This is a genomic window from Fibrobacter sp. (assembly GCA_012523595.1).
Classification (GTDB): Bacteria; Fibrobacterota; Chitinivibrionia; order Chitinivibrionales; family Chitinispirillaceae; genus JAAYIG01.
The window spans coordinates 1-57,671 of sequence record JAAYIG010000076.1 but is presented as its reverse complement, the minus strand read 5'-3'; the positions used below and the strand labels follow the sequence as shown (position 1 = coordinate 57,671).

The 57,671-nt window shown below is 46.1% G+C and carries 48 protein-coding genes and 2 tRNA genes (1 of these 50 running past the window's edge); 18 read left to right on the top strand and 32 right to left on the bottom strand.

The features are described 5' to 3' along the window. Positions 1–158 carry the start of a hypothetical protein gene (locus tag GX089_04690; GenBank protein ID NLP01771.1) on the bottom strand. It extends 259 nt beyond the left edge of the window, so the window shows 158 of its 417 coding nt (coding positions 1–158); it begins with the start codon at positions 156–158; the stop codon falls past the left edge of the window. A gap of 141 nt (positions 159–299) precedes the next feature. On the opposite strand from GX089_04690, the gene GX089_04685 reads away from it, so the two are divergent. Then, entirely contained in the window at positions 300–1,184 is an 885-nt protein-coding gene (locus tag GX089_04685) for a DUF814 domain-containing protein (protein ID NLP01770.1), read from the top strand. A 20-nt stretch (positions 1,185–1,204) separates the two neighbouring features. Here the strand turns inward: GX089_04685 and GX089_04680 are convergent, their stop codons facing one another. From GX089_04680 to GX089_04655, 6 genes are all read right to left on the bottom strand, one after another. Then, complete coding sequence (locus GX089_04680) at positions 1,205–1,555, bottom strand: STAS domain-containing protein (protein NLP01769.1); 351 nt, start codon at positions 1,553–1,555, stop codon at positions 1,205–1,207. A 141-nt stretch (positions 1,556–1,696) separates the two neighbouring features. Then, complete coding sequence (locus tag GX089_04675; protein NLP01768.1) at positions 1,697–3,667, bottom strand: hypothetical protein; 1,971 nt, start codon at positions 3,665–3,667, stop codon at positions 1,697–1,699. Continuing rightward, entirely contained in the window at positions 3,664–4,554 is an 891-nt protein-coding gene (locus GX089_04670; protein NLP01767.1) for a DUF58 domain-containing protein, read from the bottom strand. Before GX089_04670 ends, GX089_04675 begins: the two co-directional genes overlap by 4 nt. A 24-nt stretch (positions 4,555–4,578) precedes the next feature. Then, positions 4,579–5,733, bottom strand: coding sequence for a GTPase HflX (gene hflX / locus GX089_04665; protein ID NLP01766.1), 1,155 nt, complete (start codon positions 5,731–5,733; stop codon positions 4,579–4,581). A gap of 57 nt (positions 5,734–5,790) precedes the next feature. Beyond that, positions 5,791–6,723, bottom strand: a complete 933-nt coding sequence (locus tag GX089_04660; GenBank protein ID NLP01765.1) for a methionyl aminopeptidase — start codon at positions 6,721–6,723, stop codon at positions 5,791–5,793. Positions 6,724–6,886: 163 nt separating this feature from the next. Then, positions 6,887–7,690: an inositol monophosphatase gene (locus GX089_04655; protein NLP01764.1), complete on the bottom strand. Its 804-nt coding sequence runs from the start codon at positions 7,688–7,690 to the stop codon at positions 6,887–6,889. A 292-nt stretch (positions 7,691–7,982) separates the two neighbouring features. On the opposite strand from GX089_04655, the gene maf reads away from it, so the two are divergent. The 3 genes from maf to GX089_04640 are packed head-to-tail and all read left to right on the top strand — an operon-like array spanning position 7,983 to position 10,244. Further along, on the top strand, positions 7,983–8,603 hold the full coding sequence (gene maf, locus GX089_04650) for a septum formation protein Maf (protein NLP01763.1): 621 nt from the start codon (positions 7,983–7,985) through the stop codon (positions 8,601–8,603). Then, positions 8,590–9,480 (top strand): helix-turn-helix domain-containing protein, encoded by an 891-nt coding sequence (locus tag GX089_04645; protein ID NLP01762.1) that lies wholly within the window; start codon positions 8,590–8,592, stop codon positions 9,478–9,480. The genes maf and GX089_04645 overlap by 14 nt, the downstream gene beginning before the upstream one ends. Before the next feature lie 2 nt (positions 9,481–9,482). Continuing rightward, a complete protein-coding gene (locus GX089_04640; GenBank protein NLP01761.1) occupies positions 9,483–10,244 on the top strand; it encodes a TatD family hydrolase in 762 nt (253 codons plus the stop codon). Positions 10,245–10,307: 63 nt separating this feature from the next. Here the strand turns inward: GX089_04640 and GX089_04635 are convergent, their stop codons facing one another. Continuing rightward, on the bottom strand, positions 10,308–10,736 hold the full coding sequence (locus GX089_04635) for a GNAT family N-acetyltransferase (protein ID NLP01760.1): 429 nt from the start codon (positions 10,734–10,736) through the stop codon (positions 10,308–10,310). A gap of 594 nt (positions 10,737–11,330) precedes the next feature. Here GX089_04635 and GX089_04630 point away from each other — a divergent pair. From GX089_04630 to GX089_04590, 9 genes are all read left to right on the top strand, one after another. After that, on the top strand, positions 11,331–11,633 hold the full coding sequence (locus GX089_04630) for a hypothetical protein (protein ID NLP01759.1): 303 nt from the start codon (positions 11,331–11,333) through the stop codon (positions 11,631–11,633). A gap of 261 nt (positions 11,634–11,894) precedes the next feature. Further along, complete coding sequence (hisC, locus tag GX089_04625; GenBank protein NLP01758.1) at positions 11,895–12,971, top strand: histidinol-phosphate transaminase; 1,077 nt, start codon at positions 11,895–11,897, stop codon at positions 12,969–12,971. A 193-nt stretch (positions 12,972–13,164) separates the two neighbouring features. Beyond that, complete coding sequence (gene hisB / locus GX089_04620) at positions 13,165–13,755, top strand: imidazoleglycerol-phosphate dehydratase HisB (GenBank protein ID NLP01757.1); 591 nt, start codon at positions 13,165–13,167, stop codon at positions 13,753–13,755. A gap of 5 nt (positions 13,756–13,760) precedes the next feature. Further along, on the top strand, positions 13,761–14,843 hold the full coding sequence (locus GX089_04615) for a hypothetical protein (GenBank protein NLP01756.1): 1,083 nt from the start codon (positions 13,761–13,763) through the stop codon (positions 14,841–14,843). Positions 14,844–14,979: 136 nt separating this feature from the next. Then, positions 14,980–15,822, top strand: a complete 843-nt coding sequence (locus GX089_04610; GenBank protein NLP01755.1) for a hypothetical protein — start codon at positions 14,980–14,982, stop codon at positions 15,820–15,822. A 96-nt stretch (positions 15,823–15,918) separates the two neighbouring features. Further along, positions 15,919–17,217, top strand: coding sequence for a 30S ribosomal protein S12 methylthiotransferase RimO (rimO, locus tag GX089_04605; protein ID NLP01754.1), 1,299 nt, complete (start codon positions 15,919–15,921; stop codon positions 17,215–17,217). A 52-nt stretch (positions 17,218–17,269) separates the two neighbouring features. Further along, complete coding sequence (locus GX089_04600; protein ID NLP01753.1) at positions 17,270–17,560, top strand: zinc ribbon domain-containing protein; 291 nt, start codon at positions 17,270–17,272, stop codon at positions 17,558–17,560. 14 nt (positions 17,561–17,574) lie between these two features. Then, positions 17,575–18,570, top strand: a complete 996-nt coding sequence (gene obgE / locus GX089_04595; GenBank protein ID NLP01752.1) for a GTPase ObgE — start codon at positions 17,575–17,577, stop codon at positions 18,568–18,570. 117 nt (positions 18,571–18,687) lie between these two features. Continuing rightward, positions 18,688–19,368, top strand: coding sequence for a hypothetical protein (locus tag GX089_04590; protein NLP01751.1), 681 nt, complete (start codon positions 18,688–18,690; stop codon positions 19,366–19,368). A 41-nt stretch (positions 19,369–19,409) separates the two neighbouring features. On the opposite strand, the gene porU is transcribed toward GX089_04590, so the two are convergent. The 3 genes from porU to GX089_04575 form a co-directional block, all read right to left on the bottom strand. Continuing rightward, positions 19,410–23,432, bottom strand: coding sequence for a type IX secretion system sortase PorU (gene porU / locus GX089_04585; protein NLP01750.1), 4,023 nt, complete (start codon positions 23,430–23,432; stop codon positions 19,410–19,412). 329 nt (positions 23,433–23,761) lie between these two features. Beyond that, complete coding sequence (locus tag GX089_04580) at positions 23,762–24,229, bottom strand: hypothetical protein (GenBank protein NLP01749.1); 468 nt, start codon at positions 24,227–24,229, stop codon at positions 23,762–23,764. 174 nt (positions 24,230–24,403) lie between these two features. Further along, the gene (locus tag GX089_04575) at positions 24,404–25,468 is read right to left on the bottom strand and encodes a glycoside hydrolase family 5 protein (protein NLP01748.1); all 1,065 of its coding nucleotides are present in this window, start codon (positions 25,466–25,468) and stop codon (positions 24,404–24,406) included. 304 nt (positions 25,469–25,772) lie between these two features. On the opposite strand from GX089_04575, the gene GX089_04570 reads away from it, so the two are divergent. Genes GX089_04570 through GX089_04560 form a run of 3 tightly spaced genes read left to right on the top strand, consistent with a single transcriptional unit; the run spans position 25,773 to position 30,467 of the window. After that, positions 25,773–28,331, top strand: a complete 2,559-nt coding sequence (locus GX089_04570) for a YjgP/YjgQ family permease (protein ID NLP01747.1) — start codon at positions 25,773–25,775, stop codon at positions 28,329–28,331. After that, the gene (locus GX089_04565; protein NLP01746.1) at positions 28,328–28,732 is read left to right on the top strand and encodes a response regulator; all 405 of its coding nucleotides are present in this window, start codon (positions 28,328–28,330) and stop codon (positions 28,730–28,732) included. The genes GX089_04570 and GX089_04565 overlap by 4 nt, the downstream gene beginning before the upstream one ends. Beyond that, positions 28,719–30,467, top strand: coding sequence for a diguanylate cyclase (locus GX089_04560; protein NLP01745.1), 1,749 nt, complete (start codon positions 28,719–28,721; stop codon positions 30,465–30,467). The genes GX089_04565 and GX089_04560 overlap by 14 nt, the downstream gene beginning before the upstream one ends. 72 nt (positions 30,468–30,539) lie before the next feature. On the opposite strand, the gene radA is transcribed toward GX089_04560, so the two are convergent. The 8 genes from radA to GX089_04520 all read right to left on the bottom strand — a co-directional run bounded on the left by radA (position 30,540) and on the right by GX089_04520 (position 38,406). Then, positions 30,540–31,907 (bottom strand): DNA repair protein RadA, encoded by a 1,368-nt coding sequence (radA, locus tag GX089_04555; protein NLP01744.1) that lies wholly within the window; start codon positions 31,905–31,907, stop codon positions 30,540–30,542. A gap of 47 nt (positions 31,908–31,954) precedes the next feature. Continuing rightward, positions 31,955–32,845 (bottom strand): ABC transporter ATP-binding protein, encoded by an 891-nt coding sequence (locus tag GX089_04550; protein ID NLP01743.1) that lies wholly within the window; start codon positions 32,843–32,845, stop codon positions 31,955–31,957. 79 nt (positions 32,846–32,924) lie between these two features. Continuing rightward, positions 32,925–33,725: an ABC transporter permease gene (locus GX089_04545; GenBank protein ID NLP01742.1), complete on the bottom strand. Its 801-nt coding sequence runs from the start codon at positions 33,723–33,725 to the stop codon at positions 32,925–32,927. Next, positions 33,722–35,062 carry a replicative DNA helicase gene (gene dnaB, locus GX089_04540; GenBank protein ID NLP01741.1) on the bottom strand — a complete coding sequence of 447 codons (1,341 nt, stop codon included), beginning with the start codon at positions 35,060–35,062 and terminating at the stop codon, positions 33,722–33,724. The genes GX089_04545 and dnaB overlap by 4 nt, the downstream gene beginning before the upstream one ends. 16 nt (positions 35,063–35,078) lie before the next feature. Further along, positions 35,079–35,912 (bottom strand): uracil-DNA glycosylase, encoded by an 834-nt coding sequence (locus GX089_04535; GenBank protein NLP01740.1) that lies wholly within the window; start codon positions 35,910–35,912, stop codon positions 35,079–35,081. A 143-nt stretch (positions 35,913–36,055) separates the two neighbouring features. Then, positions 36,056–37,243 (bottom strand): bifunctional phosphopantothenoylcysteine decarboxylase/phosphopantothenate--cysteine ligase CoaBC, encoded by a 1,188-nt coding sequence (gene coaBC, locus GX089_04530; GenBank protein NLP01739.1) that lies wholly within the window; start codon positions 37,241–37,243, stop codon positions 36,056–36,058. A 37-nt stretch (positions 37,244–37,280) separates the two neighbouring features. Further along, entirely contained in the window at positions 37,281–37,499 is a 219-nt protein-coding gene (locus GX089_04525; GenBank protein NLP01738.1) for a DNA-directed RNA polymerase subunit omega, read from the bottom strand. A 31-nt stretch (positions 37,500–37,530) separates the two neighbouring features. Next, positions 37,531–38,406 (bottom strand): YicC family protein, encoded by an 876-nt coding sequence (locus GX089_04520; GenBank protein ID NLP01737.1) that lies wholly within the window; start codon positions 38,404–38,406, stop codon positions 37,531–37,533. 476 nt (positions 38,407–38,882) lie between these two features. Here GX089_04520 and GX089_04515 point away from each other — a divergent pair, with 476 nt between their 5' ends. Continuing rightward, positions 38,883–41,336 (top strand): FAD-dependent oxidoreductase, encoded by a 2,454-nt coding sequence (locus tag GX089_04515; protein NLP01736.1) that lies wholly within the window; start codon positions 38,883–38,885, stop codon positions 41,334–41,336. Positions 41,337–41,466: 130 nt separating this feature from the next. Here the strand turns inward: GX089_04515 and mutS are convergent, their stop codons facing one another. The 10 genes from mutS to GX089_04465 form a co-directional block, all read right to left on the bottom strand. Further along, entirely contained in the window at positions 41,467–44,154 is a 2,688-nt protein-coding gene (gene mutS, locus GX089_04510; GenBank protein NLP01735.1) for a DNA mismatch repair protein MutS, read from the bottom strand. Continuing rightward, a complete protein-coding gene (scpB, locus tag GX089_04505; GenBank protein NLP01734.1) occupies positions 44,151–45,500 on the bottom strand; it encodes an SMC-Scp complex subunit ScpB in 1,350 nt (449 codons plus the stop codon). Before scpB ends, mutS begins: the two co-directional genes overlap by 4 nt. A 21-nt stretch (positions 45,501–45,521) precedes the next feature. After that, entirely contained in the window at positions 45,522–46,313 is a 792-nt protein-coding gene (locus GX089_04500; protein ID NLP01733.1) for a segregation/condensation protein A, read from the bottom strand. Beyond that, the gene (locus GX089_04495; protein ID NLP01732.1) at positions 46,304–46,684 is read right to left on the bottom strand and encodes a reactive intermediate/imine deaminase; all 381 of its coding nucleotides are present in this window, start codon (positions 46,682–46,684) and stop codon (positions 46,304–46,306) included. Before GX089_04495 ends, GX089_04500 begins: the two co-directional genes overlap by 10 nt. 28 nt (positions 46,685–46,712) lie before the next feature. Continuing rightward, positions 46,713–48,542, bottom strand: a complete 1,830-nt coding sequence (gene glmS, locus GX089_04490; GenBank protein ID NLP01731.1) for a glutamine--fructose-6-phosphate transaminase (isomerizing) — start codon at positions 48,540–48,542, stop codon at positions 46,713–46,715. Between the two features lie 166 nt (positions 48,543–48,708). Continuing rightward, positions 48,709–48,972, bottom strand: coding sequence for a hypothetical protein (locus GX089_04485; protein NLP01730.1), 264 nt, complete (start codon positions 48,970–48,972; stop codon positions 48,709–48,711). A gap of 111 nt (positions 48,973–49,083) precedes the next feature. Next, positions 49,084–49,650 (bottom strand): HAD-IIIA family hydrolase, encoded by a 567-nt coding sequence (locus GX089_04480; protein NLP01729.1) that lies wholly within the window; start codon positions 49,648–49,650, stop codon positions 49,084–49,086. A gap of 134 nt (positions 49,651–49,784) precedes the next feature. Beyond that, positions 49,785–49,858: transfer RNA gene (locus GX089_04475), tRNA-Arg, on the bottom strand. Positions 49,859–49,934: 76 nt separating this feature from the next. Next, positions 49,935–50,008, bottom strand: a tRNA-Pro gene (locus tag GX089_04470). A gap of 52 nt (positions 50,009–50,060) precedes the next feature. Then, on the bottom strand, positions 50,061–51,398 hold the full coding sequence (locus GX089_04465; protein ID NLP01728.1) for a protein kinase: 1,338 nt from the start codon (positions 51,396–51,398) through the stop codon (positions 50,061–50,063). 123 nt (positions 51,399–51,521) lie between these two features. Between GX089_04465 and GX089_04460 the strand changes: the two genes are divergently transcribed. After that, positions 51,522–54,203, top strand: coding sequence for a hypothetical protein (locus GX089_04460; GenBank protein NLP01727.1), 2,682 nt, complete (start codon positions 51,522–51,524; stop codon positions 54,201–54,203). Between the two features lie 168 nt (positions 54,204–54,371). Here GX089_04460 and GX089_04455 read toward each other — a convergent pair whose 3' ends face one another. The 3 genes from GX089_04455 to pyrR are packed head-to-tail and all read right to left on the bottom strand — an operon-like array spanning position 54,372 to position 57,207. After that, complete coding sequence (locus tag GX089_04455; GenBank protein NLP01726.1) at positions 54,372–55,736, bottom strand: dihydroorotase; 1,365 nt, start codon at positions 55,734–55,736, stop codon at positions 54,372–54,374. Beyond that, on the bottom strand, positions 55,729–56,655 hold the full coding sequence (locus GX089_04450) for an aspartate carbamoyltransferase catalytic subunit (GenBank protein NLP01725.1): 927 nt from the start codon (positions 56,653–56,655) through the stop codon (positions 55,729–55,731). Before GX089_04450 ends, GX089_04455 begins: the two co-directional genes overlap by 8 nt. A gap of 3 nt (positions 56,656–56,658) precedes the next feature. Beyond that, complete coding sequence (gene pyrR, locus GX089_04445; GenBank protein ID NLP01724.1) at positions 56,659–57,207, bottom strand: bifunctional pyr operon transcriptional regulator/uracil phosphoribosyltransferase PyrR; 549 nt, start codon at positions 57,205–57,207, stop codon at positions 56,659–56,661. Between the last annotated feature and the right edge of the window lie 464 nt (positions 57,208–57,671).

Here is a 57,671-nt window from a genome sequence, read left to right as displayed (position 1 = left end):
ACCTGGTTTTTGGAGAGCAGGAAAATCCTGTCTTCAAAATACATGATCGGTGAAAAGCAGGTTGGGCAATTCAGAATGATAACAGAAGCATTCGTGCTGAGAAAAATGTCTGCTACCTGGTTACAGTGTGGGCATCTGACAGTTAACGTTTTAACCATTTTTTCTCCTCCCGCTTTCCGAAAGCGCCCCCTCTTCTCCGGTACGCTGACGGCGGGATTTTCTGATTCGTCAGTTTCCTGCATTAATTCTATTTTAATTGTATCACTGAATAGTAGTACTGTCAAGGAGGATATTGCAGGATGAACGGTACAGAACGGTCAGACACAGAGCACTTTGATACTCTGCTCAGGAAATTCAGGTCTGTATCACAAAAACTCTCCAGAAAGCTGGAAAAACAGGAGGAAGAGCTCAAAGAAAGCAGAATGCAATTGTGGTATAAGCAGATCGGAGATTCTCTTCTGGCAATCTCACCGCCTTTGAGCCGGGGCCTCTCAGAGGCAAAAATCACAAATATTCACAGCAAAACGGTAGAAAGTGTTTCCCTGAATCCAAAGCTTGATTCCAGGGAGAACGCTCAACTGTATTTCAAGAAGGCAAAACGTTCAAAAAGAGGCGAATCGGCAAACTCGAAAAAAGTGGAAATGACCCTGGAGGAGATGCGGATACTCAGGGAAATCGAAACGGAAATAGAGCAATACAACAAGCAGCCGGATGAGAACAGACGGGCTGCTCTGGAAAAGAGACTCACTGAATTCCTTTCCGGCTATCTTCCCGGAGAAAATCTGAAGAAAGAGAAAACACCTTACAGACATTATACTCTGGAGGGCTGGGACATTTACATAGGGAAGTCAGATACTCAGAATGATGAACTGTCTACCCGTTTCGCATCCCCCTCGGATATATGGCTTCATGTGGCAGGACATTCCGGTTCTCATGTTGTAATCCGCCATTCTGCAAACGCACCGTATCCCCCTCCGGAAATTATCAGAGAGGCGGCATCGATGGCAGTCTGGTTTTCTAAAGCAAAACACTGTACCTTTGCAGAGGTTCATTACACTGAGGCCAGATATGTGCATAAACGCAGAGGCGCACCGGCAGGTCAGGTAATTCTCGACCGTTACAAGACAATCCGGGTATCACCGAAATCACCGCAGGATCTTTTTCGTACCAGTTCTCCCGATTGAAATCTGCTGTCTACGACAGATTATCTGACTGCGGGATCAGCTATCATCGGGAGCTCATCAACTGAGGAGTAAATAGGAAGGAACTGGTCCAGATGCAGGGCATGGAAAATCGAGAGGATTTCGGGATGCGGCTCAAGAATACAGAGTTCGCCGTTTTCTTCTTTTACCTGCTTGAATACATCAATCAGCACAGCTATTGCACCGCTGTAAATATATGAGGCACTTGTAAATGAAACCGCTATATGGCGCCTCCCCTGGCGAAGATAGCCGTTTATAAGAAATCTTAATTCAGAAAGATCAGAAATAACATTCAAATCCTCCTCAATTCTGAGAATCTGAAAAGCCCCCCGCTGACTTATGTCGATTTTCATGATAAGCTCCGGAACCAAATGGTTCTCTGTACATTAACCAGGAACATTTTGTAAAGCATCAATCGTTTGTCTTCGGTTTCGGTATCAATACTTTGTATCCGGTAAATTTACCGGATACTGCCGAATCCGAACAAAGTATAATTATTCGGAGCTTCTTTTAGCAACACCGGATTCTTTTCCGGTCCAGAGCAGAATTTCAGCCAGCAACAGGAGACATAGAAGAGCCCATGGTAAATACCAGAACCCTAAGCTGCTATCCGCAGAAGAGAGAAGATGGTCTTTTTTCACAATCAGGACTTTTTCGTTGTCTTGATTGGAAAGAGAGGAAATGATCTGGCTTTCGTGAGGATCAGCGTTTACAGCAAAATTCCATGACGGTTTTCCCGAAGGAACCATCTTGTAAATCCCGGGCTTGTCGATTTTAATAAAAGGCTGGTTTTGAAGGATATTTTTCCTTTCGCCATCAGAATTGACAATCAAAGCTGAAGTTCCTTCCCCGTAAAAAGGGTTCCTGACCGCATCTCCTGCAATCCAGACCTGTTTATTATCAAGAAAACCCGAAACAGCATATCTGGCCAGTCTGTCGATAAAAGGAACAAAAAAACCGGTTTCACACAGATTGTTCTCGTTTGTTATTCCAAGCGGTGTAGCTGAAATCACCCATTTCCTTCCCGCCTTGTCGGTCATGGCAGAAACAGCGGGCGCTCCTCCTCCGAACCTCAACAGGACATCCCCGGGTATTCCTTTGCAGAACCCATATACAGCCACCTCTTCGCTTTTGATATTCGGGAAACCTCTCCAGAGCTCTGAAATTGTATCTGTAAGAACCATTGGAACCGGAGTATCAGAGCGGAAGCTGCTTAGCTTCCCGGACGCTGATGCAAATACCTTTGACAGCAGTGCACTACTCCAGTTCTGAATCTCCTCCTGTACAGCCAGGGAAATTATGACAGATTTCATTCTGGTATGGCTGGCCGCGAAGGCATCGAGCGCTCTCGATGGCCTCTTTAGGCTGTTAATAATGACGAGGTCAGCGGAATCAAGATCATCATATACCAGCTCCAACTCGTTTTTCATGATTATCTCATCCCACATCGAACCGCCAGACACTTTTAACGCAGCGGCAATGACCTGGTTTTCATTCCAGTCACCCACTATAAGTACTCTGGATGATGAGCTCTGTCCGGGTGCGAAGAATGTACGATTATCAAATGAGAGCGGGTCCGGTGTCTCCAGTATGACTTCTCCCCCATTGAGCCTTGAACTGCTTCCAAGCGGAATTCTCACCTCCGTGCTGTCATCCTCTGCCAGACTGACCTCGATCCGTGCAGTCCTCATATTATCTATGACAGCGTAGATTTTACCGCCCTGAAGTGCTTTTCCCCGGGCATACACCTTTACAGATACAGCATTCTGTCCGGGAATCTGCCTGGCATCACTGATTGAGTAATTCCACAATTTATTCTGCAGTACCGGTACACAAACGGCCATTATATCATCTGGTAAGTCCTTGAGTATACTGTCAAACACAGCACCGGTGTTTCCCTGAAAATCACTCAATAAAAGCAGCACCTTCCGTTCTGCACCATCGGTTTTTAACTTCCTGATTGCGCTGGCGGGATCCGGGTCACCATGCCTGGAAGAGAAACGGACCGTCTCGTCAACTGAAGGCAGAAACTCCTTTACAGCATGATCATACAGATAAAATTTCGATGTAACAGGGAGCCTCCTGCGCAATGAATCCGCCACCTCTGCAGCAATCTCTCCGCTGCTCTTCTCTGCGGTTCTCATTTCCATGCTGTGAGTCGGATCTATCCAAACAAAGATCGATGCCTGCGGGTCATTTATCATGCTGAGAGGATTGTTTTTGTCAAAGGGACGGGCAAAAAGCGCAATTATCAGAGCTGCCAGAGCACATCTGACAATCAGTTGGAGAATACTCCTGAGTCTTCGGGCTTTGAAAGACTTCATAGCCTGAGACTGGAAAAAACGCAGTGTTGAAAACTTAAGATTTCTGGTCCTGGGGCGCTTCAGGAAATGGATCAATATAATTGCGCCAAGAACAAACAGAGCCCAGAAAAACTCGGGTTTGAAAAATGATAAAGAATTCAATGAAGATGCCTCCGCTTTTCAAGCACCCTCATGAGTGATCTGCCGAATGGCTCTTCAGTGGAAACAGATTCAAAATCTATCTGCATCTCTTTACATGCCAGTTCAATCTCTCTCCGGTGCTTTTCCAGCCCCTCTGAAAAGTACTTCGATGCAGTATACCCATCGAGAGTTAAACTCTGCCCGGTTTCAAGATCGTCGATACGGTAGGATGCTCCTGAGGAGAAGTCAAGTTCGAAGGGATCTAGAACCCAGATCACAATTATATCCTGACGTTTGAAACGGAGATGTCTCAGTCCCCTTATCACCTCCTGCAGCTCATCGAAAAGATCGGATATTATGACACACAAGCCTCGTTTATTAATGCTTCGGGCAAGGGTATCAACCGCCTTTCCGCAGAGTGTGGCTGCACCGGGTTGAATCGAGTTTAATGAATTGATGATATTCCTGAGCTGGATGTTGGTAGATCTTGGAGGAAGAAATGTCCCGATCTGCTCATCAAAAACCGCCAGACCGACAGCATCGCGCTGGTTAACCAGCAACATCGCCAATGATGCGGCAAGTGTGCGGGCATACTCAAATTTTGTCATGTTCCCGCTGGAGCTGAAAGCCATCGAGGCACTCTTATCAACCAGAATGTGCGCAAAGAGATTCGTCTCATCTTCGAAGAGTTTTACAACTGTACGATCAGTCTTGGCAAACTTGCGCCAGTCGATTCTCCGGGTGGATTCACCTTCAAGGTAGGGCCGGTATTCCAGAAATTCAGCGGAGAATCCGTGATAAGGGCTCTTGTGAAGCCCTGCGATAGTGCCCTCGACTATCATTTTGGCCCTGAGATTGAGATTTAGCGGTATCAGATATTTTGGGTTTACAAGTGCGGCTGTTTTCATCTATCAAAGCCGTTTTCTGCCCGGTCAGGAATGGACCAGTTTTTTGGTTTTCCGTTTGATGATTTCTGCGATCTGTTTTTCTTTTTCAAAGTTGGCTACCGCCCGTGCAATATGTTCTTTCAGAGTCGCTATATCCTCTTTGTTGTACGTTGAAATAAATATAGCTTCCGGATGTTTGATTGAGAGTTGCTTTCTGACAAAGGGATCTTTTACCAGATCGATTTTATTGAACACTATCAGCCGGGGAGTATTTTCCGCCCCAAGTTCTTTAAGTACCGATTGCACAGTCTGCAACTGCTGTTCTGACCATTCACTTGAAGCATCTAACATCAATATCAGCAGTTGTGCCTCAGAGACCACACTCAGAGTGCTTTTAAAGGAAGCCACCAGGTGATGGGGCAGTTTGCGAAGAAATCCTACTGTATCAGAGATCACAACATTGTCTGCACCCGGAATAAAGACACGTCTTGTTGATGTGTCGAGTGTAGCGAAAAGCTTGTTTTCCACCAAAACATCGGCTCCGCAGAGAGCATTGAGCAGTGATGACTTGCCGACATTTGTGTACCCCACCAGTGTAACCCTGAATGATTCATCACGGCTCTTACGCTGAGTCAGACGTGCTTTTTCGATTTTCTTCAGTTTATCTTTGAGATCTGAGATTTTTTTCTGTACGAGACGGCGGTCGATTTCAAGCTGCTTCTCACCAGGCCCACGAGTACCGATTCCGCCTACCTGCTGTGAGAAATGGGTCCAGGCATGAGTCAATCTTGGGTAAAGAGTGCGCATCTGGGCAAGTTCAACCTGAATCCTCGATTCACTTGTACGTGCATGTTTTGCAAAGATATCAAGAATCAACTGGCTTCGATCGATCACTTTTCCCTGCACAATCTTCTCTATATTGCGGACCTGTGCAGGCGAAAGCTGCGCATCAATGATCAGCGTTTTGGCATCATTGGCTTTCATGACAGCGCGGATCTCTTCGATTTTCCCCCGTCCCAGATAAGTGGAAGACTCGGGTCTTTCTCTCTTCTGAGTTATGATTGCAACAACAGATGCGCCCGCTGTTTCACATAAAAGCTGCATCTCATGCATGTCTTCCTCAAAGAGCGCAGGGTCTGTCCCGGATGTCTGAAGACCTGCAAGGATTATTTTTTCTGCGATCTGTCTGGTTTCTATCATTTATGCAGTATTTTTTTCCTGTTCAGATATTCCATTTTATGGAATTGTCAAATCATATTATTTAAACTGTAAATTTCCAATTTCGAGCCTTACTCCAGCACTTCTCTGAGATGGTGTAAGGGTGAGTACTTCTGCCCCGCTCTCAGTCACCAGAACAGTGTGCTCAAACTGGGCGGAAAGTGAACCGTCTTTTGTCCTCACTGTCCATCCGTCAACTTCATCCGTAGTCACCTTATATCCACCCAGGTTAACCATCGGCTCAACAGTAAAGGTCATTCCCGGCTCCAGGATTATCGGTTCGCAATCAGGATCGATATGATGATAAACGGTGAAATTCTCATGGAATTTTTTTCCTATTCCATGCCCGGTGTACTGCCTTACAACCGAACACCCCTCCGATTTTACAAAAGGTTCTATTGCTTCAGCTATCGATATCAGGGGAACTCCAGGTTTTACGGCATCGATACCCAGAATCATTGCTCTTGCAGTGACTTCGACCAGATGTCTGGCCTCGGGTGAGACTTTGCCGATCATAAAAGTTTCAGAGGAATCACCATAGAATCCGCCTACTATAGTGGTCAGGTCTATGTTAATGATATCACCATCTTTGATAATCTCTTTTTCTGAAGGAATCCCATGGCATACTACGTTATTTATTGACGTACAAAGTGACTTCGGGAATCCATGATATCCAAGACACGCGGGTACATGACCGGCATCTACAGTATGTTTATGCACAAGTTTGTTCAGATATTCGGTGCTGACACCGGCCTTTACAAAGGGGCGAATATAATCCATAAGACTGCCATTGAATTTTCCTGCAGCCCGCATCCCCTCGATCTCTGCAGGAGTCTTGATAAGCCCTTTTTTGCGGTGCTGCCCCTGCCGCTTTTCCCGACTTGCAGCCTCTGCCTTCTGGTCCTCAAACAGGTGGCATTTTTTATACTTACGCCCACTTCCACACCAGCACAAATCATTTCTTTCAATCATTGGAGTTCTCTGATTCCTGAATCAAATTGTGACATGAATAAAGAAAGGAAAAATAAATTCATTCCCGATATATCCAAAACCGGTAAAGTCATCTGCAATTAGTTTACGTAAAAAGGTGGCGATTATTGGAGATTAAGCGATAAAGAGCATCATCGGCCAAGCGTTAATCAAACCTTGGCACCGGGTAATCACTGTACCTGGTCAGCTTTACAAGATCATCATGAATAAGTCCGTTACTGCAGATAGCACCTGTGCCTGAAAGCCCGCTGCTGTTGCCTTCCCTGTCGCAGTATCTCCCTCCCGCCTCCTTCACAATAAGTGATCCTGCTGCAAAATCCCATGGTGAGAGCATGTACTCAAAATACCCGTCATACCTTCCGCAGGCAGTCCAGCACAAGTCAAGCGCAGCGCTCCCCATCCTCCGCATACCCTGAATATCAGCTTTGAACAGTCTGTACAGTGATCCCAGTGTTTTCTCCATCATCTCCCCCCGGTCATAGTAGAATCCGGTAGCGATTATCGAATCGCGTAAAGAGCTACGAGTTGATACAGAGACGGGTTTGCCATTTAGAAATGCCCCCCTGCCCTTTTCTGCTGAAAACAGTTCATCTCTGGAGGGATCGTAAACGGCACCGGCGAGAACTTCTCCTTTTTCGGCATAAGCTATTGAAACGGAATATTGAGGAATAGTATGTGCGAAATTGTTCGTGCCATCGAGCGGATCGATAATCCAGAGTTTTTCTGTATCTGTGCTTTGCCTGGAATGGGTCTCCTCGCTGAGTACCTCGATATCGGGATAAGCATCTTTAAGGCGGCGCAGGATTATCTCCTCTGCATTCATATCGGCCTGGGTAACAAGGTTATAGCTTGCACCCTTTTTCCTGGAGTGGGTTTTCCCCACGAGAGAAAAAATCAGCTTTCCGGCTTCTTTTGCGGTCTCTATTATTACTCTGGTTATATTTTGCATTGAACCAAAATAATTCCGGCGAAACGACATTGGTGGCATCGGTGGCGTCGGCATTAAATGCCAACGCCATGAAAAGAAAACCCCGGTAAACCGGGGTGAGAAAAATCGCGGCAATGGGATTTTGTTTTCTTAAAAGCCCGTTTCAACGGGCTTAACCTGGCTAGCGGTGGCATTTATGCCGCCGCTATGCCGCCTTATGCCACCGATTTCTTTTGTCTTTTCCATTTTTCTCTCCCCTATGGTATATTTCATATTCACAACAGATTTTGCCCCCACCGGGTATTTATAGATTATGATAAAATGGCAGAACCCCGGCAGAAGGATAATTCTGGCATCCGGCTCACCTCGACGGCAACAGATACTCTTACAAATGGGTTTTTCATTTGAGACAATACCACCGCCTACAATCGAGGAGCGGCAATACATTGAACCAACGAATCTGGAAGGATCTGTTCAGAAGCTTGCCTCCCTGAAAGCCGGCATAGTCTCAGGTAATTATCCGGAGTCCCTTGTTCTTGGAGCAGACACAATTGTAGTGAAAGACCGGGAGGTTCTTGGGAAACCCCGCGACCGTCAGGATGCTTTCAGGATGTTAAAAGGTCTCTCCGGAAGATCTCACGAAGTGATCACCGGTATTGCCCTTCGATGTGAGGAGACCGGCTTTTTCGAAAGCGGTTTTTCTTCCACAAAGGTATTTTTCAGGGAAATAGGTGATGAGGAGATCGATGCATATTTAAGCAATGATGAATACAGGGACAAAGCTGGTGCTTACGCTATTCAGGGAAAAGCACTTATATTTGTTGATAGGATTGAGGGCTGCTATTACAACGTAGTTGGCCTTCCGGTAAGTAACACAATATCTCTATTCAAGGAATTCAACGTGCGAAAGGAATCCGCAGATGTCAGAGAATAATCAGAAGGATCTCACCAACCCGCCGGAGAACTCAGGTGAAAGGGCAGGAGATATCCTCAGGAAAGAACGGATCAACCGTCGTATCACAATCGAGACGATCGCCAAAGATCTCAAGCTGAATGTTAATTACATCAAATCTCTGGAAGCGAGTGAGTATGAGTCACTTCCCGCGGATCCCTACGTGCGGGTTTATCTGAGATCATTAGCCAAGTACCTCTCATTGGATCCTGATGAGATTCTCAAGAAATTCTACATGGAACGCGGTATGAGCATTGACCAGTACGGCTGCGATCCATCGAACAAAATTCAGGTTTCGATGAGAGAGAAAGAGGAAAACAGAAGCCCGATGCTTATTATCGCGGTGATCCTGATTGTGCTCCTTGGTGCTTTCAGCTTCTTTGCGAATAAGAAGGGATGGATTTCATTTCCGGATTCTTCCTTTTCCACAGATTCTGCAACCACCACTGCATCAGGAACAGTGGTAAACGATTCAATTCTTGATGACAGTCTTTTTTCCGGTGCCCCCGTACAGCCATCAGACAGTCAGGTAGCAGTGGACACATCTGCGGTAGCAGCAGTTGACACTGGAATGATGCGTCTGACGATCACAGTTACAGGTGATTCAGTGTCGGTTCAGGTCTTCTCGGATGGAAAATCATGGAAAAATATTATCTATAATGGCGACATAAGGGAGTTTTATGCCCGCGACAGTCTCAATGTCCAGGTCGCCAACAACACCAAAGTAAAGTACGTTTTCAACGGCAATGAACTGCAGGTCAAAGGGAAAAACATGGTGATTTTCAAACTGAATAAATTGGGTAAACCAATACCCTGGTCTACCACCAGATGGAACACCACTTTTAAAGACCGTCTCTGACCATGTGGATAGACTCCCACGCTCATCTCTACGATTTTGATGAGAGAGAGGTTGAAGAACTGCTTGCGGAGGCCCGGAGGGAGTCTGTTTCCTGCGTTCTTTCCACGGCCACCAGTTTACAGACTGCCCAAAAGGTGATCTCCCAGTGCTCCTCATTCAAGGAAATTTACGGAGCAGTGGGAATCTCCCCTTTTGATGTGGAATCGCTTGATGAGAACTGGGAAACAGAGCTCTGTGCATTGCTGGACAATCCGGGAATCATAGCAGTCGGTGAAATCGGTATTGACAACACCAACCCCTCTTATCCTCCACTTCAAAAACAGATCCCGGTTTTCAAAAAGCAGCTTACCATTGCGCGTGAAATTGACAAACCTGCGGTTATTCACTCACGCGGTGCTGAAATCGAGGCTTTGGAGATCTGCATGGAACTGGGAATCAAAAAAGTCCTGTTCCATTGCTTTACAGGAAGCCGCGATTCACTGCTGAAGATTATCGAAGCCGGATACTGCATTTCATTTTCGGGTATCGTAACATTTAAAAACTCGCCTCTTACAGACCTTGTTCCGCTTGTCCCTGGTGATCGTCTGTTTATCGAGACGGATACCCCCTACCTCGCACCTGTTCCATTCAGGGGAAAAAGAAACAGACCCGGCCTGGTGCGTTATACCGGTGAAAAAATAGCGGAAATCAGGGGAGTGACAAGTAAAAAATTGATGGAGATTCTGGAGGAGAATTTCGGGAGATTCTTTGGGGTGAGTGTGTAAAGGGTGTTGTTGCCTCATTTTTATTATTCAGGTTTGGCGTCTCCTGTATCGATCGTGTTTCATTCAAAATCTGATTCTATAAACCTGGTGCATTTTACCCTTAAATATCGTTTCCTTTTCCAATGTCAACCCATTCTTCTCTGCCACCCGTATGGATTGCCTATTTTCCTTTAGAATGAGACTAATAACTGAGGATAATCCCAATTTGTTTTTTGCATAGCCTATGCAGCCTGCTGCAGCTTCAGTCCCGTACCCTTTACCCCAGAACTCATCATTGATTCTGTACCCAACTTCGATTTCCTCTTTTCCATCGATGGTTTGCTTAAACAATCCGCATATTCCCAGGAATCTCATATCGGTTTTCCTTATCACTGCCCAAAAGGATAAACCATCCTCACTCTGTCTTTTCTGAACTTCATTAAAGAACTCTTGAGCCTCTTTCCTGTTCAGTGTTTTTGGGAAAAATTTGTGGACTTTAGCATTTGCTAACAATTCTGCTAATTCCTCGAATCTGTTTTACTCAATTGTTTCAAGAATTAATCGTTCTGTTTCGAGTATTTTCATCTGGTTTACTCCTTATTCTCTGCGCCATATTAGCCTTATAAGCATTTCCTGACGTCATCTCTATAGTAATTTGCGACGTACTCGTCTGGTCTCTTAACGAATAAAACACAAAATACCTGTCTTTATACTACTATGCAAATGTCCGCATTCAAATACCCGCATTTCTCTTTGACCGGGTATTAATTTACGTCAATAATCAAAATAAATTACCTGTTTAATATAACTTGTAAATACCATTAAAATCTGTTCAATTGATTAGGTATAATCCGGAATCAGCCTTATCCATAGAAGAAGGCAGTACTTATGAAAAAGTAATGTGCTTGCTCATCTTTTTTTTTTCAGGTGTATCGACATTATTTCATGATTGTGATTTCGGGCTTTCCTCTCATAATGGGCCATTCGTAAACAACGATTCAATATCAATAGATACCACCATTATTACACACCTGGATACATCCATTGTGGTCACCTTTACAGTTAAAGTCTGGGAATGGGATATGCAATCGGGGTCATTCTTCGATATTGCCGACGCAAAAGTTTATTTTTTCGAAGGTCTATGCTGACACTACCCATTACAATGGCAGCCCGCTACGTGATTCGATAAAGATTATCAGCTCTTATCATCTTACAGACTGTATCAGAACCGAGTATATCATCAAAGAATATGACAACAGGGTTTATATAACGGCTGATATCATTTCTGATGTCGGTGCTTCCAGGTTATACTTTAAAACCCTGCTTAACAGATACAACGGTGTACTTCCTGATCCAGCCTGGCCAGGCCCAACCATTTACCTCTCAAAAAGAGCTGATGATCAGTCCTGAACTGGTCTGCTGTTTAGTTAAAGAAACAGACACAAAAATTCCAAATCCACCCGAAAATGGCCCTGAAAGGTGACAGAAACCTTTCAGAGCCTCGCGTCCTGTTTTATTTTCTTCTTTTTAACACAGGAAAAGTGAATATGTGGGTTGTATTCCTCTCTCTGGCGATTTTGGCTGTTTTCGTGCTCCTGTTCTACCTTCTTGTAGAACTCAACGAGCTTGAAAAAAAGGTCGTGAGTTTTTCCGAGGAGATAAATAAACATTATGAAAAGTGAAGATGCTCTGGGTCTGATAAATAAAAGTATCCGTTCTCTTCAGGCCTATCACCTCGAGCCTCTGGATCTGCCTGTAAAGCTCAACCAGAATGAAAATCCCTATGACTGGCCAGAACCGGTAAAAAAGGAGATAGCAGAGTTCTGCATGAACCGTCCCTGGAACCGCTATCCCCCATTTATCCCTGAAAATCTCAAGGAGAGGGTGGCTCAGTATGCCGGTGTTTCTCCTGAGGGAATTATCATCGGAAACGGTTCCAACGAGATGATCCTTATCCTGATGCTCTCACTGATGAGCAGGTCAGCGAAGGTCATAATCTCACAGCCTACATTTACCGTCTACAAACTTCTCTCTGACGGGCTTGGCGGAGAAACGCTTTGTGTAAGTATGAAAGATGACCTCTCTTTTGATGTAGATTCGCTGAAAAAAGCGTGCAGAGACAAACCGGGATCGGTTCTTATCCTCTGTTCTCCCAATAATCCCACCGGCGGTTCTCTCAGCCGTGAAGAGATCGAGGAAATCCTGGATGTACACACCGGATTCTTTATCCTGGATCAGGCATACGTGGAATTCGGCGGTTTCAACGCCATTCCCCTTATAAGCAGGTATCCTAATCTTATAATAACCCGCACATTCTCAAAAGCCTTTGCAGCAGCCGGTTTACGTCTGGGTTATATGATCGGTTCGCCAGAAATTATAGCAGAGATTAATAAGATTAAGCTGCCTTACAACGTGAACTTCTTTTCCGAGCATGTAGCATCGGTTCTGATCCGGAACCGTCCTTTGCTCGATAATACCATAAAGGAAATTATCTCAGAACGTGAGAGCCTCCTGCAGGTTCTCCGGAGTCTTCCTTTTGACAACGTTTATCCCAGTGAATCGAATTTCATTCTTGTCAGAACAGAAACGAAGCAGGCCCTTTTCGATTTTCTGAAATCAAAGGGTATTCTGATCAGGGATGTATCGAAGTATCCGATGCTTCAGAATTGCCTGCGGATAAGCATAGGTAAACCAGAGGAAAATGCTCTGCTTAAGGACGCACTCAGGGAGTACTTCAGCAGCAGGTGATTTTTTTGAATTGCAGTTGTAACCTGATTCATTGTAGAATTTATTGATATTTTATAAACTTTCAACTGACCGAAACCGGTCTGAAGATCTGGATTCAGAGTTTATAAATCAATCAAAAGGATAATATATTTTTTCCTTTTTCAAATCTGACCTCTGATCTCTGAACTCTGACCTTTGACAAAGTGAGTTTTTTATGACCAGAAAAGCAAAAGTTGAGCGAAAAACCAGAGAGACAGACATAGTTCTTGAACTTGTTCTGGATGGAAGCGGCAATTCCGAAGTGTCGACCGGAAACGGGTTTATGGATCACATGATGGTTCTTTTTTCCCGTCACGGGCTTTTTGACCTCAAGCTCACATGTAAAGGCGACACTCATATTGATTTCCACCACAGCGCCGAAGACATCGGAATCTGTCTTGGAGCGGCATTCAGCCAGGCGCTTGGTGATTTCAAAGGGATAACCCGTTACGGCACAGCTTATGTCCCCATGGATGAATCGCTTGCAAGGGTGTGCATTGACATTGCCGGAAGGCCCAATCTTGTCTATTCCGTAGAGCTGACAGATCGCAAAATCAACGATTTTGACTGTGATCTGGCTGAAGATTTCTTCAAAGCTTTTACAGACAATTCAAAGAGCACTGTCCATGTCGATCTTCTACGCGGCAGAAACAGTCATCATTCGCTTGAGGCAGTTTTCAAAGCATTTGGCAGAGCGTTGTCTGAGGCCTGCGCGATCAATCCCCGCGCCGCAAACCAGATCCCATCAACCAAAGGTGTGATGTAGCCAAGATGTTCAGAAGTGCATACTGTTTAAGGGCTTTTCTTTTTTTGCTGATTCTCATTACAGCTGCAATAGCTGAGGAAAGCCCTGAATTCAAGATTCTCAAATCCATTAAAGCACCTCAGGATCTCCTTTTCCCTCATTTCCCGCCCAGATATTGTGCCAGGGCACATCTCTCAGGAGATGTAGCAGAGGAGATGGCCACAGCCATAAAGAACCTCCAGCTCGAATCTCCAGTTTTCAGGGAGTATTTTGACGGCAAGGAGTTTCATCTTTATCTGGCCAATTCTAATTATCCTGAACAGACACGGGAACTGCTCTCAGGTCTTCTCAATCCTCTTGAGCTGATCAACATGGCTGTAGAGTCGGTTATCAAATACAAATCGGAAAAAGGTTTTGCCGAGCTGAGAGAACAGGCTGCAGCAACACATGAAATTTCAGATACAGACGGGAGGTCTGTTTACAGAATAAAACTGACCCCTCGTAAGGAGTATTTCGGGTACTCTTATAATGATAATGGAGCATATATAGATGAATCCTGGCTGAAGGAGTTGACCGTTGTTGTTGATTCCTCATCCGGACTTGTTTATGAAATCGATGCGCGCAGGCAGGACAGGCATTACACAGTGGAAGCGACTGAGAAGCCGGCTGCACGGGAGATAATTCTCAAATATGTTTTCAGTTACGAAATCAGAAACGGGATACCACTTCCCTCGGAGATGAGTTTTTTCACCAATGATGAACCGGTACTTGAGATAAAGGCGCTATATGGAGAATTTGGCAAAGAAACAGTATTTACCAGGAAAACGATTTGCGTTCAGCAGGAAAGCCAGAAATCCTGCCTGGATATAGGGTACACGGACTTTAAAGGGAAAGCCTGTCCGTCATCAAAAAAACGCGACACAAAGATTTACAACCGAAAGCTTGAGAAAGCGGCTTTACTTTCCAAAAAAGCTGCTGATCTGCTCAGAAACGGCAATATATCATCTTCAACCAGCGTATTAGAAGAACTGATTGAGAAATATGGAGATACTCCACAGGCTGTAGAGGCAAGAAGACTGCTGGCAAAACTGCCGCCTCAATTGAGGTGATTTCTTCTTTATGCCCCAACAGCCATTTTTCATTAAGTTTATAATGGTAAAATTCCGATATATATTATAGACTTATATATTCTCTAAATCCGGGAATTATACCGATTTGAATCTTTGTCCGATAGAAGGAGGAGCTATGCTTCCCGTTAGAATCCTATTTACAGGGATTATTGTTACTGTCGTATTGCTTGGATGCGGAAAGAAAAAAGTACAGGAAGAGATCACAGATATACCATCACTGGAAACATCAAGTGTTCCCGATATTTTTGATGAGTTCTACAAGGATGAAACAGAAACTCAGGAGATTTCAGAGCCAAAGGAAACAGAAAAGCCTGCCAAAGTGAAATACTCCTCCCCATCCACATCCTACTCTTCTGCAGAGATATCAGAAAGCGGAAGGTATGTTCTTCAGGTATCGACAATCAAATCCAGGGCATTTGCCGATGAGATCGCCGCGAAGCTTAATGAGAAAGGTTTTCCGGCCTATATTGCAGAAGTAAACAATCCCACTCCACAGCTCCCGGGAAAATACTACCGGGTCAGAATCGGATATTTCCAGACTGTATCTGCTGCAAGAAACTACGGTGAATCCGTACTTAACCCGGCAGGATATGATTACTGGGTTGACAACAAATCCAATGACAATGTAGGTATCGAGGGATACGGAATGGGTGAAGGTGCCTATTACGGAACACCATCTTCAAGCTCATCTTATATGGCAACGCCGGCTCCTGTTGCCAGCGAACCTCAGACTATTCAAACGGAACCTGTCTCACCTGTGACATCGACTCCGGCTGATGTACCACCTGCTCCCGCTGAAACCCCGTCATCTGAAATCAGTACATCAGTTGAACCGGCAGCGGCTGCACCTGCTCCGAGCACACCAGAACCAGAACCAGCACCTGAGCCGGCACCAGCCCAAAAGGAATCCGGCAGTAATCAATGGGGTGATGAAGAGTGGGAATCTGAGTGGAAATAGAATAAATTTCGACACGTATTAACAGGGATTGCGGTTTTTACCGGAATCCCTGTTTTATTTTTACAGGAATTTTCAAAAACGGGAGTTATTATTTTTATGCCTGGAGTAGCGCTGCAGAATCTCGGGTGCAGTAAGAATCTAATAGACGGAGAGAGAATCCTGGGATTCTTCCGGTCATCAGGATTTGAACCGGTGCAGGACATGCGTGAAGCAGAGATTATCATAGTCAATACCTGCGCATTTATCCGTGAAGCACAGGAAGAAGCGATAGAGACAATTCTGGAATCCGCTTCCTATAAAAAAGAGGGAAAATGCAGGACTCTTGTGGTAACAGGCTGTTTTTCCCAGCGCTACAGAGAAGAAGTTGCCGGCCAGTTTCCTGAAGTAAATATATGGGCTGGCGTTGACGACTGGGAAAAAGTTCTTGCAGAGCATTTCGCCAGCAGTAAACAGGTCTCTTTTGAACGAGAACTCATGGAACCTCTTTCAACCCAGTATATCAAGATAGCTGAAGGATGTTCTCACAAGTGTTCTTTCTGCGCCATACCTTCTATAAGGGGGCCGTTTAAAAGCAGATCCCCTCAGTCTATAATCGAGGAGGCGGTCTGGCTTTACAGCAAAGGCGCAAGAGAGCTTATCCTTGTCGCCCAGGACACATCATTTTACGGACGGGAATCAGGTTTTACCCTCACTGCACTTCTTGAGGAACTGCTCAAGAAGACATCATTCCACTGGATCCGCATGATGTATTTACATCCACAATTCGTTGATGACTCGCTTCTGAAGTTAGTCGCATCAGAGAAAAGAATCTGTCCCTATTTTGACATCCCTCTTCAGCATATTTCCGATCCGATACTGAAAAGCATGCATAGATCTCCCCTTTCGGCAGGTATTTACAAATTAATCGAGAGGATACGGTCTATTGTCCCTGATGCCGCACTGAGGAGTTCATTTATTCTGGGATACCCCGGGGAGAAGGAAAATCACTTCAATGAACTGCGTAAATTCATTGAGTTCGCCCGCTTCGACAAACTTGGTGTTTTCCCATTCTCTCCTGAGCAGGGTACAAGCGCATACAGCATGAAAGCACGTCCCCGGACATCTACAACTCAGAGACGTTGCGAGGAACTGATGCTTTTACAGAGGGAGGTCAGCAGAGAGATAATGGAAAGTAAAATTGGAACGAGCATTGAAGTTATAGTTGACTCTGTATCAGAGGATCCGGATTACAATTTTGAGGCACGTTCCAGATCAGATGCACCGGAGATCGATGGAAAAGTATTCATAAGCAGCGGAAGTTATGCTCCCGGAACTTTTGTAAAAGTAAAGATTTTCGGTGCCGGAGATTATGATCTATTCGCTGAGTCTCTGGACAAGGGATGCGATTGTTTATAAACAGGGGCAGGAATTATTTTGTGTCTGCCAGAAATTTAAAGGAGTCGTGGAAATGCCTACATACGAATATGAGTGTGAGAAATGCGGACACGTCTTTGAAGAGTTCCAGAGTATCAATGCCAAGCCGATTGAAACCTGTAAAAAGGAAGGTTGTGGTGGTTCTGTGAGGCGTCTCTTTTCTCCGGGAGCAGGTTTTTTGTTTAAAGGCAGCGGTTTTTACATCACCGATTACCGTTCCGATTCTTACAAAAAAGGTGCCAGCAGTGAAAGCACAAAGACATCAAGCTCCTCATCCAGTTCTTCAACAAGCTCCTCATCTTCTTTGTCGAAGAGCACAAGCTAGAGTGCTGTAAAATCATGTTTATTGATGAAGCAGTCATTAACGTCAAAGCTGGAGACGGGGGCAATGGGTGCTTCTCCTATGAGCGCCTGAAGTACAAACCTAAAGGAAGCCCTGACGGTGGAGATGGGGGGCGTGGTGGTCATATCTATGTTGTGGGTTCCACGCAAATTCACACTCTCCAGGATACTGCTTACCGCCAGCACTATAAAGCCTCCCGGGGCGAACACGGAAAAGGCTCGAGAAAATTCGGAGCCAAGGGTAAAGACATCTTCATACCGGTACCACTGGGAACTGTTATATACGATGAGACCAGCAATGAGATAATTGCAGACTGCCTCAAAGAGGGTGAACAGATTATCGTGGCAAAAGGGGGACGCGGCGGCAGGGGTAACGGATCACTGGTGTCGCCCAGAAACCCCAATCCGGAGAGATCTGAACCAGGAAAACCGGGAGAGGAGAAAAAACTCCGTCTGGTCCTTAAGAGCCTGGCTGATGTAGGGCTGGTTGGAAGACCCAATGCGGGAAAATCCACTTTTCTCACAAAAATTTCCAGAGCCCGTCCCAAAATTGCCGACTATCCATTTACCACAAAAGAGCCTCATCTGGGGATAGTAAAGATGCCATGGGGACATGATTCCTTTGTGGTCGCTGACATTCCCGGTCTGATCGAAGACTGCCACAAGGGTAAGGGTTTGGGAATCCGTTTCCTGCGTCATATCGAGCGTACGAAGGTCCTTGTCATTCTGGTAGAATCTTCTTCTGAGGACCCTGTTGCTGATGCAGATGTGCTGATAGAAGAAATGGGACACTACAGTAAAAGTTTATTGGAAAAACCCAGATATTTTATTCTCACTAAAACTGATCTCTTAAGCGAGGATAAGACTCAGAGGATTCCTGAAGGGTGGGGAGCCATGTCTGCTGTGACCGGAGAGGGTGTTAATGAGGTAATCGCAAAGATAAGTGAATTAGTGATCAAGAGCCGCAGAGAGAATCCGGATGTGATTTGCTGAAAACCTCCAATTTCCCGCAGATTTTTCCTTTTCCACACTGAAACAGCCATTTCCTTAAAACGCGATGATGTGCCATTACTACTAAGCAGTTAAACCCATCTCGAAAGGATTGTTTCTATGAAAAGGTTTTCAGGATCTGCGCTATGTTTTCTGGTGCTTTTTACCGCTGTTCAGGGTCAATCAATCAGGGCATCAAAACCGACTCACTATTTTTATACCCCTGCAGCTTACGTCAATCCCCCTTTTCACCTTGTTTTAAGCTTTCATGAGATATCTTTCAGCCTTCCAGCCAATCTTCAGTTGCAGGCATCGATCCTGGATAATATCGGGAGGGTAAATTTCGGAGCAAAATTTGGAATTCTTCAGAACTTTTCTCTGGGGGGCGGTTTAGCGTACAATCTGGTCCACATTGGGAATGGAGTCCATGGAATCACGCATCCAGCCAAACCCAGATTTGGTTTTTTCCTTACTTATGGCTTTGTGCAAACAGAGAAATTCGAATTTGCAGCCACTCCTCACACACAGATTGGAGAGCGGTTCTCCATTGGAGGAGATTTGGGAATGATGCTGACACCGCATGAGTTCTGGTCCGTGATTTTGGAATTCGGTTTATCAGTTGATACCAAAGATGGTCTGGTATATATGAATACTGACGGCGGGCTCAGAATTCATCCGCCAAAAATCCCATTCCTTTCTTTCGATGCTGGGATAGATCTGGAAGAATTTGCGGTAAACAATAATCCATCACCTACAGTAACCGTGTTCTTTGATGTAATCTTCGCGATGATAGTGCGCTAACCCGGTCTTATCTGTATCTGATGAGTGAATCAGTTTTCCGTCTATCTTGGCGGATGGATTATCAGTTTTTTGACCTTGCTTTTTACCGTTTTCTGAATCACAGGTGAAGTAGCTATTACCTGGTAGAGATAAATATCGGGTCCCAGGAGATTACCGACCTGATCCCTTCCATCCCATACCTCACCGTTTCTGGCATTTTTAAAGACCCTGACCACTTTGCCACTGAGAGTGTAGATCTTAATTGCAGCCAGCACATTCATCTGATTGTACTGCTGAGCGGTATTGGAGGGATAGAAATAAAACCTTGTACTTCTGCCCATTCTCATAGGATTGGGATAATTAAACACCTGATTGAGAGTGAGGTCAGTTTGATCTGTAATAACCAGTGTGAAAGATCTCCCGGAGAGGTTGCCAAGCAGGTCCTTTGATGTGATTTCAAGAGTATACTGCCCTGTTTTCAGTGAATTTTCCTCGAAGGCGATGGTTGCGCTGCCCCTTCTGTAATCACCCTCCCTGAACTGAAATCTATGATTAATATTTCTTCTGCTGAGAGTGCCCTTTATCTCCATTGTCAAGCCCTCATCGGGACCGGTCCCGGAGGCATCTATCCCGCTTTCATCAAAGAAATCGATTTCACACTTAAGCGGCAGTAGTGACACTATTTTATCAGTAAAGCTAGCACCGGCAGAAGCCATCTCAGGATTGTCATAAACGGGGCGGATCGTGATTCTTGGGCCTGAAGTATCATCAATGCTCGAAATTTTTTCAGATCCATGAAACACTATGTCATTTTTAATACCCAGTGCGACACTGCTTTTCCCATCTCTCCAGGCGTATGCAGTCAGTTTAACACCCGGTTTATCAAAAGAGATGTTTCTGGGTACAAGAACGACCTGCTCGAATTTACCATTGCGCACCTGAGTTTTTCCCTGGAAAACCGGTGTCCCTGGAAGCAGATATTTGAGATGGTTTTCAATATTCCCCCCATCTTTACGCATCGCCGAGTCCGGGGAGTTAAACAATCCGATCTGGACATAAGCAGGGCTGTTTCCGGAACCGTAATCCGTGTTGATTGAGCCATTCTCCCGCCTGACACTTCCAGAGATGGTTATTGTCTGCAGAGCCTTAATGGTGTCCACCGATTTGTTCTTACTGTTTTTTACCACAATGTCAACTTTGCCGGATCTCTTGATCATACGTATTGACGGGTCTCCAAGGACACAATATGTGCGGTGGTTCTCGTAAGGATCGATTATTTTGGCCGCAACAAGAGCCATCCCGACTCTGCTTGTGTCTGTTGACTCCATAGCCTTATCAAACAGGAATCCGTAATAGTAGGAAGCAAGGTTCTCATTTGAATTTGCATAAGCCAGCCTGGTGCTGGATACTGCGGCAACAGCCCCAGCATTCTTCGCTTTTACAAACGCTTCTGAAAGGCATTCGACACCGGGGATGTCAAATTTTCCAACAGAGCAGGAAAAGGATAACACCACAGGGTACCTTCTGGAGTTGTACATAGATGAGATGTCTTCATTTCTCAGAATATGCTCATCTGCCCACAAATTATCGGAACCATGGCCGAAATAGTTAACCACTCCCACACCATTATTGATCTCATTAATTATTGCCCTCGATGCCTCAGGCTTTTCCCAGGCATTATCCCACTCGTATTCGTAAAGGTATACTTTTTTCATGTCAATATAAGGCCAGTGTGATTCAATTATACCGGCAATCCGGTCTGATGAAATATGGTGAGGCGTCATGGAAACTATGGGATCCTCCTTGTCTCCCTGCATATCATCATCAGCCACAAACAATGCCCGGTTGCGCCAGTCCCCAAAATCCGCCAGATTTGGATCCTCTGTTTCCTTGATTTTTCTGACTATAGCCTCAGCCTCATCATGAGTGGAACATGGAATACGTCCGATTGCCAATTGCGGATTGTTTCCTTTTTTAGTATAAGTAAAGTAATCCTCGATTACCCTGTCACCGGAATAATAAACAGGAATAAGAGGAGAAGGAGCTCTAATTCCTTTATAATCATAATGCCCGGTACCCATCAGGATTAAAAAAGAGGGTGAACGGGGATTTTTCCAGTTCCTCGAAACATAAGTCACAAAATTCCGGATAGCTGTCGGGTCGGTGTCACCACCCGAAAAGAACCTGTATACATCATTGACCCTGACCACAACCGGCTGAAATCCTACTGAGTCCTTATGCTCAGCCAGTTCCTGTGCCTGAGAGAGGAAATCAGGATGAGTTATAATGATAAAATCGGTACCATTGCTGGTATTCCTCAGGTCTCCGACAGTATATCGGCTCCTGGGGAGATTCGATACGAGAGTCATTTCGGGCATCTGCTGGAGTACCCGCTCGGCACAGATAAAGTACCTTAATCCGGAGCCACCGGTATCCACCCAGGTAACCGACTCTCCCCTGCCATTGCGAATTGTATCTACAAGTGAAACATTTTTCTCATCCGTGGATAATCTGAAAATGTAAACCAGATCATCAGTAAGTATCCTGAGGTTATAGCGATGGATAAATGCAGAGTCTGATGAATAAACAGTATAACTTGAAAGAGAATCGGCTGTGAGAGTTCGCTGGTATTTGACCTGTACATCCTTTATTTCAACTGCAGATTTGATGTTGCCCGGGTCACCACTGAAGGTTATTCTGAAATCACCATTACCGATATCGTTGAAAGAATAGTATTCACCTGATTTACAATTGCTATAAGAATTCTTCCCCAGCGATATATTGAAACTGCCTCCGGCGGTAGGCGGCTGGGTTGTAACTTTAATAAAAACATCAGAAGATTTAACTGGTTGCGACAGGTTGAGATTCAAAGAAAATGATGAATTCCGCGAGGAAAGCTTTGCCCAGATCCACTCCAACCCGCCTGTTCTTTCCTCGTCCTTTGTCGGTTGCTCAAGTGAACGCTTGTACATGATCCTGTCATCAAAAGAGTCCAGAGTATCCAGAGCACCTTTTGCAGACTGAAAGACACCTATGCTTCTACCGTCACCATTTGACACAGTAAGCCAGTAATTGCGGTAGTCATCATAGCGGTCGAGTCGAAAGATAAATTCGTTTCTCCAGATCCAGTCCGATGCGCCACTTACATGAGCCAGGAAAAAATCATCCTTGTCTACAATGCCATTTCCATTCTTATCAACCCTTAAAAGCGGAACCTCTTCGATACCATCAGGAATAAACCCCTCATCGGCAACAGTATCCGGAAGTTCTCCTTTCAGAGAGGCAAAAAGCTTTACCTTCATTAGAGACACATCCCCAAAGAGTTGAACGATCCTGCTGCCGGGGATTTTTAGAATTCCATTTTCATTTATTGTCGCTTCGTTTGTACCACTGCGCCCGTCCCCGATTTTAAAACTGTAAACTTTATTGCTGAAACTTAAAGGAAATTTCTCAACAGTAGTCTTCTTAAGATGCCCCCCCGCATACCATCCTGAGGCGACCTTAAAATTGCAAACCAGCCTGCTTAACATGCCTTCATAATGAGAACGCGCAGATATTTTACCTATTCTGTAAACGGATGGCGGGAAAGCAATCCTGCAGTGTCCTCTGGTCACCATCTTCAGTGTGTTTGAAGTCCTGTCGTAAAGGAAAGGTCTGATTACGATCCGGGCAGTACGCATATCACCAAGCTGAGAATAAACAGGCTGAGATATCCACTGAGAAAACTTTACTTCCGGCTGACGTTCCTCAGGGCTGTCCGGATGTACCTCAATCTGGTTGTTCAGTCTGATTGTCTTGAATTCTTCAGCCACAAAGTTTACCGAAATGTCACCTTTCGGGGGTACTCCGATCAATACAGTGTAACCAGGTATAGCCGGTTCACCGCTTCCACCTGTCACTGTGTTCTGTCCACTGAAATAAAGCTGGGTATAGAGATGTCCCTTATGCAGAACAGAGAGAGTATCAACTTCTTCCATCACCCAGTTGAAGGTACATCTTTCAGAAGTGTTTTCAGTCACAGTTACCTGTGCTGACAACCTGGTAAACAAGCATATAGCGAGAAGAATCCAGATTTTTTTATGCATTCGAATTTCAATTTAAATGGTTAAATGATTAATTGCCGGTATGTGTTACCTGGACAGTGTGTAAAGATAAAAATAATCTCTGGTCTTAAAAAAGCCGAAGAATATGGGTAGAAGAATCCGGGAGAGCGAAACGACTGCAGCCGGTGTTGGTAAACCCCGGAGAATTAATCTATAATCCTCTTCCACACATGGCTCTATGTCTTGCCATGCCGCCCCTCTTTCACCGGAGCCATGATGGTGCAGCCTGGATTATTTTGCACAACAGGCAAGATTATACACCGTAAAGATTTTTGCGCACCTATTTCTGAACGATCACACCCTGAGATATGTTATGGCGAGGGGATGCGAACCTGACAATATACATGCCTTTTGCACCTGAAGGCACGCCATGCAGTAGATGCATCAACATCAGCAGAGCCCAGAAGTTTTCCATTCACTGAGTAAACCGGAACATGAGCAGGTAGCTTCGATTCAATCGAGATAAATCCTGGTATACTCTGGCAGGAGAAGATGCTCTGTTTTGATGAACCCGTAACAGGCTTAAATTTCACACCGACATTCCTGGTGCCGGAGGTCATCACGTAGATATAGTTACTGGGTGTGTATGCATAAGCGATGGGGCCATACTCCTTTGTTTCCCAAACATATGACGTGTTGGTGGTGTTAGAAGTGATCTTGACAAGAACGGCCTGAAACGAGCCCAAACCGGTAATTACTGTCCCTTCCGCAATAACTTTAGCATTCTGTGTCTGGGAGTAACCGCTTACAGTATACGTAGAGCTCCATGTCTTACCCACATAATGGGGCAACCCCATGGGCAAATAGGGAGAGTTTGTAGTTTTATACCGGCTGACTCCGGCACCAACACCTGAATCTCCTGAGCAGCTGTCCTCTGTTTTTTTCTAAGCTTTGTTTTTCGTACCTGTAATTCTTTACCTGGTAGATTTTGCACATCTGTTTTGGGGATCCTGTCAGTTTCCCCTCAAAATCGAAAGCACCTCGTAATTTATCCTCTCAGGATTGCTGTATTGCGGAAGATTCTGATGCAGACTCTCTCCTCTGGAGATGATGCCGAAATCCAGGTTTTTATAGTTCCAGTATGAGAAACCGATTTCCAAATCTTTGAGCACAATCAGCAAGTCTTCAAGCCACCTGAGCTGAGCCTGCAGCGGTACCGGCGCATACACCCCGAACTCATCACAAACAATCTCTACCTTGTACTTTTCACGAAAAGCAGTTACATTCTCGAGTTCTTTTCTAAACCGGTCCCTGTCCCAGTACCCATCCGACATGACAAGGCCGTATTTACGTATGAACCCATTCCCGTAATCACCGGGATAATCCCGTTCCTGCTTTATCTCCGGCTCATTTACCCATGGGGCATTCTGATGAGTAAAAAGGAGCGGCTCGTAAAAGTGAAAACAGTAGATAACCGAATCGGTATCGACAGGTGTTAAATCCTTAAAAGTTGAAGGCCAGTTCCACATATTCGAGCCTGTGATAATCTTGTTTCGCGGGGCGTATCTGCGAATATTTTTACATAGTTTATCCTTGATTTGATTCCATATCTCTGCATCAGGGGCAACAGGTTCATTGAGGACCTCGAAAATCACATTTTCCTTATCATTATAACGTTCAGCCAGAAACGCCCAGATCTTTTCTGTCTTTATCAGATATGTTGGGTCTTCGAAGAGTTTCTGCACTGGCTGATCGGTGGATTCGGCGAAATCATGCCCGGGACATTCATGAAGATCAAGAATGAGATAGAGAGAATTATCTTCCGCCCATTTAACTGCGTTATCAATGTTAGCAATCCGGCTTTGGATTGGATTTTCATCCTGATCAAAAAAGAGATAGAAGTCTATTGGAAGCCTCACATGGTTAAACCCCCATCCTTTTACCTGCGCGAAATCATCATTGCCCAGAAAAGTTTCCATGTGGAGATCTGTACTCGGGAAAGCTGCCGGGTCCTTCTCTTCTATAGCATCAATCTGGCTTAGCCATCCTCCGAAATTCACCCCTCTGAGTCGGTCCATTTTTTCTCCTTTGAAGTGAAGTAATGAAAGGAGAAAATACAAGATTTCAGAGATGAGTGGAGGGGGTGTTGGGAGTTGGGGGGGGGCATCTCTTAAATGAGGGATAAACTTAAATCGTTAAATCACAAAATCACCTCTGAGATCACCAGCAACTTAAACCATTAAATCACTAAATTACCTCTGAGATAAGAGATTTTATCACTATGTCACCTCCGGAATACTCAGAATTAACCCATAACACCCCATAACAATAGTATTTTCTCTATATTCCTAAACTCTTTTTTTTACCTTTTCCCTTTTTATCATGATCCTCTACCGATACATCATTAAAGAACATATCTTCCCTTTCCTGGTCTCCCTTAGCATCATCGTCTTTCTTTTCGTGATGCAGCAGATGGTTGTCCTGCTCGACAGAATCATCTCTAAAGGACTCGACCCCGCCGTAGTGCTGGAAATCTTCATAATTCAGTTAGGTTGGATTATAGCTCTGGCTATCCCCATGGCTATCCTCACTGCAACACTATGGAGTTTTGGAAGAATGTCAGGTGATAACGAAATCACTTCTATAAAGGCATCCGGACAAAGCCTCTCCCCTCTGATGATTCCTGTGTTTGCTGCTGCAGCGGTCATGGCAGTGATGCTGGTGTTTTTCAATGACCTTATACTCCCGGATGCTAATCACCGTACCGCAAATCTTCTCTCTGACATCTCCAGGAAAAAACCCGCCGCATTTATCGAACCTAAAATCCTTATACGGGATTTCACCGGGTATACTATCTATACCGAAGATGTCGATTCGAAAACAGGGCTGTTGAGGGGAATAAAAATCTTCAGCGATGCCCCAGGCCAGGACCCATCCACTACCGTAGCCGACAGCGGCACAATAAGGATGACTCCTGATGAGAAATACCTTGAGCTGACCCTGTATAATGGTGAAACTCACAGCATCTCCAGAAAGAACAACGAAGAATATTACGTGGGGAAATTCAACAAACAGACTATCTGTATCCAGAATGTTGATTCCAAATTCCAGCGTACTTCCTCTGATTACCGCAGTGACAGGGAAAAAAGCTCCTCGATGATGCTTTCCGATGTAAAGGAGTTGAAAAAAAACAACTCCAGTTTTTACTCCGAATACAGACAAATGCTCGATTCACTCTCATTAAAAATCTCCCGATTCGATTCTCTGAGCGCAAACTGCTCAGATACCCTGCAAGTGCATGATCCCTCTTTCGCCGCCTGGGCTGCAAGAATCGATTCTACCCGCAGATTTTCACCTGTAGAGTTACGCCGGGATATCGACCTCCTCAATCGTCTTCTGAGGCGCATTCGGTCAAATGACCTGATGATCAGCCAGTACATGGTAGAGGTCCATAAAAAATTCGCCATTCCGGTTGCATGTCTGGTTTTTGTACTTATAGGTGCTCCTCTGGGAATAATGGCAAAGAGAGGCGGGCTTACTGTCGGAGCCAGCTACAGCGTGTTTTTCTTTATCGCTTACTGGGCTTTTCTTATCGGAGGAGAAACTATGGCGGACAAGCTGATTATCCCTCCGGCAGTAGCAATGTGGGCTGGGAATGTGATAATTGGCATCTGCGGAGTGGTGCTGATTATTCTCATGCTCAAAGAAACCACTATCCGTTTTGACTGGCTTGTTGCATGGTGGCGCAAGATAGCTGGTAAAGAGCAGAAATTCATGCGCAGTTTGTCGAACAATTTCATTTTCAGAATTCCCGGCTTGATTTTCTGGGCTCCAAGATGGATTACCCGGAAGTTCATTGGTATTCTTCCCACTTACCTGATAGGTCTGTTTCTCAATTATGTAGTCGGGGTTATGGCTGCGATTACCGTTATTTTCATCATCCTGGACTATATAGGCAATCTTAAAAGATTCGAGGGTGTCTCTATAGTAAACATTGCCCTTTTCTACTGGTATTACCTTCCCTGGATAATTCAGATCACTATTCCGGTGGTTCTCCTTCTGGCATCGATGTTCTCCATTGGCAAGCTGGCGAAACTCAGTGAAATAACCGCCATGAAATCATCCGGAATTAATATACGTCAGCTTACATTTCCTCTTCTTTTTCTGGGCATCGTGCTTTCTGTCGCCACCTTTTACGGAGGAGAAAAAATTCTCCCTAAGGCCAACATGCTCCGAAGGGAACTGGCCGACAATATGAAAAATCCGGATGCATCGGGAAAAATATCAGGCGGGATACGGGAGTTCCGTCGCAACTTCTACTACTTCGGAAACCCAAACACAATTTTTGTGTTCCAGGAATTCAGCACTGTTCCGCAGATTGCCCGCAATGTGTGGAGAGAATCATTTGATAACAATAGCGTGGTGCAGAGAATACAGGCTGAGCGGATGATATACGACAGCACAGGATGGCGTTTCGTCAATGGTAAACTCCGGGACTTCAGTGGTCCTGTCCCACGAATAGAACTCTTTGATACTCTGAGAGACACCGTACTTACATCCACACCGGTTGAAATGGTCGAGCGGATTAAAGCCAAAGAGGAGATGAGCTACTGGGAGCTTAAAAGTTTCATCGAGGCTGCCAAAAAACGTGGAGAAAAAGTCAATAAATACATGGGTGAACTGGAATTTAAAATCGCACTTCCTTTCATGAATTTTATCGTGATACTGCTTGGAGTCGCCATTACTGCCCGCACAGGAAGGAAGGGTGGAGCGGTTCTGTTTGGCATCGGTCTGGCTCTCGTGTTCTCCTACTGGCTGATCTCCAGGTTTGCAATAGTGTTTGCCCAGAACGGCCACATGCCTACTCTGCTTGGAGCGTGGATAGGCAATATTATTTTCTTTGTTATCGGGCTGGTACTATATAGAAAGGCTGCCAGATGAACAATACTCTGAAGGTGCTTCTTGTCGATGATAACCATGATACCCTTGATCTTCTGGAGTTGTTCCTGTTTAAAGACTTCGAGGTACTTACTGCCATGAACGGCTTTGAGGGACTTAAAAGAGCTGAAGAGGAAATCCCGGATCTGATTATTACCGATATCATGATGCCAGTCATGGATGGTATCCGTTTCTTTAACAACCTTAAGAAACAAGAGAAAACAAATCATATACCTGTGATAGCCATTACTTCATTTGTAAAAAAGATCACAAGAAAGAGCCTGCTCAATATGGGCTTTACAGGTGTGGTTTCAAAACCCCTCGTTAAAGAAACAGTTCTGGAAACGGTCCGCAAAGCGATTAATTTACCATTAGATAAAAATGTCAAACATGCGTCAATTTAGTTTCCTGCTGCCCGCAGCCACAGTCCTGTTATGCTTTGCATTCTATTTCAGCGGTGGAGACGCTGCCAGAATCGGTGTTCCGCTCTGCCTGGGGGCTTCTCTGGTTATTCTTCTTTTCTCCGGAAGGCGTAAACCGACTCTCAACACCGCTCCTCCTGAAGAATCTCCTCAAGAATCAGCATTCCCAAAAATCTCTCAAAAACAGGTTGATGAGGAAACAGGTGTCGTGCAGATCGCAGCTCTTGGTTCCGAGCATCGCAGAACCCAGTGGCAGAATGTAGAAACCAAAGTCGATGAAATTCTTGACAACTGCATCAAACTGATCAGGGCCAGAATTGACGCACACACTGTGGCTGTGTTTTTTCCCACAATCGATGGGGGATTCAAACTCAGAAGGTACTCATCAAACTGCGAGTTCATTAACAGGGAGGCCGTAATCTATCCCGGTGTGGGCGTTATAGGTGGATTTCTCAAAGACGGGCTGAAGCAGCTTAATCTGAAGGAGATCATGAGCGACAGCATGACCCTCTATTATTACGACAAGGATGCGGGGATACGCTCACTGATGGCCAGTCCCATTATTGCCGGCGGTACGGAACGGGGAACGATTATTGTAGATAGTACAAATAAGAAAAATTTCAGCGATGAGGACCATGCGTACCTCGCACTTGTAGCCTCGCTTCTGGGCCAGGCAGTCTTCAGCACCTATCTATGCACAGAACACAAACTGGAGCATATACGTCTGGCAGCGATGAGCAGTATAGAAAAAGAGTTCTTCAGGAACCTCTCTCTGGACCACATACTTGACAAAATGACAGAGATTATCCCCTTTGCCATTGCCTGTGACCGGCTCACAATAAGCATCAGATCCGAGGATGGTAATAATGCTTCTATCTTGCGCGCATGGGGAAATAACGCGGAGTTCTTCAGAAACCGGCAATTCTCTCTCAAGGATAAAAACCTGGCTGCTCTGACATACGCCAAGGATTTGTGCCTGAGCCGCAATTACTCAAGGGAATACAAGGAGATCAAGTACTTCGATGATGAGCCCAGAGATGAGGAGTTTAACTCCTTTCTGGCGGTTCCGGTGGGTGTTGATGAATGCAAGGGACTGATCCTGGTTGAATCACTGAAGCGCAACGCTTTCGGAGATTCATGCAAAGAGCTTCTCTCCCGTATAGCAACATCGGCAGGTCTGGCAATAGAGAAAATCATGATATTTGAAAAGGCCAGGGAACTGGCCACCCATGACGGCCTCACCGGACTTTACAACCACCGGCAGTTCCAGCAGATTCTGAAAGACGAAATCACACGGGCGATACGTTACAACGACCCTCTCACTCTTGTCATCTGCGATATAGACTACTTCAAGAAAGTAAATGACACCTGGGGACACCAGTTCGGAGATACTGTGCTCAAGGGAGTCGCAACCCACCTCAATGAAAGTATCCGCCAGGGTGTGGACACTGCCTCCAGATACGGTGGTGAGGAGTTCGCTCTTGTACTTGTAAAAACAGATCTCGAGGGAGCGATAGAGACTGCAGAGCGAATCAGATCCCAGATTCACCAGATCACCTTCAAAGCCCCGTCAGGAGAGGATGTACATGTATCCATGAGCCTTGGTATCGCAGCCTACCGCCAGCACGCACGCCATATCGATGAACTCATAAAGAAAGCAGACAAAGCTCTTTACAGAGCTAAGGAAAACGGGAGAAACAGAGTAGAGGTGTTTTAATCCGCTAAGTTTAGCGTTCAAGAAAACTCTGTTTTTTCGGAACCACAATAGGTTGATTTCAATTCCGGAAATTCAGAAAACCAGATCCTGGATATCCCCGATCTTCCTGCATGGTATCAGCTTTACACCAAAGGAATCAGTAAACCAGTCGGAATTCCTCCCCGGTGGAGGCACAATACACTCTTTGAATCCCAGATGTGCCGCCTCTTTGATACGCGGTCCCATGTTACTGACCAGCCGTACCTCCCCGCCAAGTCCCAGTTCACCTGTAAATGCAATATCCTGCCGTATGGGCTTGTTACGGAATGAGGAGAGGACAGCAGCGCAAATTCCCAGGTCAATGGCCGGTTCAGAAACGGTGAGGCCTCCGGCAACATTGAAGAAAATATCATGGTCACCCAGAACTATGCCACCGTGGCGTTCGAGCACTGCAAGCAGGAGTGAAAGCTTTTTGGGGTTTATACCTGAAGCCACACGCTGGGGCAGGCCGAAATGAGATCTGTTTACAAGTGCCTGAAGTTCCACAACCAGAACACGGCTCCCCTCAAGAACAGGAACAACCGATGTGCCCACCTGGGGATTGTGCCTGTTTGTAAGGAAAAACTCGGAAGCATTCGATACCTCGGAAAGCCCGGAGTCGGACATGGAAAGAAGCGCAATCTCACCGGAAGGTCCAAAGCGGTTTTTCACCGCTCTTAACATACGATATTGATAGACAGAATCCCCCTCAAAGTAAAGCACAGTATCCACCATGTGCTCAAGAACTCTTGGTCCGGCTATGGAGCCGTCCTTGGTCACATGTCCGATAAGAAAAAAAACTGTTCCGTTCTCTTTTGCATAACGCAGAAGTTTTGCTGCGCTCTCCCTTACCTGCGCAACACTCCCCGGAGCGCTCTCCATCTCCTCTGTAAAAACTGTCTGAATCGAATCGACCACAACCATCTCCGGTTTGTGCTCCATAAGTATTCCCAGAATCGATTCCACTGCAGTCTCTGTCACCACCTGTACCGGCGAATTTGCACATCCAAGCCTCTTCGCCCGCATCGTGACCTGTTCTGAGGATTCCTCACCGGTAATGTACATCACCTTCATACCGGAATCAGCCAGCCTGGATGCGAACTGAAGAAGAAGGGTCGATTTGCCTATGCCAGGATCGCCGCCAGTAAGGATAAAGGCGCCTTTTACCAGACCTCCGCCAAGCACCCGGTCAATTTCCTTGAACCCGCTTTTAACACGTGCAGTATCGGTCGATTTACACTCGGAGAGAAGCTGCGGCTGTGAAGTAACACCGCTCTTTACCGGCTTTGAACTGCCGCCTGAGGAGATCCGAATCTCGGCAATGGTATCCCATGCACCACAATTATCGCATTTACCGCGCCATTTGGAGTAATCCTGTCCGCAACTGTTGCAGACGTATGCTGTTTTGCTTTTCCTGTTCATACAGATTCGGAAAGCCCGGCTTGAGACATCATTACCCGATGGAACAATTACCCCTCATCGTTTCTCCACGCCTCCATCTCTGATTCCTCTCTATCAGATCTCTGAGGCATCCTGAATTTATATTCAGCGGGGTTCTCCTGACGAAGTCTGTTGAGGTTGAATGTTCCGGCATAGGAACCCTCTTCCTCAACTGCGTAGTGAAGCTTGCGCTGGCCACGGATGAACTGCTGTATATAAGGATTTCTGGATTTGCGGATCTCTGCTGGAGTACCATCGAAAATGATTTTCCCCTCGTGAATCATCGCGATCTTGTCGGCTATCTTGTAAGCGGACCCGATATCATGTGTCACCACTATCGATGTCATCCCCAGCTTCTCTTTCAGACTCAGGATAAGGTCATTTATCTTGTCGGTCATGATTGGGTCGAGCGCCGATGTAGGCTCATCGTAAAGCATAATCTCCGGTTTCATTACAATGGCTCTGGCCAATCCTACCCTGCTGCGCATTCCACCTGAGAGTTCGGAGGGCATCTTGGTCTTAAACTCCTCTCTCAGTCCAACCATCTCCAGAGATTCACCTACTATTTTGTCAATCTCCTCAGTTGTGAAACTTGTGTGCTCCCTCAGGGGAAAAGCAAGATTCTCACCCACACTCATTGAGTCAAAGAGGGCTGCACCCTGAAACAGTATCCCGAAGCGTTTTCTTGACTTTTTAAACTCCGAGGACTTCATATTGGGATAAGAAATCACCTCCTTATCCAGCAATATCCTGCCCCCGTCGGGAAATATCAGACCTATTATATGTCTGAACAGTACTGTCTTTCCGCTTCCTGACTGGCCGATGATACAGGTAATCTGCCCTTTTTTGATCTCCAGATTGATATCATCAAGGACTACCTGATTTCCGAAATGCTTCTTAAGGTGCTCTATTTTTAACATCTATCATTCCACGACTGCTGTTTAACCGCTTTAAAACCGCATGATTCCAGTATTTCTGTCTTTATCTACAGGCCTGTAATCACATTACCAGCAAGGCGATAATAAAGTCAAATACCAGAATCAGAACCGCAGATGTCACCACCGCCTTGGTAGTGGCATTTCCAACTCCCTCTGCCCCACCCTTTGCCTCAAAACCAAAATGGGCACCGGTTATTGCCACAATGGCTCCAAACACCATCGTTTTGCTTATCCCGATGAACACATCATGTGCATTAAAAAATAACTTCAGCCCGCTCAAATAGGTGAATAAAGTGACATCCACTGTCAGTACTACAGTGATGATTGCACCTATGAAAGCCAGAAATTCGGCCCAGATTGTAAGCACTGGAAGCATAATCACACAAGCAGCAGTTTTGGGAACAATAAGATATCTTATGGGATCAAGAACCAGAACCTGCATTGCGTCAAGCTGTTCACTTGTCTTCATCGACCCCACCTCAGCAGCAATACCGGTGGCGACCCGCCCTGCAAACACCATGGCCGTTATCACCGGACCCAGTTCTGTAACGATGCTTTTACAGACCAGTACTCCTAGATATCTCATGGGTATAAAACCTGACATCTGGTAGACTGCCTGAGTCACAGTCACCGACCCTAGAAAAAGGGCTATTATCGAAACAAGAGGAACTGATTCTATTCCAAGATTGAACATGTGGGAGATCGTGATATCAGGATTTTTAAACAGAAGATGGATACGGAAAATTGTCTGCTTCGCAAGTACACCGTACCTGTAAACGCTCCTGAGAAAGCCTCCCCCAAATGAAGCAAGGTTGCGTCCCCTCTCTCCAATTTTACAAACACCTTCTGTCAGAAAATTCAAAATTCCCCTGTCTCCTCGACACGTTCGGAAAGGTTGTCAAACTTCGCGTAATCCTTGATAAAAGCGACGTGCGCCGTTCCAATGGGTCCGTTTCTCTGTTTTCCTACTATTATCTCAGCCTTCCCCTTCGCATTCTCATCATCCTTATTATACACCTCGTCACGATACACAAAAAGCACCAGGTCAGCATCCTGCTCGATAGCCCCGGACTCACGAAGGTCTGAAAGCTGGGGACGATGATTGCCGGTGCGTTGCTCTACAGCACGCGAGAGTTGAGAAAGCGCTATAACCGGAACGTCAAGCTCTTTGGCAACCCCCTTCAAAGCTCTTGATATCTGAGAAATCTCCTGTTGACGGCTCTCGACCTTGCCGGTTGATCCCATGAGCTGAAGGTAGTCAATCACTATCAGTTCAAGATTGTTCTGCGCCTTCAGACGCCTTGCCTTGGCTTTGAGTTCCAGCACCGTTATTGCAGGAGTATCGTCAATGTATATAGGTGCTTCTGCAAGCGGGCCGGCAGCCAGACTCAACTTGGGAAGATCTCTTTTGGGAAGTGTACCGCTGCGTAACTGATGCATGTTTACACGTGCCTCTGAGCACAGCATACGCTGAACAAGAGATGCTTTGGACATTTCAAGGGAAAATATCGCTGACGGGCGCTTACCATGGATAGCGGCATTGAGCACTATCGATAAAGCAAGCGCAGTCTTTCCCATCGAGGGGCGGGCAGCGAGGATCACCAGGTCACCCTTCTGAAGCCCGGTTGTCATCTCGTCAAGTTCCTTGAACCCGGTCATTATCCCTTTGAAACTCCCCTTGGAGTAACCCTCTATCTCCTCGAAAGTCCTGGGAAGAAGCTGTCCGACAGATTCGAATTTATTCTTGATTCGCGACTCTGAGATCGCGAAAATCTTCGACTCCGCAATGTCAAGGACTTTCTGCGCATCTATTTCCGCGTTGAAACAGTCAGTTGTCACTTCTCCAGCTATGGTTATCAACTGACGCAGGGTCGCTTTCTCAAGCAGTATCGACGCATAGTACTCGATATTCGCCGAAGTTGCTATGCTCTCTGCAAGTTCCCCGAGATAAGTCTCCTCTCCTACCGCGGAAAGCCAGCCCTTCTTTCTCAAGGTATCCGCCAGTGTCACAATGTCAATTGGAATGCTCTTCTCGAACATCTCCCTCATGCAGAGGAAAATTTTACTGTTTGCACCTGAGTAAAACGCATTCTCATCCAGAAGTTCCAATGCCGCAATTGCTGCATGGGAATCGATCAGCATCGACCCCAATACAGTCCTTTCAACATCCAGAGCCTGAGGCGGAATCCGGTCTGAAATCGGCATGGATTTAGTATTACTGTTTTGCAGTACCATTTATACCTAAACTTTCCATTAATACCTTGAATTTCTGAAGATCTTCCCAGGCAGGTTTCTTGTATTCCGCATTACGCAAAAGAGCCGCGGGATGATACACCACCATCAGGGGAATTCCATTATAATCATGCACCTTTGAGCGTAGTTTTGCAATACTGTCTGTGCAGCCAAGAAGCACATGTGCTGCAATCCTCCCCAGAATCAGAATGGCTCTGGGTTTAATTACCGCTATCTGGGTTAATAGCAGTGGTATACACGACAGTATCTCTGAAGTCTCAGGGTTCCTGTTCTCAGGAGGGCGACACTTTAAAACATTGGTGATAAACACATCTTTGTTTCTGTCCAGTCCTATAGCGGCAAGCATTTTGGTCAGGAGCTGCCCGGCCTCACCCACAAACGGCAATCCCTGGTGATCCTCTTCTGATCCCGGAGCCTCACCAATCACCATGATCGAGGCCTCCGCATTACCAGACCCGAAAACAAATTTTTTCCGTTTCTGGTGGAGATGGCAGTTTGCACAGCCCTTCCGGAACAGTTCTGCCAGTGCTTCTCTCTTAGGAAGTGCCAAAAGAGCCGGATCTGGAACAAAAGACTGCGCCCGGGGCTTCTCTTTAGCGGGTTTCAGGCCAAGCTGATCAACAGTAGGCAAACCTTTCAGCAGTGATGATGCTGATTGTGATGATGCTGATATAGAAGTCTTTTTCGGTTGGGAGATGGCTGGTTTGATAGCAGTCGTGAAATCCGCTTTTTCTACCCTTGAGACATCTTGCAACTCTTTAACACTGAAACCTCTGCTGAGGACAAAATCAGGCATCGAGAGCTGACGCTGCTGGTGCAGCCAGGCAAAAATTTTTTTCCTATCAAGCATTGTTCCCCGGAAACGAATCGATTAAATCAGATTCAGATACAGATAGAAGCAACAAAAGCCTTTTCTCCAGTTAAAAAAAACACACTGCTTTATCGTTTCAACAGTCTCTCTGCCGTCCTCTGAAAAATCGCCCTCGCAATCTCATCTTTGCTAAGTACCGGCAATTCCTCCCTGTAACCATCACGGCACAGAATTGTTACACTGCTTGTGGAGAGGCCCAGAGAAGACTCGACACGATTATAAATTATCATATCGCACCCCTTCTTTTCCATCTTCCTGATCGCCCTTTCCGGACCGGCTGAACTCTCCAGGGAAAAGCCTGCTAAAAACCGGTTTCCTTTCTCTTTTCCCAGACCTGCAAGTATATCAGGATTGGCTTCCAGCTCCAGGAGCAATTTCCCATCCCCGCTGCGCTGTATTTTATCACCTGAAAAGTTCACAGGACGAAAATCGGAAACTGCTGCGGCCATTATGCAGATATCTGTATCCTTGAAATATCTGGTAAGCTCCGCCTGCATCTGTTCCGCAGTTGTCACATTGATAACTCTGGCGCCGGATGGAAGGCTGTGGCAGGCAGGTCCGCTCACAACAGTCACCTCAGCACCCATAAGAAGTGCCTGGCGAGCCAGCGCTGCACCCATCTTTCCGGATGAGCGGTTGGTAATAACCCGCACCGGATCAATAGGCTCCTCTGTGGGCCCTGATGAAATCAGGACTTTTTTACCTTTGAGAAGAGCAGTACCCGAAAGAAAAGAGAATGCGTACTCTGCTATCTCCTCAGGTTCAATCATCCTGCCCTCACCGGAATCACCGCAGGCAAGTTCTCCCGAAGACACCGGAAGCACGGAGATGCCCCGGCTTTTAAGCGTTTCAATATTGTTTCCGGTCGCCTGATTATTCCACATGACAGTGTTCATAGCCGGAGCAAGCATGATCTTTGACTCAGGGATTGAAAGTGCGAGAGTCGTGAGAAGATTGTCACCTATTCCGGCGGCTATCTTGGCGACAGTGTTGGCGGTAGCAGGACAGATAAGAAAGAGGTCCGCCCACTCGGAGAGACGGATATGATCCATGTCGTAGACAGATGCGCTGTCACTGTAAAGCGGATGACCAGTAAGTGTCCTCAGGACCTCTTCACCCACAAATCCCCGGGCACAGGGGGTGATCACCACCTTGACATCCGCACCACGCTTCCTGAGAAGACGGATCAGGTGCGGAACCTTATACGCGGCAATCCCACCCGTTATTCCTGTCAGTATCCGGAAGGCGCCCTGCATAAAAAATCACTTATAAGGAGTCCGAAGCTGACCTGAGTCAGCTTACAGCTTCCCCGCTCTCTTCGTTTTCAACGACCCGGCCTTCAAAAAGCCGCTTCAGAGCGAGAGTTGTGGGTTTTTCACTGGTGTTGACAATATCAAGCCGGATCTGATCATTGATAAAACGGGCTTCCTGAGATGCCATCAGAACCGCTTTGTAGCGGTTAATGCCACGCTTTTCGAGTTTGTCAAGTTCCAGTTCAAGTAAATCGGCCATCTTTACCTCCTGTTTGCAGTACCATGTACCGCTATTCTATGTTCTGTATCTGTTCGCGAATCTTTTCGATGTTCTCTTTGAGCTTGACAGATTGATGAGATATCTCTGTGTCATTGGCCTTTGATCCAATAGTGTTGGCCTCCCGGTTCATCTCCTGAAGAAGAAAACTCATCCTCTTCCCGACAGGCTCATCCATATCCAGATCCTCACTGAACTTCAGTATGTGCGCCCTCAGACGGGTACACTCCTCAGAAATATCAAGCCTGTCTGCAAAAATCGCCACCTCGGTTGCAATCCTCATCGGATCGGGTGCACTGTCAATAAGCTTCTTTATCCTCTCAGTGAGAGACTTGGAATACTCGCTGATCCTCACAGGAGCTCTTTTTTCAACCTGCGCAAGAGTTCGGCTGATTTCTTTCAATATTTTCTTCAAATCTTTGCTTATATATACACCTTCAGCCTCACGCGTCTTCTGAAAAGCCACTATAGCTTTGGAAAGAATCGGCTTGATATGCTTCCACAGCGTCTTTTCATCGAAAGTTGTCGTCTCGGTCTTAATGAAATCACTGAAATGGAGCAGATCAGAAATAGTCACCCCCCCTTCCAGCTTATACCTGTCCCTGATCTCATTAAATATGTCCATGTAGCTGTTTACTGATGCTTTGTTCCAGGTAAGCTTTGTCCCCTCTTCCTCCCGATCACAGGTTATCACTGCTGAGACAGAACCTCTGGAGATAACCGATGAGATCTCCTTTTTGACCAACTGCTCGACATTGGAAGCAAACCGGGGCAGCCTGACCTGAAGCTCCATAAAACGATTGTTAACTGCCCTGATCTCGATCTTGTAAGTGCCCGACGGGGTTGTACCTTCGGCTAACCCGAACCCTGTCATGCTACGAATTGGCATATTTTCCTGATTATCCTTAGTGGGACGCGTGAAGTAAAAAACCTGTAAAATATAGTATTTGCCGGCGGGGTAAGCAATTTCAGGGTAACAGGCATTGATTGCAAGTGTTACTGAATGCCTGTTTTCACAGACATGACGAAACCATGGTAACAGTCGTTCTTTATAAGCAACACCATCACCTCAACATCGTTCCCGAGAAAGCGGGAACCCAGCATTCAATTCATATTGCTCCTGGATGCCTGTTTTCACAGGCATGACGCCTTGGGGTAGCGGGTGTTCTTTGCAAACAATGTCCTTTCCTCCACGTCAATCCACCGAAAACAGGAACCCAGTCCTGCATGAGTAAATATTCCCCCTTACAAAGCCGTATTTTTCTATAATTCTGTTACCATTTACCTGTTCAGGCTTCATACCCTGAACCCTGTAAAAAAAAACAATTATTTTGTACTCTTTATCCCGGAAAGCCAGGAGTCTGCATGAAGAAAATTCTAATTACAGGTGGTGTTGCAGGAGGAGCAAGCTTTGCCGCGCGGATGCGTCGCCTCGATGAAACAGCAGAGATTATAATGTTCGAAAGAGGAGATTTTATCTCTTTTGCAAATTGCGGCCTTCCATACCACATCGCAGAAATAATCAAGAATCGCCAGAACCTTATCATTCAAACTCCTGAAAGCTTCTCAACCCGCTTCAGGGTCGATGTCAGAACAGGCTCTGAAGTTATATCAGTTGATACAGTAAACAGAAAAGTCACCGTAAAAAGCGGAAACAGCACATATGAGGAATCTTACGACTACCTTGTCCTCTCCCCGGGCGCTGCTCCGATACGCCCTCCGATAGAGGGTATTGACAATCAAAGAATTGTTACGCTGCGCAACATACCCGACATGGACAAAATTAAACGGCTGGTCGATGCGGGGCAGGTCCGTGAGGCGGTAATAGTGGGCGGCGGTTTTATCGGACTGGAGATGGCGGAGGCATTGAAAGAACGTGGAACAGAAGTAACCCTGGTTGAAGCCGCTGATCAGGTGTTTGCTCCGGCTGACCCGGAAATGGCCGCTTCTGTTTCTCAACAGCTCAAGCTACACAAAGTAAAGCTGTTTCTCAGTGACGGCGTCAGGAAATTCAGCAGTGAAAGCGATGGAAAAGTGCGGGTTTTTCTCAACAGCGGCAGAAGTATCGATGCTGACCTGGTAGTACTATCAATTGGCGTGCGACCCGACACAGCATTCCTCGCTCAATCCGGAATCAAACTCAACTCTAAAGGCGCCATCATTGTCGATGAGCAGATGCGGACCAGCGCTGAAAATGTTTACGCACTGGGCGATGCAGTCGAGGTTACAGATTTTGTTACAGGAGAGAAAACCCATATTCCACTTGCCGGACCCGCTAACAGGCAGGGACGCCTTATCGCTGATCTGATCTCCGGCCGTGATGTAAAGTACTCACACACCCAGGGAACCTCTATCTGCAAAATTTTTGACCTTTCTGCAGCAACTACCGGACTCAATGAAAAAAATGCTCGTGCTAAAAATATCCCTTATCTGAAATCTTACACCCATTCTTCAAGCCATGCCTCCTACTACCCGGGAGCAAGTCCGGTGTCGATCAAACTGATCTTCTCACCCGGAGACGGCAGAGTTCTGGGAGCACAGGCAACAGGCACAAAAGGAGTTGACAAAAGAATTGATGTACTTGCTACCGCAGTAAGACACAGACTCACAGTTAATGATCTGGCCGATCTGGAACTGGCATACGCTCCCCCTTACGGAAGCGCCAAAGACCCTGTCAATATTGCCGGCTATGTCGCACAGAATATCCTCAATGGATTGACTCCTGCCTGCTATGCAGAAGATATTCCACAGTTAAAGAATGAGGGTTACGTTCTCCTCGATGTCAGGACCAAAGTGGAATATGAACAGGGAAATATCCCCGGTTCAGTTAACATACCTATCGATGAACTCCGGGAAAAACTCACCGAACTCGACAAAAGCAAGCCTGTAGTGGCCTACTGCCAGGTGGGACTGAGAGGCCATCTGGCCACCCGTCTGCTTATTCAGAACGGGTTTACGGCTAAAAATCTTTCCGGCGGTTACAGAACCTATTGTGCGTATTTCCCTGAAGACAATGCCGCTGATACAAAGCAGAGCGCATCGCAGGATGTCCGTGATGATGGTACAATAGTGTCAAGTTCACTTCAGGAGCCTGAAGTGATCACAATTGACGCCTGCGGGCTCCAGTGCCCTGGCCCTGTGATGAAACTCAAAGAGGGACTCGATCGGATTGCCGAAAACGAAACAGTGAAAATCAAAGCAACTGATCCGGGGTTTGCAGCAGATATACCCTCCTGGTGCAAACGTACAGGGAACACACTTCTGGACATGAAGATTGACAATGGCGTATACAGTGCACTCGTGCGCAAAGGCAGTCAGACAAACAAATGTCTCCTTCCCCAGGATATCCGATCCAGCAAGACCATGGTCATCTTTTCAAATGACTTTGATAAAATGGTTGCGGCATTCATCATCGCCAATGGAGCAGCCTCGATGGGAAGCAGTGTGACCATGTTTTTCACCTTCTGGGGGCTAAACCTTCTCAGAAAAGTGAAAAATGTGAAAGTCAGGAAAACCCTGCTTGAAAAGATGTTTGGTATGATGATGCCCAAAGGCCCTTCAAAACTGACCCTCTCAAAGATGAACATGGGGGGAATGGGCGGTGCAATGATCCGCTATATCATGAGGAAGAAAAATGTGTACTCTCTCCAGACACTCATGGAGGAAGCCATGCGCAACGGAGTACGTCTGGTAGCGTGCACAATGTCGATGGACATAATGGGAATAAAGAAAGAGGAGCTTATTGACGGAGTAGAGTTCGGAGGAGTTGCATCATACCTGAACGTTGCCGACAGTTCCGGTTATAACCTGTTTATCTGACTTCTTCTTTCGGTGTCGGCATCATTTCTATCCGGCAGTGAATGTTTACCATCGAGGTGAAAAGTGTTCTTTACAAGCAACACTTTCACCTCAACGCCGTTCTTGCGAAAGCAGGAACCCAGTTTTCAGGTTAGTGAAAAGTCAAACCCTGGGCTTTTTTCTTAAATTCACAAAGCAGATTAAGTGCATTTATAGGGGTAAGAGTATCAATATCGATGTTCTGTATCTGATGGATAAGCTCCGAGTAAGCCGAATCTATCGCGTTCATCTGAACACCGGAAAACAGCTCAAGCTGATCTTTCCTGCTCTTCTCCTCATAATGCCTGGCAAGAACAGGTTTGTGATCCGGTGTAAGCTCCATGTTTTCCAGATTGGCTAAAATCTCCCTGGCTCTGATTATCACCTTCCGCGGTATGCCTGCCAGACGCGCAACCTGAATTCCATAGGAGTGATCACAACTCCCGGTATCAATTTTCCGCAAGAATATGATCTGATCGTTCCACTCCTTTACCTTCACATGAAAATTCTTTATGCGCGGGTAGAGAATCGATAGTTCGGCAAGTTCGTGATAATGGGTGGCAAACAATGTCCGCCCCCGCTTTCCGGTCGTCTCATGAAGGTACTCCGCAACTGCCCAGGCAATACTTATCCCGTCAAATGTCGAAGTCCCTCTTCCTACTTCGTCAAGCAGTATGAGGCTTTCATCAGTGGCATTGTTCAATATATTGGCTACCTCGATCATCTCCACCAGAAATGTACTCTGGCCTCTGGAAAGCCTGTCTGAAGCACCTACACGGGTGAAAAACTTGTCGACTATTCCGATCTGGGCAAACGATGCAGGCACAAAAGACCCCATCTGGGCCATTATTGCAATAAGAGCATTCTGGCGCAGAAATGTTGATTTACCAGCCATATTGGGTCCGGTGATAAGCAGAATCTGGGATTCCTTTTTAATCATCTCCAGATCGTTAGGAATAAACTGCCCTACAGAACTCATCCGTTCCACTACCGGATGCCTTCCGTCTTTAATAACCAGATCTCCACCCTGAGTAAGAATCGGACGGCAATACTGATACTCCGAAGCTATCCGTCCAAGGGAGAGGAAGATATCCAGAGTAGCAATTGCAACAGCGGCATTCTGAATTCTTGCGCACTGCGATGAGATCTCTTTCCTGAGCGCCACGAAAATCTCATACTCGAGGCTTGAAAGCCTCTCCTCTGCTCCCAGAATCCTGGATTCCATCTCTTTGAGCTCAGGAGTGATAAACCGCTCCGCATTGACAAGTGTCTGTTTGCGGATATAATCCGCAGGAACCCCTTCAAGATTGGATTTAGAGATCTCTATAAAATAACCAAATACCTTATTAAAACCGACTTTCAGAGAGGAAATGCCTGTGCGTTCTCTTTCCGTTTCCTGCAGTTTTGCGATCCACTGTTTGCCGTTCACGGAGGCATTTCTGATTTCGTCAAGCTCAGCATTCACCCCCGCTTTTATCATCCCTCCCTCACGTATAGACAGAGGGGGATTGTCCACAATTGCGGCGTCAATCTTACTGGCTATCGGATCAAACCCTTCCAGTGATTGCACAAGCTGTTTTAACAGAGGGACATCTGCCTCAGAGAGTGCCTTGATTATCCGTGGGAAAATCATGAGGGAATTCTTGAGGGCACAGAGGTCACGGGCATTCGCTCTTTCAAATGTAATCCGGCTGATAAGCCTCTCTATATCCGAAACCCGTTTGAGAAGAAGTTCTAATTCTCCTCTGACAAATGCATCTTTCTTGAAGTATTCGACACAGTTAAGCCTCTCAGTAATAGATGCGGGATTTTTAAGAGGGCTCACAACCCAGCGTCTTAGTAACCGTGCCCCCATGGCGGTGCTTGTCTTATCCAGAACCGATATCAGGGTTCCCCCAACATCATCATTCTGCAGAGGCTTGAGAAGTTCCAGGTTACGGATTGTCGCCGGGTCGAGTTCCGAGAATTCAGAAAGGGTACGCGGTACTATTGCGCTGATATGCTGGAGATCATTTTTCTTCTGCTCTTTTAAGTAAAGAAGAAGCGCTCCTGCCGCGCATACACCGGAATTGAAACCCTCCAATCCCAGTCCCTGTACAGAAATAATGCGGAAATGATCCTTTATGGCTTCACAGGCGTTTTCAAAGGAAAACTTCCAGGCATCATAGCTGGAAAGCACTACAGACTTACTGGATTCACGGATAATATCTCTTAGGGGATGATTCTCGATATCGGAGAGAAGAATTTCGGATGGATCGGTTCGCACGATCTCATTTTCCACCTCTGATTTGTCGACCTCTTCAAGCTGAAACAGGCCTGTTGATAAATCACAAACGGCGACACCCACCTTTTCACCATCAGGATGAAAGCTCATTATGAAATTATTTGCTCTCTCATCAATGAAACTGTCCTCGGTGGCTGTTCCGGCGGTTATAATTTCCACTATGTCCCGCTTAACAATCCCTTTGGCTTGTTTCGGGTCCTCTGTCTGCTCACAGATTGCAATCTTGTACCCGGCCTTGACCAGACGGTTTGCGTAACGATCCAGGGCATGATATGGAAAACCGGCCAGAGGAACGTTTTCCGCTCCTCCGTGATTCCTGCTGGTAAGGGTTATTCCCAGAACCTTTGATGCTATTTTGGCATCTTCATTGAACATTTCATAGAAATCACCCATGCGGTATAGAAGCACCGTCTCCGGGTAGCGCGCCTTGATCTCTAAGTACTGACGCATCAGCGGAGTGAGATCACTGCGGGCAGAAGTCTCTATATTCGTATCACCTGACGTGATTTGATTCATAGTTCTAAATCATCCGGATCTGCTTTTTTCTTCTTTCTCTTGAAAAAGCCCCTTTTCTCCTCTTCCTCAACTTCATCTATGTCAATATCCAGCTTTTTCTCCCCTGCGGGGACATCGATCTCAAGAAGAGCTTCTTCTTCTGTTTCTATAATGGAAACCGGAGGTTTGGAATCTTTTTCCTTAATTTCAGATACAATCTGTGTCGGAACACTCCTGGTTTCATCTTCGACTCCACCTTCAGAGCTCTCTTCCTCCACCACATTTTCCTGCGCCTTCTCCTCTTCCGAAGGGGCTTCAGATGCAGGCGGTAATTCACCTATTTCAAATTCCACCTCATCATCTTCAGAGGATTCCTGAGATTCACTGGCTATTTCCTGCGGCTCGTTTTTTTCTTCTTCCGGCTTCTCTTCCTCAGGAGCTGTATTCTCAGGTGTTAATTCCTCAGGTGTCAGATCCTCAGATGCCTCTTCCTCTTTTTCCGGAATCTGCTCCTCTGTTGTCTGTACTTGTATAACCTCCTCCTCAACCGCTTCCGGTTCGGGTACACTCTCCTTGTCAGAAGCCACCTCTTCCTCAGGAGGCAACTCTATTTCAAACACAGTTGTCCCTTCCGGAACTGGTGCCTGCTCAGATGCCCCGGGTGTCTGTTCGACAGTTGATTCAACTGTCTGTTCAGCTTCCTCTTCGGAGAGTTCCTCACTCTCTCCTGTCTGAAGCTCCTCAATTGAGAGGTCCTGAATCTTCTCTCTGGCGATTGCTTCAAATTCCTCTATTCTTGGGAGGTCCTCTATTTTGTTCAGCCCGAAATATTTCAGAAATTCAGAAGTAGTACCATAAAGAAGGGGTCTTCCAGGCTTTTCGCTTCTGCCGGTTATAGTAACCAGCTTTTTTTCCAGTAAAGTTTTCATCGCCCCATCTGAAACAACACCCCTGATCGCCTCTATTTCCGCCTTGCTGACAGGCTGTTTGTAGGCGATGATAGCCAGACACTCCAGAGCCTGAATGGAGAGTTTTTTAGCTGCTTTCTCCTTGAAAATCTGCCTGACCCAGGGATGGTAGTAAGCAACAGTACGGAACTGATAGCCTCCACCGATCTCCACTATTTCGAAAGGATGCCGTTCTTTCTGGAGCTGGACATTTATAGAATCGATCATCTTTCTTATCTGCCGCGCATCGGGATTGTTCGGAAGAATGGTCTTTATCTTTGCGGCAGTCAAAAGCTCATCCGACGCAAACAGAAGTGCCTCCAGGATCCGCAAAGTATCAGGGGAACTTTCAGGCACACTGCCTTCCGATCCTCCCTCTTCCTCCAGCTCCATCAAATCCTCACGTTCCATTTTACTCATGGGACCTCCTGAAAACAGTTTTTATAATGAGTTGACCTGTTGAGAATCAGACACTTCACTGTTGTTCTGCTTTTTTCTGGAGACAAAGATCTCACCGAAATTATTCTCCTGGCGAAACGCTATCTCCTGCATCTTGACAAGCTCCAGAATCGCCATAAAAGTAACTACCAGTACTATTCTGCGTTTATCGTTTTTAAACAAATCCTCAAAACGCACTTCCTCATTATCGGTAAGAATAGCCATCACATACTCGATCCGGTCATCTATCCTGCAGTTATCAACATCAACAAGGTGCTTTGGTTCCTCATTGTCGTCTCCAGTCCGCTCAAGCACCCTCTTAAAAGCGGTTAGAAGATCGAAAATGCTTATGGTCCCCAGGTCCAGTTCCTGCTCATCGCTGGTTGTCTCAATAACCTCCGGACACCCCCGGCCAAATGCCCCGAAATGTTCGGCTTCATAGACTTTGAGCGACTCGGCTGCCTCCTTGAATTTCTTATACTCAAGTAACTGCTGGATAAGCTGTTCACGGTTATAGATTCCATCCTCCTGATCTATAACCTCGCCCTCCTGAGGAGGCAGCAGTTCCCGTGCCTTAAGCCTTATCAGAGTGGCAGCCATGTGAAGGTACTCTGAGGCTACATCAATATTGAGATCCCGCATGAGATCAAGGTATTCCAGGTACTGTGATGCGATACTGGAAACGGAGATATCGACTATGTTTACTTCGGCCTTATTTACAAGATAGAGAAGCAGATCCAGCGGACCTTCAAACAACTCGAGCCTGACCTCATATTCCTGCTTTCTTACCGGCACGCTACCGCCTCAATTTCTACCAGGACATTTTTTGGCAATCCTGAAACTTCAACTACACTTCTGGCCGGACAGGCACCTTCCAGTTCCTGCTTATAGACCTCATTGAAATCAGCAAAAGAGTTCATATCTCTCAGAAAAACAGTCGTTTTCACAAGAGAACCTGTCCCAAGGCCTTGTGAACCGAGAATCGCTTTGAGATTTTTCAGAGCAAGTGCAGCCTGCTCCCTGACAGTGGAACCGCTGACCTGTCCGGTTTTTGCATCAATAGCAATCTGCCCTGAGATAAAAATCAGATCTCCACACTCAACCGCCTGGCTGTAAGGACCAACAGGGGCTGGCGCTGAATCGGTTAAAATAAGACGTGGAATCATATCGGAGGCACACTTTTAAAAGGAATTTCTACTCCACAGTCACACTTTTTGCCAGATTCCGGGGCTGATCGATTTCACATCCCCTCATCGCAGCTATATGGTAAGCAAGTAACTGCAAGGGAATAACAGACAAAAGCGGACTTAGCATAGGAATGGACTTAGGAATATAAATCACATGTTTGGCAAACTTTTCTATCTCTTTATCACCCTCATTTGCAATTGCTATTACGCTGCCTCCCCTGGCGTTTACCTCCTGAATATTGGAAATAACCTTGTCGTAAATGCTGTCTTTTATCGCCAGAACCACTGAAGGCATATCTTTATCGATAAGAGCAATTGGCCCATGCTTCATTTCCGCCGCAGGATACCCCTCTGCATGAACGTATGAAATCTCTTTCAGCTTGAGTGCACCCTCAAGGGCAACCGGGAAATTATATGAGCGTCCCAGGTACAGAAAATTGTTATGATGCGAGTAAATACCAGCTATCTCCTCTATCCGACTGTTTTGCTTCAGAATTTTGCTCACCTGTTTGGGAACAGCTTCCAGAGCACGCGCTATGGCCACACCATCACTGTGAGATATCCTGCGCATCCGTCCCAAAAGCAGGGTCAAAAGAGACAACACTGTCAACTGAGAAGTAAAAGCCTTGGTAGAGGCAACCCCGATCTCAGGTCCGGCATGAAGATAAACACCGCCATGAGTCTCCCGTGCAATTGATGAACCCACAACATTGCAGATTCCAAGCACCGTGGCTCCCTTATGTGCCGCTTCCCTGAGAGCTGCCAGAGTATCAGCAGTTTCCCCGGACTGACTTATTACAAAAACCAGAGTGTTTGGTCCGATAATTGGATTCCGGTAACGGAACTCCGAGGCATATTCGACCTCTACAGGTATACCGGCCATCTCCTCTATCATGTACTTACCAACCAGCGCAGCATGCCAGCTTGTACCGCATGCCACAAAAACCAGCCTCTGAATACTCCTCAACTCCTGAAGCACCAGATTGAGACCATCAAGCCTGGCCGCACCATCTTCGACCAGCAGCCTTCCTCTCATTGCGTTCTTAATGGTTTCAGGCTGCTCAAAGATCTCCTTAAGCATGAAATGCTTAAAGCCACCTTTTGCCAACGCATCAGCATCCCAATCCAAACTATGAATCTCAGGATTGATCTTCCTGTTATCCAGAGTAGTAGTATTGAAATTACCATGCATCAGCTCTATCATATTGTTGTCTTTTAAATAGATGACTTTTTTAGTGTGACGCACTATTGCGGAAGCATCGGAGGCCAGAAACATCTCATCCTCACCCACACCCACAACAAGAGGCGAACCTCTCCTTGCTCCAACCAGAACCCCTGGATTGTCAGCCGCCACTACAGCTATGCCGAAAGTGCCCTCTATGTCCTGAAGTGCCCTGCGAACCGCAGAGACCAGATCTCCCTCGTAATATTTGCCGATCAGTTGCGCCAGCACCTCTGAATCGGTTTCTGAACAAAACTTAATCCCCTCTTTAATAAGCTTTTGCTTGAGAAAAGAGAAGTTCTCGATGATACCATTATGTACTACGGCGATCCTGGAGGACTGGTCAAGGTGAGGGTGAGCGTTTATCTGTGATGGTGCCCCATGAGTAGCCCATCTGGTGTGGGCAATACCGGTACCACATCCCCCAGCCGAGACTTTCTTTGTGATCTCCCTGAGATGATCGACTTTCCCTTTATCCTTATAAACAGAAAAGCCCTTTGCATTGACAAGAGCAATACCGGCACTGTCGTAACCCCTGTATTCAAGGGCACTTAAACCCTCAATTAGAATTGGATATGCATCTCTATTGCCAATATATCCGACTATCCCACACATCTCTTTTTTCTCCTTGAATACAGACACCGCCTCCTTGCGATATCTGATCAGACAACAGGCTTAATATATAATGATACAAAATGGATTTCAAAACCCTGAAATCGTGCTGCAGAAAGGCATGGCTGAAAGATTTGCAAAATCTGTTCCAATGAACCGGCACTGAAAATCAGTGAGCAGTTTTTTTCCGGAAAAGATGCATGAAAACCAACCCCGTTACAACCACCGCTGCCATGGAAATAACCCCTTTCAGCGATGATCTCCGAGGCGGATTTTGAACATGTAACCTCGGAACAGTGTCATTCTGAGGTGTCTCTCCGGTCGATAAAGCCGTGTTCTGGCTGACATGAAGATGGCAGAAACCATCAGTAAGATTTCTGCTGTTTTTACACCTCTGCCCTGCACGGGTTATCCCTTTACACTGTTGCGCCATTATTCCTCCTGCCAAAAACGATAATGCTTCATCACGGCATAGAAAATATAGCGCCTCAGAAACTCAAACTTCAAGATTATCTGTGTGTCAATTGACAGTGCGGAACACTCTTTATGATGCCCCACTGGAAGTAAACTCATCAATCCAGCCTGCGGCATCTGTGATACTCTGAAAAACATCCACCCCTTCAGGCAGATCACCTCTGTGCTTTTCTCCATGACCCGTAAGCACATAAAGACCCCTTGCCCCCACATTTGAGGCAAATTCTATGTCATGAGGATGATCACCAATTACAAAGGAATTCTCAAGACTGATGCCGTATTCATTTTCAGCTTTGCGAAGGAAGAAGGGTTTGGGCTTGATACATTCACACTGGTCATCCCTTTTATGCATGCAGGCATAATGCTCGATGATTCTGATTCCACCATCATTCAGCAATCTTCTGACATTGCTGTTAAGACACTCAGCATCCTCACGGCTTATCTTCCCCAGACCCACAGAGGACTGATTGGTGACAATAAAGAGAAGGTGCTTCTCCTGTAACTTGCGTAAAGCATCAAAGACCCCCGGGATAAAGGAATCCAGCGTAATATTTTTATCTCTGCAGTCATCATAAATTATGGTTCCGCCCTGATCCAGAAAGACTGCTGTTTTCTTGAAACTTCTTTTCGGCTCCAATACGCCTCTCCCTGTTTCAGTACCTGCTTTTTTAATATAATGCCCTGAATACAATTAATAAGCAACCATTCTGACAAAAAAACCAAAAAAAAAGCCCCGTAAGCCTGTTACGACCTACGGAGCCTCTATTTTAGTACCCCTGACAGGATTCGAACCTGTTACCCTCTGCTTAGAAGGCAGATGCTCTATCCAGATGAGCTACAGGGGCACGATTTCTTTGAATATCGCCGGACTAAAATAATTTCCGGACAGTGCCACTTTGCTTAAAACCTGAAATGGGTAAATCGGGGTGACTGGATTCGAACCAGCGACACCGTGGTCCCAAACCACGTGCGCTACCAGGCTGCGCTACACCCCGTTTTTCCACAAAGTATTAGAATATATATCAGGGCAAAAGTGTCCGGATGTTCTTATTGGGCATCAATATCGGAACCAGTATCGACACCATCGTTGCTCGCATCGATGTCGAATCTGTCGCGTTGATTGAGTTTGGCGCCTTGCCCGATAAGCAGCCTTATTATCATCAAATTTCCTCTTTTCAAGGCATAATGAAGAGGTGAATTCTCCTGAGAATCAGCGGCGTTGGGATCCGCCCCGGACTCAAGCAGAAACCTGACATCCTCAACACTTCCGGATATCACTGCCTTGTGTAAAGAATTAATCTGATTTGTCCGGAATTGATCTAAAGGCAAGTTTTGACTATTAATAAACTGCAGACTGTCCTCCAGGGTTTGCGGAGTTTCCCGTATCAATCCTTTTTTGATATTCAAGAGAAATTTACCCGCGTTCAGGAGATGTCCATTCCGGTACAGTAAAAAAAGTGCCGCAGCAACGAGCATAAAAATCGCCATTTTAGCAAAGGTCTGCAGATAGCGGAAATTTTTCTTTTTTGCGTTTTCCTTTTCTCCCCTGCAGCCTGCAGTTTTTTCACTTACCGCTTCCCTCAGTGCTGCAAGTGCTTCCGCAGGAGTTCCATAACGTTTCTCCGGGCTCTTTGCCATCATTTTTTTAACAAACTCTGAAAGAGAAAGATTGACACTCCGTTCAAACCTCTGAAGCGAAGGAACTGGTTTACGGATATGATCGAGAATAACTTCCACAAAGGATTCACCACAGTAGGGCGGAGATCCTGAAATCATGTGAAAAATTGTGCAGCCAAGAGAATAGAGATCCGCTCTGTGGTCGGTATTTCTGGGGTTTTCGGCCTGCTCAGGCGCGATGTAATAGGGACTTCCAAGAGATACCGATGTTTGTGTAAGGGAGATATCTCCACAAACCCTCGCCAGCCCCAGATCGGTCAGACGCACCTTTCCCTCTTTGTCAACGATAATGTTTTCCGGTTTGATATCCCGATGAACTATCCCCTGTTTGAAAGCCGCATCCAGAGCCTCAAGAACCTGAGCAGCAATCTCAACAGCCTCAGAAACCGGGATCTTTTTTCGTTTTGTGATTATATCCAGAAGATTTTTGCCCTCTACATACTCCATGACTATAAAATGCAGACCTTTCTCGCATCCTACATTCAACACACCGACAATATAGGGGTTTCTCAGACGGGCAGTGGTCCGGGCTTCCCGAAGGAATCTTTCTTTATCGTTAACCAGTGACAGGGTCGGCTGCAAGATCTTTACCGCTACAGGAATATCGAGGGCCAGATGATGCGCTCTGTAGACAACACCCATCCCACCTTTTCCTATCAGCTCCTCTATGCGGCAGCCACCCACAACCTCACCGATCAATTTTTCCATGTTGAATCCTCAGGAATACATTTTCAGCATGTTTTATGCCTGAAAACTGATCTTTTTCAGGCATAAAACCCATTTTTTTTATAGATTTATAGTATCAGAGAAAATCAGAGAGGGGGAATACCTATGAAAGAACTGCGCTTAGCGGTTAACTTGCCTGCATTTCTATTGTTTTTCATTGTCTCAACCAGCTTCTCAGAGGCTCCTTACAGAGTGCATCCGGACTACGAGGATACCGTCAGGATAGCAATCATCTGGAATGATGCTCAGGGCAATTCCAATTGTGATGCATCGACTCGTCCTATAGGAGAGAAAACGCTCGAATTTGTCAAAGCTGCTCTCAATCCTCAGAGAGTGCCAAACATCAAAGAGATCAAGAATACCACTTCTGATCATGCGACCTGGGATGACATAAGGGCACTCTGGGGCGGGGACACCATACCTCACGTAATTGTGCATGTAAATGCAGGATGGAGCTCAGGATGGAACGGCCGTGAACTGGATACCATCTTCAGCAGAGCTGTAAATCTCAAAATCGGCATTGTATCCATTGGCGATGATGCAGCGAGTCTGGCGACAAATACTTTCGGGTTCAGCGGTGTTGTTAATATGCCGGAACCTCTGGGAGACGCAACCAAAATCGACTCCCTGTGGATAGGACTTCTGCGGGCCAATGATGATCATCTCAAGACATTTGAAAACGGAGTGCTCGCTTATCCTGGTGTAAATGGGATCATCTCCAATGCTGTCGATTCCATCCTGAATGATACATTGATGAATTTTCTGCCTTTAGGTGCAGGCCGCTGTCAGGCAGATGCCGACAAATACAACATCCTTTATCCCCAATGGCTCACCATGCTTGGATACCAGCAGGGACACTGGGATGGTGAAACCCGGCCAGCAGCCAATGAACTCAATGTGCTCGTAGCAATCCAGGACACAACCGCACAGGACCTGATCAGAAGAGGTGTCGCGCTTTCATTCCAGCCCTCATTTCTGGCAAACAGTGTCGCATCTCAGCAGATTACCTACGATGCTATCATGTTTGCATCACTGACCCATACGCTCTCTGTAGCCAACAAAATAGTGCTCACTGTTTCCTCAGACAGTCTCCGTGCCGGAGATACAGTAACAATTTCCGCTGAGATTTTCGACCAGTATGACTCACTTCTCAGCGATCTGCTCCCCAATGTACAATGGCGGGTACTGGACATGGAGCCGGGCGATTCGCTCCTTAACAATACCGGCGGTACATCGAAATTCACAGCCACCAAAGCATGGCGGGAAGTGACTATCGAGGCTTCAGTCATCGATCCAAAAAGCGGTGCCCAGATCGTTGCAACAACCACTATTCCCATCCGTCCCGGAGATCCGCATCATATGGATATCCTCACTTCGCCCAATGTCTCAGGGAGCCTGCTCAATGAAGACTCTCCACAGGAGACAATCCGTCTTACAAGCAGCGATCCGACAAAAACACTCTATGCGGTAGTGCGTGACAAATACAATAACTACGTGCGCGCCTCCGATCCTGCTCAGACAATCTGGACATCTGCAAATACTGAGATCGCAAACGCCTCAGGACAGGCCGGAAATTCCTCGACCGGGATTATCTCCCTGTCAGGAAACGGCACTACAACTGTCAATGTTCAGGAAGGGAACCTTATCCCAGACGCTGCAATTGTCAATGCGGAAGCTGCAGCAATCACCGACGCAATCACAAGGGATATTGATGGAGACGGGCTTATCGACAGAATCGAACTGCATATCGATGTGCCACTGTCGGTCGATGGCCAGAATTCTTCCATCTCGATCACATATAATGGAAGGAATCTTCAGGTTAACGAAATTATATCAAAATCGGGTAATGCACGAGATTCGGTCTTTTACCTTGAAATTAATGAAAACGATAGCTGGGGTCTCCAGACAGACTGGATACTCACTCTCAATGGAACACTTCCGGTATTTTTCTCACAGGAAGCAGGGGGTATAATCAATCTTACCAATATCACTGCCAGGGATGGAGTTGGGCCGGTGATCGAAAAGGCAGTACTCTATCCCAGCACGATGCGTTATGCAGATACGCTGGTGATCACTTTCAGTGAGCCTGTCAACAGAGAAAAGCTCCTGGATATACTCCCGGAATCTGCTTTCAATTACTACTTTTTCACCGATTTAGCAGAACCGACCAGCCAGGTGCTTCAAAACTCACGCTTCTATTCAAGCGGATCCCGGGTCTTCATTGACAACATTACAATCATCCTTGCTGATCAGTCAAATACCAAATTTGAGATCACTCCTTACAAGGACATGATGCAGTATGTTTCAGGAGGTTCCGACAGTGCCGGAAATGCCCCCCCAAATGCCTCAATCTCCAGAAAAGTACTGGTGGAGATGGCCGGAAGCAATGCCGTCATCATTTCTGTCTACCCCAATCCTTACAGACCGGGATCGATCAACACGCTTCCAGCAGAAGTCAGAATGCGCTTTGCTAATGTTATTGCAGACAAGCAGGAAGGGATGCTGGTGGCTGTTATTTCCAAAAAACCACTGGCACCCGTCACAGATAAACCCAAAGACGGTAAGGAATCATACGGCAAAGCCACAATCTACGATGCGGTTGGTAATCTGATGGCAAGCGATGTAGATCTTCTGAAAGCATCCACAGCCACAAATTATGGTCTTTTCTGGGATGCGCGAAACCAGAATAGAAGAAAAGTGGAGGGAGGAGTCTATCTGGCCGTTGTTAAATTTAAAGACGTCGATAACAAAAGCTACTTGAAGAATATAAAGCTTGGTGTGCAGTGACCGACCTTGATTCTAACTAACTTAAGAAAAGAGATTTTTAGTTACCGGTATCAGAATTATCTGCCCCCAAAGGGCAGATAATTCTGATACGATGTTCCTCATATTATTAGTAAAAACAAGAATAATGTGGATTACAGCGAGCACAGTTGTCGCTGAACCACGACAGAGTTAACCAGCCTTTAATTTGTCAGTCAGACTGTTTTTCCGGAAAACTACTCTTCCACCAAGAATAGTGTAGACAGCACAACCGCGCAGAGAGAAACCCTCAAAAGCAGTGTTGTGTGATTTGGAAAAGAAACATCTGGGATCAACAGTCCACTGCTCATCCGGATCGATTATGGTGACGTCTGCCAGAGCACCCACCGAAAGTGTCCCTCCTGCAGTTCCCAGAATCCGGTTAGGGTTAAGGCTCATCTTCTCAACCATCACGGACGGCTTCAGAATATCTTTTGCCACCAGGTAGTTGATCACTACACCCACCGATGTCTCAAGGCCTATCACCCCAAATGATGCGGCATCAAACTCAACATCCTTCTCCTCAGGCACATGGGGAGCGTGATCACTAGCAATAACATCGATAGTACCATCAACAAGTCCCTCTATTACAGCATCACGGTCAAGAGCAGTACGAAGAGGGGGATTCATTTTCTTATTGGTACAATAGAGCCCGACATCCTCATCTGTCAAAGCAATATAATGAGGACATGTTTCCGCAGTCACCCTCACGCCGCGCTTTTTTGCGTCACGGATAAGCCGCACAGACCCTGCAGTAGACACATGCATTATATGAATCCGGGCGCCTGTATATTCTGCAAGCAGAATATCCCTTGCAACCACAATCTCCTCTGAGATGGTAGGAATACCTCTCATACCCAGACGCGTGGAAACTATCCCCTCATTCATGTGGCCCTTCTGGCTCAACGCGGTGTCCTCACAATGACAAAGCACCGGGATATTGAAGGATTTAGAGTAGTTCAGAGCATTCCGCATGAGATTGGACTTAGCCACCGATTTCCCGTCATCGGTCACTCCCCTGGCTCCAGCCTTTACCATCTCGCCGATAGGAGCCAGTTCCTCCCCCTCCAGGCCCCTTGTGATCGCACCAACAGGATAGATCCTGCATGGGCAATGCTCTGCCCGCTGAATCACATACCTGATCTTGGACTCCTCATCCAGAGCAGGTGTGGTATTGGGCATGCAGGCTACAGATGTAAAGCCTCCGGCAGCGGCTGCCTGGGTACCTGTGGCAATAGTCTCCTTGTCCTCCCGACCCGGCTCCCTCAGGTGAACATGCATGTCTGTCAGCCCGGGTACCACCCATTTTCCTTTTGCGTCGATTATAGATGTACCGGTCAGATTCGAGGGCATTTCTGTTGTCAAAGAGTTGATCTTACCGTTACGAACGATAACATTCATCACTCTGTCAATGCCGTTGGCAGGGTCGATGACTCTTCCGTCTTTTATGAGTAAAGGTGCAGGAATTACTGAATTATCAGGCGGGATAATAGTCGCGCCGTTTGGTTTTCTAAGCATTTTCACCGCCTCCAAGCAGATACAGCACAGCCATACGCACAGCTACCCCGTTTGTAACCTGCTCCAGTATAACAGAGTTTGGTCCATCGGCCACATCCGATGCCAGTTCCACTCCCCTGTTAATGGGTCCGGGGTGCATGATAAGAACATTTTCAGGTAAAGATGAGAGTTTATCGAGATCCAGGCCGTAGCGGTCACGGTATTCGCGAATCGAGGGAAATGCGCCGCTTGATTGTCTCTCAAGCTGGAGCCTCAAAAGCATCACGACATCCGCCCCCTCCAGAGCCTCATCGAGGTTGTCGGTCACAGGTACTCCCAGACTCTCCCTGTGCTGAGGCAGCAGTGTCGGTGGGCCGCAAAGCACCACATCAATACCCATCGTGCTCATGCCCCAGGCGTTAGAGCGTGCAACACGGCTGTGGAAAATATCCCCTATTATTGCTACTTTGAGTCCCCTCAATCTCCCCAGTTTTTGTCTTATAGTCATCATGTCAAGAAGTGCCTGGGTGGGGTGCTCATGAAGCCCGTCACCTGCATTCACAATCACCGCATTAGTACACTGGGTCAAAAAATGCGGCACACCTGCAGCGCAGTGACGCACGACGACCATGTCGATTTTCATCGCTTCAATGTTGCGGATAGTATCGCGCAGTGTTTCGCCTTTGTTTACGGAACTTGTTGATGCAGAAAAATTGAGGGGGCTTGCGGAGAGTCTTTTTTCGGCCAGTTCGAAAGAAATTCGGGTGCGGGTGCTGTTTTCGTAGAATAGATTGACAATTGTTTTTCCCCGGAGGGTCGGGACTACTTTTATTTCTCTCTGAAGAACTTCATAGAAACTGTCGGCAGTGTCTAAAATCAGTGTGATATCTTCCTCAGAAACACCCTCAAGCCCTAGCAGATGCTGGATATGTAACCCCATCGGTCAGTCACCTTCCTCCAGTTCCATTAGCCACAATGAATCCTCCTGATCAATCTCCTTCACTTTAAGGGCAACTTCCTGCCTGGGAAGGGTATTGATTTTCTTTCCTATATAATCTGCCATTATCGGCAGTTCTCTGTGTCCCCTGTCAACCAGAACCGCGAGCTGAATTGTCTGAGGTCTCCCGAAATCAACCAGCGCATCGAGAGCAGCCCTGACAGTTCTCCCTGTGTAGAGAACATCATCGACAAGCACCAGATCCATCCCGTTTATATTAAAGGGAATATCGGTTACCTTGACCTCAGGCTGCTTGAGAGCCATCCTGTAATCATCACGATAAAGGGTGACATCCAGAGTGCCGGAAACAAGATTGAGTTTTTCGATTTCGTTTATTTTACGGGTGATACGCTGGGCTAGATAAACGCCCCTGGTCTGCATCCCTACTACACCAAAACGAGAAAAGTCGCGGTTGCGCTCGAGTATCTGGTGAGTAATTCGGGTGAGCGCGAGGTCCAACGCATGACTGTCCATCAACAGTTCGACTTTTTTCATGTGTTAGCAAAAATAGTATGGACTGTGTAGGTAAGGCAAGGGAGTTTGTTTTTTCCTTTAAACCTTAGTATCTGTCTGGCCAAACCTTAGTAGTAGCAGAGTTGAACAAACGTACAAAAGAATAACCTTATTACCTTATTTTTTTGCTGACTGTTACCAGCGGAAATTAAAACACATAAATTTTTCTCATTTTTCTAATAAGGTAATAAGGTTATGGTCATTTTTTTCCGCATGCTACTAGAAGCAGTTTCAAAACCACCATAGTAAGCTGTTGAATTAATTACAGATTTCATATGCAATTAGTTTGTTAAGGGTAATCAACATACATGCGATTGTAAAAGAATGCATTAAATACTTTGATATTATGTTCATAACGAATAACAAGCCGTCGGTAGTTGCCAATCCAAGAAATAGATCTCTCTATTTTCCATCGTCTGGCATATCTTCTGAGCTTTCTTCCATCT

Bases quoted from the DNA above. Each gene is read 5' to 3' on its own strand.
- hflX (NLP01766.1), bottom strand. From the start codon at position 5,733: ATGATAGAAACCAGACAGATCGCAGAAAAAATAATCCTTGCAGGTCTT.
- maf (NLP01763.1), top strand. From the start codon at position 7,983: ATGATAAAATGGCAGAACCCCGGCAGAAGGATAATTCTGGCATCCGGC.
- GX089_04460 (NLP01727.1), top strand. From the start codon at position 51,522: ATGAAAGAACTGCGCTTAGCGGTTAACTTGCCTGCATTTCTATTGTTT.
- GX089_04450 (NLP01725.1), bottom strand. From the start codon at position 56,655: ATGGGGTTACATATCCAGCATCTGCTAGGGCTTGAGGGTGTTTCTGAG.
- hisB (NLP01757.1), top strand. From the start codon at position 13,165: ATGACCAGAAAAGCAAAAGTTGAGCGAAAAACCAGAGAGACAGACATA.
- GX089_04465 (NLP01728.1), bottom strand. From the start codon at position 51,398: ATGGAAAAATTGATCGGTGAGGTTGTGGGTGGCTGCCGCATAGAGGAG.
- GX089_04535 (NLP01740.1), bottom strand. From the start codon at position 35,912: ATGCCTGATTTTGTCCTCAGCAGAGGTTTCAGTGTTAAAGAGTTGCAA.
- GX089_04570 (NLP01747.1), top strand. From the start codon at position 25,773: ATGATCCTCTACCGATACATCATTAAAGAACATATCTTCCCTTTCCTG.
- GX089_04660 (NLP01765.1), bottom strand. From the start codon at position 6,723: ATGATTGAAAGAAATGATTTGTGCTGGTGTGGAAGTGGGCGTAAGTAT.
- scpB (NLP01734.1), bottom strand. From the start codon at position 45,500: ATGAGTAAAATGGAACGTGAGGATTTGATGGAGCTGGAGGAAGAGGGA.
- radA (NLP01744.1), bottom strand. From the start codon at position 31,907: ATGAACAGGAAAAGCAAAACAGCATACGTCTGCAACAGTTGCGGACAG.
- GX089_04655 (NLP01764.1), bottom strand. From the start codon at position 7,690: ATGCAAAATATAACCAGAGTAATAATAGAGACCGCAAAAGAAGCCGGA.
- GX089_04495 (NLP01732.1), bottom strand. From the start codon at position 46,684: ATGATTCCACGTCTTATTTTAACCGATTCAGCGCCAGCCCCTGTTGGT.
- GX089_04515 (NLP01736.1), top strand. From the start codon at position 38,883: ATGAAGAAAATTCTAATTACAGGTGGTGTTGCAGGAGGAGCAAGCTTT.
- obgE (NLP01752.1), top strand. From the start codon at position 17,575: ATGTTTATTGATGAAGCAGTCATTAACGTCAAAGCTGGAGACGGGGGC.
- GX089_04485 (NLP01730.1), bottom strand. From the start codon at position 48,972: ATGGCGCAACAGTGTAAAGGGATAACCCGTGCAGGGCAGAGGTGTAAA.
- GX089_04560 (NLP01745.1), top strand. From the start codon at position 28,719: ATGCGTCAATTTAGTTTCCTGCTGCCCGCAGCCACAGTCCTGTTATGC.
- GX089_04590 (NLP01751.1), top strand. From the start codon at position 18,688: ATGAAAAGGTTTTCAGGATCTGCGCTATGTTTTCTGGTGCTTTTTACC.
- GX089_04575 (NLP01748.1), bottom strand. From the start codon at position 25,468: ATGGACCGACTCAGAGGGGTGAATTTCGGAGGATGGCTAAGCCAGATT.
- GX089_04645 (NLP01762.1), top strand. From the start codon at position 8,590: ATGTCAGAGAATAATCAGAAGGATCTCACCAACCCGCCGGAGAACTCA.
- GX089_04520 (NLP01737.1), bottom strand. From the start codon at position 38,406: ATGCCAATTCGTAGCATGACAGGGTTCGGGTTAGCCGAAGGTACAACC.
- GX089_04680 (NLP01769.1), bottom strand. From the start codon at position 1,555: ATGAAAATCGACATAAGTCAGCGGGGGGCTTTTCAGATTCTCAGAATT.
- GX089_04600 (NLP01753.1), top strand. From the start codon at position 17,270: ATGCCTACATACGAATATGAGTGTGAGAAATGCGGACACGTCTTTGAA.
- glmS (NLP01731.1), bottom strand. From the start codon at position 48,542: ATGTGTGGGATAGTCGGATATATTGGCAATAGAGATGCATATCCAATT.
- GX089_04525 (NLP01738.1), bottom strand. From the start codon at position 37,499: ATGGCCGATTTACTTGAACTGGAACTTGACAAACTCGAAAAGCGTGGC.
- GX089_04455 (NLP01726.1), bottom strand. From the start codon at position 55,736: ATGCTTAGAAAACCAAACGGCGCGACTATTATCCCGCCTGATAATTCA.
- GX089_04640 (NLP01761.1), top strand. From the start codon at position 9,483: ATGTGGATAGACTCCCACGCTCATCTCTACGATTTTGATGAGAGAGAG.
- coaBC (NLP01739.1), bottom strand. From the start codon at position 37,243: ATGCAGGGCGCCTTCCGGATACTGACAGGAATAACGGGTGGGATTGCC.
- GX089_04615 (NLP01756.1), top strand. From the start codon at position 13,761: ATGTTCAGAAGTGCATACTGTTTAAGGGCTTTTCTTTTTTTGCTGATT.
- porU (NLP01750.1), bottom strand. From the start codon at position 23,432: ATGCATAAAAAAATCTGGATTCTTCTCGCTATATGCTTGTTTACCAGG.
- hisC (NLP01758.1), top strand. From the start codon at position 11,895: ATGAAAAGTGAAGATGCTCTGGGTCTGATAAATAAAAGTATCCGTTCT.
- GX089_04610 (NLP01755.1), top strand. From the start codon at position 14,980: ATGCTTCCCGTTAGAATCCTATTTACAGGGATTATTGTTACTGTCGTA.
- pyrR (NLP01724.1), bottom strand. From the start codon at position 57,207: ATGAAAAAAGTCGAACTGTTGATGGACAGTCATGCGTTGGACCTCGCG.
- GX089_04550 (NLP01743.1), bottom strand. From the start codon at position 32,845: ATGTTAAAAATAGAGCACCTTAAGAAGCATTTCGGAAATCAGGTAGTC.
- GX089_04670 (NLP01767.1), bottom strand. From the start codon at position 4,554: ATGAAAACAGCCGCACTTGTAAACCCAAAATATCTGATACCGCTAAAT.
- GX089_04565 (NLP01746.1), top strand. From the start codon at position 28,328: ATGAACAATACTCTGAAGGTGCTTCTTGTCGATGATAACCATGATACC.
- GX089_04685 (NLP01770.1), top strand. From the start codon at position 300: ATGAACGGTACAGAACGGTCAGACACAGAGCACTTTGATACTCTGCTC.
- rimO (NLP01754.1), top strand. From the start codon at position 15,919: ATGCCTGGAGTAGCGCTGCAGAATCTCGGGTGCAGTAAGAATCTAATA.
- mutS (NLP01735.1), bottom strand. From the start codon at position 44,154: ATGAATCAAATCACGTCAGGTGATACGAATATAGAGACTTCTGCCCGC.